Genomic DNA, 56,171 nt, shown 5'->3' on the forward strand with positions numbered 1-56,171 from the left:
TCACCTCGCCCTGCTCGGTCACCCGCAGGCGGCCGTCGATGCTGCCCGGCGGCGAGGCGTCGACCGCGTGCGTGGTCTTGGTGCCGCCGCGGCTGATCGAACCGCCGCGGCCGTGGAAGAAGGTCAGGCGCACGCCATGCGCGGCCGCCACCGCCAACAGCTCCACCTGCGCCTGCTGCAGGCCCCAGCGCGAGGCGGCGATGCCACCGTCCTTGCCGCTGTCCGAGTAGCCGAGCATCACCATCTGCACGTCGCCGCGCGCGGCCAGGTGCGCGCGGTACACCGGGTCGCCCAGCAGGTCGCCCAGGGTCGCGGTGCCATGGCGCAGATCGTCGACCGTCTCGAACAGCGGCGCGATGTCCAGCGGCACCGCGCCGCGTTCGTCGACCAGGCCGCCGCGGCGCGCCAGCGCCAGCACCGCGAGCACGTCGCCGCGGTCGTGGGCCATGGAGATGATGTAGCTGCCCAGCGCGTCGGCGCCGTGCCGGGCGCGCGCGTCGGCCAGCGCCGCGAACACCTTGTCCAGCCGCTGCCCGGCCTCGTCGTCGCCGCGCGGCAACACCGCCTCGCCGGCGGCATAGGGCGACAGCAGCCGCGCCCGCGCCGCGGCGTCCAGTGCCTCGAATGCCGCCTGCCCGCCCAGCACCTCGGCCAGCGCGCGCGCGTGCACGCTCGATTCCTGGCGCACGTCCAGCCGCGCCAGGTGGAAGCCGAAGGTGCGCACCCGCCACAGCAGGCGCCGCACCGAGAACCAGCCGGCGTGGCGGCCCTTGTTCGCGTCCAGGCTGTCGAGGATCAACTGGATGTCGTCCACCAGCTCATCCGGGGAGCGGTACGCGCCCTCGGCATCGTCGAGCGTGGCCTGCAGGCGGGCGCGCATGCGGTCGTTGAGCAGGCGGTAGGGCATGTCGGCGTGGCGCGGGCGCGACTGCACCTGCGGCAGCAGCGCGCGGTACGCGTCCACCCGCGCACGCACCGCCTCGCTCACCCCGACCAGCTCGGTGGACTGGCTGAGCAGGCTGGCGAGCTTGAGCAGATCCTTCTGGTAGAGCTCCAGGACCGCGGCGCGCTGCGCATCCAGGGTGGCGGCGATGGTGGTCGCGTCGACGTTGGGATTGCCGTCCATGTCGCCGCCTACCCAGGTACCGAAGCGCACCAGCCGCGGCAGTGGCAGGGTGCGGCCCCAGGTGGCGAGCAGCGCCTGTTCCAGCGATTCGTAGAACACCGGCATCACCCGGTACAGCACCCGGGTGAGGTAGAAGCCGACGTGCTCGCGTTCGTCCTCCACGCTGGGCCGCACCGGCGAGGAATCGGCGGTCTGCCACGAGGCGGTCAGCGCCATGCGCAGGCGCGCGGTGTCGGCGGCCTGTTCGCCCGGGGTGCGCTGGCCGTCGAGGTTGTCCACCAGGCTGGCCACCATCAGCTGCTCTTTTTCCAGCAGCGCGCGGCGCACCGCTTCGGTGGGGTGGGCGGTGAACACCGGTTCGATGTCGATGCGCGGCAACCACTGCGCCAGCTCTTCCAGGGTCACGCCCTGCGCCTTGAGCTGCTGCAGGGCGTCCTGCAGGCCTTCGGGCTGCGGACGCTTGGTGCCGGCGCGCTGGTAATCGCGGCGGCGGCGGATGCGGTGCACGCGCTCGGCGATGTTCACCACCTGGAAATAGGTGCTGAAGGCGCGTACCAGTGCCTCGGCCTGGCGCGGCGTGCGCCCGGCCAGCTGCGCGCTGAGCGTGGCCAGCGGTGCCTGGCTCTCGCGGCGCGCGATCGCGGCGGTGCGCACGTCCTCCACCTCATCGAGGAACGCGGGCGAGACCTGTTCGGAAAGGAGGTCGCCGACCATCGCGCCGAGGCGACGGACGTCGTCGCGCAGGGGCAGGTCGGGGGTGGCGAAGACGACGCTGCTGCGGTACTCGTTCATCCAGGAACCGGAACCTCGGAAGCGGGAACGGTCCCAAGCCTAACTGAAAAAACCCACGCTTTTTGCAGTGCATCAATGGCGAAAATGGTTGCATCTGCATGTTGTCCAGCGGCTGTCGCTGCGGACATCCAGCGGGCGCCGCGAGCGTCCGGCAAGGGACAGCCGATGACGTGCGCCACGACCCAGCCGCAAGCAGGAGCGTGCCGCTGCAGGCGCCACCGTCGGCGGAAGAGTGCCGCGCGCCAGCGGCGCGGGCGCGGCGCAGGGCAAGCCGGAAGCAGGCCCATGCAGCACGTTGCGGGACATGCGGCGACCCCGCGCATCGCGGGCGGGTACCGGCCAGCCGCCGGCACGCCGCGGGGGGACCGCGGAAACCGCACCCGGGCAAGGGGTGCGCGAAGGCACGGGATACGGCGGGGCGCACATGCCCCACGGCCCGGACCGCGGCCGTGGGGCATGTGCGCCAGGCGCTGGCGCGTGCCGGCCTGCGCCCGCGCTTAGCGCTTGCCGCCCTTGGCCGGGGCCGCCAGCCAGCGGTCCAGCCAGTCCTCGCTCTCGGCCAGCATGGTCATGATCGACTCACGCGCACGGTAGGCATGCGATTCGTTGGGCAGCATCACCAGCCGCGCGTTGCCGCCCAGGCCCTTGACCGCGGCGAACATGCGTTCGCTCTGCATCGGGAAGGTGCCGGAGTTGTTGTCGTCCACGCCATGGATGAACAGGATCGCGTCCTTGATGTCGCCGGCGTAATTGAACGGCGACATCTTCAGGTAGGTGTCCTGCGCCTGCCAGTAGTTGCGCTCCTCGGCCTGGAAACCGAACGGGGTCAGCGTGCGGTTGTAGGCGCCCGAGCGGGCGATGCCGGCCTTGAACAGGCGCGTGTGCGCCAGCAGGTTGGCGGTCATGAACGCGCCATAGGAGTGGCCGCCGACGGCGATCCGGTCGCGGTCGGCCACGCCGCGGCGCACCACCTCGTCCACCGCCGCCTGCGCGCTGGCCACCAGCTGCTGCACGTAGGTGTCGTTGGGCTCGGCATCGCCCTCGCCGACGATCGGCATGGTCGGGTTGTTGAGCACCACGTAGCCCTTGGCCAGGAACGCCTGCGGGCCCCAGTAGCTGATCGCGTTGAACCGGTGCGGGGAACCGGTGACCTGGCTGGCGTCGCCAGCGGATTTGAACTCGGCCGGGTAGGCCCACATCAGCAGCGGGCGCGGGCCGTCCTTCTTCGGGTCGTAGCCGGGCGGCAGCAGCAGGTCGGCGGTGAGCGCGACGCCGTCGTTGCGGGTGTAGCGGATCTGCTCCTTCTTCACCCCGCGCAGCTGCGGCAGCGGGTGCGCGTTGCGGGTCAGCGCGACCGGCGCGGCATCGCTGCCGAGGGCGCGGCTGTACAGGTTGGACGGTTCGTCGTTGGACTCGCGGCTGAACAGCACCCGCGGCGCATCGCCGTCTATCACCGCCACCGGCGCCTCGTAGTACGGCGCCTGCGAATGGAACAGGCGTTCGGCCTTGCCGCTGTCCAGGTCGATGCGGTCCAGGAACGGGCGGTCGCCCTGCGCCGAGGCACCGTCGCCGACGCGATAGTAGCCGCGGCCATCGGCGGTGAACTGCAGGCGCGCGCGGCCGCTGTCGTCGGGCTGCAGCAGCGGCTCGCCCGGGTCGGCATAGCGGTCGTCGCCGGAGCGTTCGGACAGCAGCTGCGGCGCCTGTTGCGGCTGGTCCGGGGCGATCTTCCACTCGCGGACCTGGCGCGTCTTCCACCAGTACTCGCTGAGCAGGGCGACGTCGCCACGCCCCCAGGTGATGCCGGCATAGCGCGCGGCCAGCCGCGCCAGCGTCACCGGCGGCCGGTCGAACGGCGCGGCCTGCACCAGCACCGCGTCGCGGATCGCCGCGTCGCGCGCCGGGTCGCCGCCGTCCTGCGCCTCGGCCCAGACCAGGGTGGCCGGTGCGTCGGCGCGCCAGGCGATCGAGCGCACCCCGGTCGGCACCGCGTCGTTGCCGGTCGGCAGGCCTTCGACCAGCGGCAGCTTCGCCACCGTGTGCGCGACCCGGCCCTGCGCGTCCAGCACCTCGATGCGCCGCGGGAAACTGCCGACCGGCACCGCATAGGAGAACGGCCGCTCCACCCGCTGGCTGAGCAGGTAGTTGCCGTCGGGCGACGACGACAGCCCCAGGTACAGCCCCGGCATGCCCAGCGGGCGGCTTTCGCCATTGATCGCCACCCGCACCGGCTGCGCCTGCAGGTAGTACTCGAACAGGCGCGCGTCGTGTTCGTTCTTCAACAGGTCCTGGTAGGTGCGCACCGAGCGCACGCCCCGGCCCGCCTCGGTCTGTTGCACCGCCGGTCCGCTCGGGATGCCGTCGCCCACCGGCGCGGCGCCCTGCCCGGCCGGGCGCTGCATCACCAGCAGCGCGTCACCGCCCGGCAGCCACGCATAGCCGTTGCCAACCACCGAGTTCAGCCGCTCGGCCACGCGCCGCGCGCTGCCCGCGGCCACGTCCACCAGCCACAGCTCGTTGCTGCCGCTGGCCGGGTCCACCTGGTTGAAGGCCAGGTACTTCTGGTCCGGCGACCAGGCCAGCGAGGCCACCGACAGCGGCTGCGGCAGGCCGCTGATCTGGCGCTCCTTGCCATCCACGGTGGAAATCAGCCACAGCCGGCTGCCGAACGAGAAGCGGCTGTCGGAAAAGGTCTTCGGGTTGATCCGCAGGCCGGCCAGCTTCAGCTCCGGCTGCGCCACCTGGGCGATGGACGGCAGCGGCGGGGTCTGCAGCATGGCCGCCAGGTCGCGGCGCGGCGACAGCCGCAGGCTCGGCGCACGCGGGGCGTCCACCACCGCCTGCAGCGCCGCCGACGGCAGGCGGTAGCCGGTGGCGTCACTGGCGGCGGTGCTGGCGGCCGGGGCGGCCGCCAGCAGCGGCGGCACGGCCAGCAGCAGGCCGGCGCACAGCACCAGCGCCGCGGACGCGCGGCGGGTGCGGCGGGAAGCGAACATCGTCATGGCAATCCTCTCTGGGCGGTTTCAACCGCACACGTTAACAATCCCCGGCCGCCGGCTCCCCTGCCTTTGGTTGGTCAGGGCCCCCGCGCGATATAATCGGCGCCCCCGTCCGAGGGGCGCTGCGACCGCCGTGTGGAGTCCCCCGCAAGGGCCGGACCGGCACGGCGGCCAGGCTCGGACGGCATGGCATGCAACAACGGCGCCCGGCGAACGCGAGCCTGCTCGCACCACACCGGAGCCTTACATGAACGCTGTTGCAAAGACCTTCTCCCAGGAAGGCGACTACAAGGTCGCCGACATCTCGCTGGCCGACTGGGGCCGCAAGGAAATCGACATCGCCGAGCACGAGATGCCCGGGCTGATGGCGATCCGCCGCAAGCATGCCGCCGCGCAGCCGCTCAAGGGCGTGCGCGTGACCGGCTCGCTGCACATGACCATCCAGACCGCGGTGCTGATCGAAACGCTGAAGGACATCGGCGGCGACGTGCGCTGGGCCTCGTGCAACATCTTCTCCACCCAGGACCAGGCCGCCGCGGCCATCGCCGCCACCGGCACCCCGGTGTTCGCGTGGAAGGGCGAGACCCTGGAGGAATACTGGGACTGCACCCTGGAAGCGCTGACCTTCAAGGCAGCCGACGGCACCCTGCTGGGGCCGGAGCTGGTGGTCGACGATGGCGGCGACGTCACCCTGCTGATCCACAAGGGCTACGAGCTGGAGAACGGCAGCGACTGGGTGAACACCCCGTCCGGCTCGCACGAGGAACAGGTCATCAAGAACCTGCTCAAGCGCGTGCACGCCGAGCGCCCGGGCTACTGGACCCGCGTGGTCAAGGACTGGAAGGGCGTCTCCGAGGAGACCACCACCGGCGTGCACCGCCTGTACCAGCTGGCCGAAGCCGGCACCCTGCTCGTCCCGGCGATCAACGTCAACGACTCGGTCACCAAGAGCAAGTTCGACAACCTGTACGGCTGCCGCGAGTCGCTGGCCGACGGCCTGAAGCGCGCGATGGACGTGATGCTGGCCGGCAAGGTCGCGGTGGTCTGCGGCTATGGCGACGTCGGCAAGGGCTCGGCGCACTCGCTGCGTGCCTACGGCGCGCGCGTGATCGTCACCGAGATCGATCCGATCTGCGCGCTGCAGGCGGCGATGGAGGGCTTCGAGGTCAACACCCTGGAGTCCACCCTGGGCCGCGCCGACATCTACGTGACCACCACCGGCAACAAGGACATCATCCGCATCGAACACCTGAGCGCGATGAAGGACCAGGCCATCGTCTGCAACATCGGCCACTTCGACAACGAGATCCAGGTCGACGCGCTGAACGGCTACGCCGGGGTGAAGAAGATCAACATCAAGCCGCAGGTGGACAAGTACGTGTTCCCGAACGGCAACGCGATCTTCCTGCTGGCCGAGGGCCGCCTGGTGAACCTGGGCTGCGCCACCGGCCACCCGAGCTTCGTGATGTCCAACAGCTTCGCCAACCAGACCCTGGCGCAGATCGACCTGTGGGCCAACAGGGACAGCTACAAGGCCGACGTCTACCGCCTGCCGAAGAAGCTGGACGAGGAGGTCGCGCGCCTGCACCTGGAGAAGATCGGCGTCAAGCTGACCACCCTGACCCAGGAACAGGCCGACTACCTGGGCGTGCCGGTCGACGGCCCGTTCAAGCCGGAGCACTACCGCTACTGACCGGCGCGCCGGTCATTGCGGGGAACACCACGACGGGCGCCGCGAGGCGCCCGTCTGCTGTTCCACCCTGCAGCACGCTGCACTTCACGGACACGGAGCAGGTGGCGATACTTGCGTCCCCGGGGGGCATGCAGACGGCCCGCCCATCCTTCATCGGCACGGAGCCACGGCATGCCCATCCTGTCCATCGATCTCGCCTGCCGCCATCATCGGGACATCGGCATTGCCTTGCTTGATCGAGACACGCAGTGCGCACGGGCCCGTTTCCTTGACGCCGCTCTTCCCGGAACGCCCGATCCGGACGTCCTTGCCGAGTACATATCCAACCTAGCAGGCGAGCTTGGCGCGACGTTGCTGCTGATCGACGGCCCACAGGGCTGGAAGAGCCCCGGCAACGAGCTGCCACATTCGCGGGTATGCGAGAGGCGGTTGAATACGCCGGCCAAAACCGGCCTGCCCGGCAACGTAAAACCCGCTGCCTACGGCACCTTCGTACAGTTCTCGGTAGCGTTCTTCGATGGACTCGAACGCCGGGGTTGGCCACGCCTGCGAGAGCCGGGGAGAACGTCCGGCGTCGCGATCGAAACATTTCCCCATGCCGCTTGGCGCTCACTCGGCCTGCAATCGCTTCCGGCGAAATCGAAAACGACTCCCTCGATCCTGCAGGATCGCCGGAATGCCCTTCTCTCCGTTTTCCCCACGTGGTTGGAAGCCGAGCCGAACCACGACCAACTGCAGGCGCTGGTCGCCGGCTATGCGGGCCTGGCTATGGCTCGGGGCGACACGCAGGGTTTCGCCCTGGCCGGGGAGGCCCCATTCCTGCTCGATGGCGCCTTTCGCGAGGGATTCATCGCGACGCCCCTGCGCGGGCGCATGGCCATCAATCCGCAGGCCGGACATGCCGCCGACCCGAAGGACGAAACAATCCCAGCGATCCACGAAATACCGTCCGCCGATGCGCCGCTGGCGCTGCTCCTGCTGGCCGACCCCTCGGAACGCAAGGTACGCGGCTACCTGCCGGGCGCACGCTGCTTCGCCGCCCGCATGGACGGCGCCATCGCCGGCATCTGCGCGGTCGTGCCGCTCGCGCAGGGCAGCCACGAGCTGATGAACATCGCCGTCGATCCGGCACGCCAGCAGCGCGGCATCGGCGCGCGGCTGCTGGCCCACGTGATCGACACGTATCGGCGCGAAGGTGCGCAGCGGCTTGAAGTCGGTACCGGCACCTTCGGCTACCCGCTCGCGTTCTACCAGCGGCAAGGCTTCCGCGTGTTCCAGGTGGACCGCGACTTCTTCCTGCGCAACTACGACGAAGCGATCGTCGAGGACGGCATCCAGCATCGCGACATGCTGCGCCTGGCGCTCGACTACCGGCAGGAACGCTGAGCCCTACCGCCAGTTCGCGTTCGCCTCCCAGAACGCGACCGCACGCCGGTACGCATCGCGGTCGATGGGCACGCCCGAGCCGCCCTCTTCCACGCCCAGCGCATTGCGCATCATGGTGATCGGCGCCATCGGGATTTCCGCCGGCTCGGCGGTGTACAGGCAGCCGACCACGCCCCAGTCGGCGTCGATCGGCGCGCCTTCCTTGGCCAGCTGTTCGCGGCTGTAGAGGATGACGACCAGGTACTCGGCCACCGGCGGCTCCACGCCCTCGAACCAGCGCACCAGCACCGGCAGTTCCTCGCGCGTGCGCGCCTCGTAGGCCGAGCGCAGCAGGTGGCGGTTGGCGTCGGTGACCGGCACCGTCAGGCAGCGGGTGGAGGTCCAGTTGCGGTGCACGTGCAGCTTGCAGAACGGCGCGTAACCGTCGAGCACCTGCAGCGGCGGATGCGTGTTGAGATGGCGCTCGAACTGCTCGGGGGTGCAGTCGCGGATCGTGTTCGGGCGCGGCGTGCGCGGGAACAGGCGGGTACGGGCGAAGGGGGTGAGGAAGATCGACATGGCCGGGACGTTCGGAAAACCCGGCCATTGTCGGCCATCGCGCCACGGCCGCGCACGCCGGCGCAGGCGCGGGTGCGGGTGCGGGATGCGCGGGCTGATCGACGCAGGGCGCACGCACCCGCGAGCGCAGAGGCCATCCCGATCAGGCCCACGCGCGCCCGGGTTGCGACGGAGGGCGGCGGACGCCGTGGTGGGCACTGGCGCCCGGCATGCCGGCGATCGGTGGGAGCCAGAGGACGCCGCGTTCCACCGTCCGCACGGGCGATGGCAGGCAGCAACGTGGACCGAGCTGTGCGGGCGGGGTCCCCGGCACGGCCCGCTCTTTGCCTGGCTGGGGTTGCCGGCCGCGCCAGGCGGCACATTGGCGCACCGCGCGCGCCGGCCCCGTCGGTGCCGTCCGCGATGACGGCGGGGCCGCCCGCGCCGCCGATGACCGCGGCAATCCAGCCGGCTGCGCGTCGCCGCACGGCAGGAAGGAGCTTCCGACAGGCCTCCGACTCCGGCCCGCGCATCGTCGCATTGCCGCCTTCACACCGGACCACCGCCATGCACAGCCACGCCGCTCCGGGCGACAGCAAGGTTCCCGAGGTCACCCTCGCCTTCTGGGTCACCAAGATCCTCGCCACCACGCTGGGCGAGGTGGGCGGCGACGCGGTCACGATGTCGATGGGCCTGGGCTACCTGGCCGGCACCGTGCTGTTCGCCACGGTGTTCGCCATCGCCGTGGCCGTGCAGATCCGCGCCAGCGGCTTCCGTCCCTGGCTGTACTGGGCGGCGATCATCGCCAGCACCACGGTCGGCACCACCCTGGCCGACTATGTGGACCGCTCGCTCGGCATCGGTTACAGCGGCGGCAGCAGCGTGCTGCTGGCATTGCTGCTGGGCACCCTGTTCTGCTGGCAGCGCAGTACCGGCAGCGTCTCGGTGGCCGACATCGGCTCGCGCCGCAGCGAGTTGTTCTACTGGCTGACCATCACTTTCTCGCAGACCCTGGGCACCGCGCTGGGCGACTGGGCGGCCGATACCCAGGGCCTGGGCTATGCCGGCGGCATGCTCCTGTTCGGTGGCCTGCTGGCGCTGGTCGCGGCGCTGCACCTGGCGACCCGCCTGCCCAAGACCCTGCTGTTCTGGGCCGCCTTCATCCTCACCCGGCCACTGGGCGCGGTGGTCGGCGACTTCCTCGACAAACCGCTCGATCACGGCGGGCTCGCGCTGAGCCGCTATGCCGCTTCGCTGGTGCTGCTGGCGGCAATCGTGGCCTGCATCGCGCTGCTGCCGCAGCGCGCCGCGCGCCGGGCCCACTGAACCGCGCGCACGAGCGCCCGGTGACAACAGAAACAATTGCACATCCATCTTGATAGAGAGATATAATCCCGACCAAGCCCACTCACCGCCCCGCCATGACCGCGCTCAGCTTCGAGTTCTATCCGCCCAAGACCGATGACCAGCGCGCGCAGCTGGACCGCACCGCGAGCAGGCTCAAGGCGCATGCCCCCGAGTACGTGTCCTGCACCTTCGGCGCCGGCGGCTCGACCCTGAGCTATACCTCCGAGACGGTGCGCCACCTCAACCAGCACCATGGCCTGCAGGCGGCGCCGCACCTGTCCTGCGTGGGCGGCACCCGCGAGGAGATCCGCGAGCTGCTCAAGCTGTACCGCGCCATCGGCGTGCGCCGCATCGTCGCCCTGCGCGGCGACCTGCCCTCGGGCATGGGCTTTCCCGGCGACCTGCGCTACGCCTCGGAACTGATCGCGTTCATCCGCGCCGAGCACGGCGACGCGTTCCGCATCGAGGTCGGCGCCTATCCGGAAACCCACCCGCAGGCCAGCGACGCGCTGGCCGACCTGCGCCATTTCAAGGCCAAGATCGACGCCGGCGCCGATGCCGCCATCACCCAGTACTTCTACAACGCCGACGCGTACTTCCAGTTCGTCGATGCCACCCGCAGGCTGGGCGTGGACGTGCCGATCATTCCCGGGGTGATGCCGATCTCCAACTTCAGCCAGCTGCGGCGTTTCTCCGAGCAGTGCGGTGCGGAGATCCCGCGCTGGATCGCCAAGCGCATGCAGGCCTACGGCGACGATGTCGATTCGGTGCGCGCGTTCGGCGCCGACGTGGTGGCGGCGCTGTGCGAACGGCTGATCGCCGGCGGCGCGCCGGCGCTGCACTTCTACACGCTCAACCTGGCCAGGCCGACCAACGCGGTGCTGCAGCGGCTCGGCCGCGGCTGACCCGCCAGCGGCTGCACATCCCGTCACGCGTGGCCGGGTTAGGCTTGGCCAATGCGCGCGCTGCCACTCCTGCTGCTCCCTGCCGCCCTGTGGGCGGGTGCCGCGCAGGCGCAGCAGGTCAACCGCTGCACCGACCCGCAGGGGCGCACGGTGTACGGCGACAGGCCGTGCGAGGCGATGGGCGCGCGCGCGCGGCTGCTGCCCGAGGCGCGGCCCGCCGGCGCCAGCGGCCTGTACCGCGACAGCTGCGCACGCCGGCTCAGCGAGGTGGTGGCGCAGATCCGCGCGGCGATGGACGCGCGCGACCCGAACCGCCTGTCCGGCATCTATGCCTGGGGCGGGCTGTCCAGCGCCGAGGCCACGCGGGTGATGGACCGCCTGGACGGCATCGTGCAGCGTCCGCTGGTCGACATCGCACCGGTGTTCCCGCGGGACCCGGAGCTGCTGCCGGAAGGCGAAGGCGGCGCGGCCGCCGCCGACGCCCCGCCCATGTTCGCCGAGGTGCCGGCGCGGCGCCCGCGCCCGGTCGCGCTGCGCCTGGAACAGACCCTCGCCGGCGGCACCACGCCTTCGCGCACGCTGCTGAAACTGCGCCGGCAGTACAACTGCTTCTGGATCAGCCTGTAACCGGCTGCGGCCACAGCGCGCGGATCGCGGCCACGCCCTGTGCGCCATGCCGGCGCGCGGTGCCGATGTCCGCGGCGGCCAGGCCGCCGATGGCGTAGATCGGCAGCGACACCTGCTCGCGCAGCTGTTCGAATGCCGCCCACCCCAACGGGGCCGCCCCCGGGTGGCTGGCGGTGGCCTGCACCGGGCCGAGCACGGCGAAGTCGCAGCCCAGGCGCTGCGCGGCCTGCAGCTGCGCCAGGTCGTGGCAGGAGGCCCCGACCAGCAGGCTTTCCGGCAACGGCCGTTGCTGCAGCTGCTGCAGCTGTTCGCTGCCCAGGTGCACGCCCACGCCCAGCTCCCGGGCCAGCGCGATGTCGCGGTTGAGCAGCAGCTCGGCGTGGCGGCCGACGCGGTCCACCGCGTCGCGGGCCAGTGCCACGCGGTCGCCGGCCTGCGGTGTGCGCAGCTGCAGCCGGCGGATGCCGGCGTCCACCGCGGCCTGCACGCCCTGCAGCCAGGCATCGCCGCCGGCCGAGGGCTCCGGCGTGACCAGGTAACGATCGGCCTGGCGCAGCGCGGCCACCACCGGCAGGTCCGCCGGCGGCATCGAGTAGCGCCCGAGCCGGTCGGGCGCCACCCAGGTGATGGCCTGCCCCTCGCGCCCGCGGGCGTTGCCCTTCCAGCGCTGCACCTGCCGCACTTCCAGGCGCAGGCGCTTGTCCGGGTAGAGCTGCGGCACGTCCATCAGCCAGTCGCCGACCTCGGCCTCGATGCCCAGCTCCTCGTGCAGTTCGCGCGCCAACGCCTGCTCGGAGGTCTCGCCCGGCTCGCGCTTGCCGCCCGGGAATTCCCACAGCCCGGCCATGTCGCTGGTGCCGTTGCGGCGGTTGAGCAGGATGCGGCCACGCGCGTCGGTGATGACGGCGGCCACGACATGGATCGAGCGCAGGGAGGAAGTCATGCGCCGAGCATGCCGAAAACCCCGAGCCGGGCGCAATCGCCTGCCTGCGTGCAGTTCCGGCCTGGGCGCCCGTCGGGAAGGCCCCGTGCGGGGCGAGCCCCGCACCAGCGTTCCAGAGGTGTACGCCCCTATCGATTGACTGCCGGCGCCCATCGGGATCGCGCCTGCAGGCGGCTCCCTGGGTCGGCGACGCTACCGCGCGAAGCGCGACCGGCGACGCCGGCCCGAAAAGCGGGCCGCATGCGGGGACGGGTCAAGGTGCGAGGGAGAGCGTGGCCTGCCTATTCGGCACCGCAATGCAGGCCAGCCGGACGCCTGGTGCGCCGCCCTGATCCGGAGAAGAAGAAAAGAACGGGGCCATGCCTTGCGGCGCAACATGGAGCAACCGCGCGCAGCGATGGTGTGTCGCGGCCAATGGCCGGCATTGCGGGTATCCACCCGATGAGGAGCCCCCCTTGGTAAGGGGGGCGCGCCGAAGGCGCGGGGGATCGGGGATAAGGACCGTGTACCCATGATCCGTGCAACGGATCATGGGTGTGTAGCCCGCTGCGCGGGCTACACCACGGTCAACTCAACTTTCAGTTGAGCTGACCGTGGCAGTGCTTGTACTTCTTGCCGCTGCCGCAGGGGCACGGATCGTTGCGCCCGACCTTGGGCTCGGCGAGCGCGGCCTGCACGTCGGCCGCTTCCTCGTCGGCGCTGTAGCCGCCGTTGTCCTGGTGCTGGAACTGCGACATCTGCAGGCGCGCTTCGGCCTGCTGGCGCTCCAGCGCCTCCATCGCCGCCACTTCCTCCTCGCTGCGGATGCGCACGCGCGAGAGCAGCTGGATCACCTCGCGCTTGACGTTCTCCAGCATCTCGGAGAACAGCTCGAAGGCTTCCTTCTTGTATTCCTGCTTGGGCTGCTTCTGCGCGTAACCGCGCAGGTAGATGCCCTGGCGCAGGTAGTCCATGCGCGCCAGGTGCTCCTTCCAGCTCTGGTCGAGCACGGTCAGCATCACGTGCTTCTCCAGCGCGCGCATGGTTTCGGCGCCGACCGCCGCTTCCTTCTGTTCGAAGTGCTGCTCGATGTGGGCGGCCACGGCCTGGGCGATGCCCTCGGCGTCCAGTTCCTCGTGCTGCCTGAACAGCCCCACCAGGTCCATCTGCACGCCCAGGTCCGACTCCAGCGTGGCCTGCAGGCCCGGCAGGTCCCACTGCTCGTCCACCGAATTCGGCGGCACGAAGCGGGCCACCAGGTCATAGATCACGTCGCCGCGGATGCCGTCGATGTTGTCCTTGACCGACTCGGCGTCGAGCAGCTCGTCGCGCTGGGCGTAGATCACCTTGCGCTGGTCGTTGTTGACGTCGTCGAAGTCCAGCAGGTTCTTGCGGATGTCGAAGTTGTGCGCCTCGACCTTGCGCTGCGCCTTCTCGATCTGGCGGCTGACCAGGCGGTCCTCGATGACGTCGTCTTCCTTCATGCCCATCAGGCGCATGGCCTTCTGCACCCAGTCGGACGCGAAGATGCGCATCAGGTTGTCTTCCAGCGACAGGTAGAAGCGCGAGGAACCCGGGTCGCCCTGGCGGCCGGAGCGGCCACGCAGCTGGTTGTCGATGCGGCGCGATTCATGCCGCTCGGTGCCGACGATGTGCAGGCCGCCGGCGGCCTTGACCGCGTCGTGGCGTTCCTGCCAAGCGGCCTTGACCGCGGCCTTCTGCTCGGCGCTGGCGTCTTCGCCCAGCTCCTGCAGCTCGGTCTCCAGCGAACCGCCAAGCACGATGTCGGTGCCGCGGCCGGCCATGTTGGTGGCGATGGTCACCGAGCCCGGGCGGCCGGCGTTGGCGACGATGGTCGCTTCGCGGTCGTGCTGCTTGGCGTTGAGCACTTCGTGCTTCACGCCCGCCTTGCGCAGGTGCTCGGACAGCATCTCCGAGGTTTCGATCGAGGTGGTGCCGACCAGCACCGGCTGGCCGCGCTTGGCGCATTCCTCGATGTCGGCCAGCACCGCGTTGAACTTGCCCTTGCGGTTGAGGAACACCTGGTCCGGGTGGTCCTTGCGGATGGTCGGCTTGTTGGTCGGAATCACCACCACTTCCAGGCCGTAGATGCTCTGGAATTCGTAGGCTTCGGTGTCGGCCGTACCGGTCATGCCGGACAGCTTCTTGTACATGCGGAACAGGTTCTGGAAGGTGATGCTGGCCAGCGTCTGGTTCTCGCGCTGTACCGGCACCCCTTCCTTGGCTTCCACCGCCTGGTGCAGGCCGTCGGACCAGCGGCGGCCGGCCAGGGTACGGCCGGTGAATTCGTCGACGATCACCACTTCGCCGTCGCGCACGATGTAGTCCACGTCGCGCTGGTAGATCGCATGCGCGCGCAGCGCGGCATTGAGGTGGTGGACCACCGTCAGGTTCTGCGCGGCGTACAGGCCGCCGTCGTTGTCGGCGTCGATGATGCCGGCCTGCCGCAGCAGTTCCTCGGCATGCTCCATGCCCGCTTCGGACAGGTGCACCTGCTTGCCCTTCTCGTCGACCCAGTAGTCGCCCTCGCCCTCTTCGGTCTCCTGCTTGACCAGCTGCGGCACCACGCGGTTGACGCGGATGTACAGCTCCGGCGAATCATCGGCCGGGCCGGAGATGATCAGCGGGGTGCGGGCTTCGTCGATCAGGATCGAGTCGACTTCGTCGACGATCGCGTAGTGCAGGCCGCGCTGGTAGCGGTCGGCGCGGGTCAGCGCCATGTTGTCGCGCAGGTAGTCGAAGCCGAACTCGTTGTTGGTGCCGTAGGTGATGTCGGCGGCGTAGGCCTCGCGCTTGTCGCCATGCGGCATGCCCGGGTAGACCACGCCCACGCTCAGCCCCAGCCAGTTGTACAGCCTGCCCATCTGCGCGGCGTCGCGGCGGGCCAGGTAGTCGTTGACGGTGACCACGTGCACGCCCTTGCCTTCCAGGGCGTTGAGGTAGACCGGCAGGGTGGCGACCAGGGTCTTGCCTTCACCGGTGCGCATTTCGGCGATCTTGCCCAGGTGAAGCACCATGCCGCCGATCAGCTGCACGTCGTAATGGCGCATGCCCAGCACCCGCAGCGAGGCCTCACGGCAGACCGCGAAGGCTTCCGGCAGCACCTTGTCCAGCGCTTCGCCGGCGGCAATGCGCTCGCGGAACTCGGGGGTCTTGGCCTTCAGCTGGTCGTCGGAAAGCTTCTGGATTTCCGGCTCCAAGGCATTGATCTTGGCGACGATACGGTTGAGCTGGCGGAGCTGGCGCTCGTTGCGGCTGCCAAAAACGCGGGTAAGCAGGCTGTTGATCATTGAAGGAACCGGTTTGAATGGAATGCCGTGCGCGGACCCCACCCCAAGCGGGACCAGCCGGGCACAAACGAAACAGGGCGCAATGCGCCCTGTCGATGGCAACACCTATTGTAGCTTGGGGCGGGCGCCTGGCGATTCAAGCGCCCGCAGGCGCCCCTCAGCCACGCCGGACGCGGCCCACCGGGGTGGTGCTGCCGTCGCCCAGGAACTTGCGCGGGTTGACCACGCGCCCGTCCTGCCACACCTCGAAGTGCACGTGCGCGCCGGTGGAACGCCCGGTGGAGCCGGCCTTGGCCACTTCCTGCCCGACCCGGACCAGATCGCCCTCGCGCACGCTCAGCCGCGAATTGTGCGCGTACAGGGTCTTGTAGCCATTGCCGTGGTCGACCTCGACCACGTTGCCGTAGCCGCCCTTGACCCCGGAGAAGCTGACCACGCCCTCGGCCACCGCGGTCACCGGGTCGCCGACGCGGGCGTGGAAGTCCATGCCCTTGTGGGTGGCGGCACCGCGGCCGAACGGATCGGCACGGGTGCCGAAGCCGGAGGTCACGTAGCTGTTGCGGATCGGCATGCGCGAAGGCACCGCGTTCTGCTCCAGCTGGTGGTCGAACAACAGCGATTCGAGCACCGACAACTGCCTGCCTGAAGCAGCAAAGCGCTGCTCCAGCACCTGTAAGTCGCTGTTGACCGCGCTCAGCGGGATATCCTGCGCCGGGCCGGCATCGCCGTCACCCAGGCCGGGCGTCTCGTTGAAATCGAACTCACCGTCCTCGAGCTTGCCCATCTGGGTCAGGCGCTCGCCCAGCGCGTTCAGGCGCGTGGCCTGGGCCTGCAGCTCGCCCAGCCGCGCCGCCAGCGCGTTGACCTGGGTCTGCGCGTCGGCCTGCACCTTGGCAAGTTCGCGCTCCTGGCGTTCGACCTGCGCGCGCAACGCCGCGTCACCGGCCGCGCCGACGCCCAGGGTAAGGCCCACGCCGACCAGGCAACCCAGGCCCATCACGCTGCCCAGCAGGGCCTTTGGCCTATCCTCGAAAAACACCTGCAGGCGCGCCAACGGCGTTTTTGCCTGCTGCCCCCGTGTTTTGATTACGATCTTTTTGAATGCCATCGAAGAATTCTTATGTCTGAGCCGAAATCCAGCGTTCGTTCCCGCAGCGCGCCCAAGCAGGCGCTGGAAGCGGTGATGGCGGACAAAACCGGGAACCCGTTGCGGCGAGCCCTGTGGCTCGATGCGCTGGACCGGCAGTTGCGCCCCCATCTGCCGCCTGCGCTGGGCAACCGTTGCCGGCTGGCCAATGTGGACGGCGAACACCTCGTTTTTCTCGTCGAATCGCCGGTCTGGCACGCCAAGGTGAGGCTTGCCGAAAACCAGTTGCTCGACGCGGCCCGATCCATCGGGCTGAAGGCCACCCGGGTGACCGTCAAGACTGCCACCGCGCCTGCACCCTCCCCGGTGCGAAACGACCAGCGCAGTACTCACGCAGTAACGGCCGCCACGCACAAAGGCCTGCGCGACGCCCTGGCTTGTCTGGCGGATGTGAAGGGCACCCGTTCCTGAATGCGGGTGGCGTTCCTCCACCGCAGGCGGGCATCCCGAAGAACCCCCGCACCAAGCCGGCAGGAATCCTAGCCGCGACTTGCAGTGGAGGCGTTAGTGTTTTGTTAATTAATGGTTAAATTCAGGCCGAAACGGCGCCTGGATTCACATTTTGTCCACGCCTGTCGGCGTGCCACCCATTCAGGCGTAGGCCAACGCCTCGTACACGATCGGGTCGGCGGCGGCCGGCGAATCGAAGCACGCCCACTCCCACGCACTGGCATCGGCCAGCAGGGCACGGACCAGCTTGTTGTTGAGCGCGTGGCCGGATTTGTAGCCTTCGTAGGCGCCCAGCACCGGCCCCCCGGCCAGGTACAGGTCACCGACCGCATCGAGGATCTTGTGGCGCACGAACTCGTCGGCATAGCGCAGGCCGTCGTCGTTGAGCACGCGGAACTCGTCCAGCACGATGGCGTTGTCCATCGAGCCGCCCAGCCCCAGGTTGCGCTCGCGCATGTACTCCAGGTCGCGCATGAAGCCGAAGGTGCGCGCGCGGGAGATTTCCTTGATGTAGGCGGCGGTGGAGAAGTCGATCTCCACCCGCGACTGCCGTGCCGGGATCATCGGGTGGTCGAACTGGATGGTGAAGCCCAGCCGGTAGCCCTCGTGCGGTTCGAAGCGGGCGATCTTGTCGCCGTCGCGCACTTCCACGGTCTTGAGGATGCGCAGGAAGCGCTTGGGCGCCGCCTGCTCGACGATGCCGGCCGACTGCAGCAGGAACACGAACGGGCCCGAGGAACCGTCCATGATCGGCAGCTCGGCCGAGGACAGCTCGACGATGGCATTGTCCACGCCCAGCCCGGCCATGGCCGACATCAGGTGCTCGACGGTCTGGATCTTGGCGCCTTCGCAGGTCAGGCCGGTGCACAGGGTCACTTCGGTGACCAGGTCCGCGCGCGCCGGCACTTCCACCACCGGGTCCAGGTCCACGCGGCGGAACACGATGCCATGGTCGACCGGTGCCGGACGCAGGGTCATGTAGACCTTGTCGCCGCTGTGCAGGCCGACGCCGGTGGCGCGGATCGTGTTCTTGAGGGTGCGCTGCTGGATCATCGGGGTACGTTCTGGAGGGACCGCCCGGAGCGCGGCCATAACCAAACAAGAATAACACGCATCAACATCCGTCCCTGGCGCGTGGCCGGCACGCCTCCTCCGGGGAGGCGAAGCTGCCGCCGGGCCGATCCTGGCCCGGCAGCAACGGACATGGATGCTGCCACCGGGGAGGACAACCCCGGCGTCCACGACAACTCACCGCCTGCCGGTCATGCCGCCCGCCGCAGGCGTCCCATCGGGGACGCCCGGCGCTGGCGACCGGCCGGTCAGTCGGCCTGGCGGCGGAGGAACGCCGGGATGTCCAGGTAGTCGCTCGGCAGTTCCGCCGCGGCCGGTGCGGCCGCCGGGGCCGACGCGGCCACGGTGTCCGAACTCGGGCGGCGCAGGCCCATGCCCAGCGAGCTGCCCACGGCCTTGGCCACGGCATCGGCCGGGCTTTCGTAGTCGCCGCCGAACTCGGCCTGGCCGGTGGTGGCATTGCGCACCAGCTTGATCGGCGCACGCTCGCCCGGGCGCTGCGCGCTCTTGGCCACGGCGCGGTTCAGGCCGGTGGCGACCACGGTCACCCGCACTTCGTCCTGCATGTCCGGGTCGAGCACGGTGCCGACCACCACGGTGGCGTCTTCCGAGGCGAAGCCGTCGATGGTGCGGCCGATCTCGTCGAACTCGCTCATGGTGAAGTCCGGGCCGGCGGTGATGTTGACCAGGATGCCGTTGGCGCCGGCCAGGTTCACGTCGTCCAGCAACGGGTTCTGGATGGCGGCCTCGGCGGCGGCCTGGGCGCGGTCGTCGCCGCGGGCGGTGCCGGTGCCCATCATCGCCAGGCCCATTTCCGACATCACGGTGCGCACGTCGGCGAAGTCGACGTTGATCAGGCCCGGGCGCACGATCAGGTCGGCGATGCCCTGCACCGCGCCCTGCAGCACGTCGTTGGCGGCGCGGAAGGCCTGCACCATGGTGGCGTTGCGGCCGAGCACGGTGATCAGCTTCTCGTTGGGGATGGTGATCAGCGAATCGACGTGCTGGCTCAGTTCCTCGATGCCCTTGAGCGCGACCTGCATGCGGCGGCGGCCCTCGAACGGGAACGGCTTGGTGACCACGGCCACGGTCAGAATGCCCATCTCCTTGGCCAGCTGCGCCACCACCGGCGCGGCGCCGGTGCCGGTGCCGCCGCCCATGCCGGCGGTGATGAACACCATGTCCGCGCCCTGCAGCGCGTCCATGATGCGCTCGCGGTCTTCCAGCGCGGCCTGGCGGCCGACTTCCGGATTGGCGCCGGCGCCAAGACCCTTGGTGACGTTGGTGCCGAGCTGCAGCTGCAGCTTGGCGCCGCAGTTCTTGATCGCCTGCGAATCGGTGTTGGCGGTGATGAACTCGACGCCGTCCACGCTGGAGTTGACCATGTGCGCCACGGCGTTGCCGCCGCCACCGCCCACGCCCACCACCTTGATCACCGCATTGGGTGCCATCTTCTCGATCAGTTCGAAATGTGCCATGTCCATGTCCTCGTTATAACCGCTTCCGTTGGCGTGGCCCCGCAGGCGTCCTGCCCTTGGTCACCGCGCCGCCATTGCGGCAGTTGTCGTTGGAATCCCGCGTGGCCTGCGCCACTACGGGGTACCGCCCTGCTTCAATCACCGGCCAGCGGCCGGCGTTACCGCCCGTTCCGCGTCAGAACTCGCCGCGGAACCAGTTCTTCAATTTGTTGAACAGCGTGCCGGCGCGCCCGGTGGGCAGCGACGGACGCCGCGGGTGTTCGATCTGGCTGCCCATCAGCAGCAGGCCCACGCCGGTGGCGTGCACCGGGTTGCCGACCACCTCGCCCAGCCCGGTGACGTGCTGCGGGATGCCCACGCGCACCGGCATCTGCAGCATTTCCTCGGCCAGTTCGACCACCCCTTCCATCTTCGAGGCGCCGCCGGTGAGCACCATGCCGGCGCGCACCATTTCCTCGAAGCCCGAGCGGCGCAGTTCGGCCTGCACCATCTCGAAGATCTCCTCGTAACGGCCCTGCACCGCCTGCGCCAGCGAGGCGCGCGGCATGCGCCGCGGCGGGCGGTCGCCGACCGACGGCACCTGGATGCTCTCCTCGGCGGTGGCCAGCTGCGCCAGCGCGCAGGCGTAGCGCACCTTGATCTGCTCGGCTTCCGGGGTCGGCGTGCGCAGCATGTGCGCGATGTCGTTGGTGACGTGGTCGCCGGCGATCGGCAGCGAGGCGGTGTGGCAGATCGCGCCCTGCACGAACACCGCGATGTCGGTGGTGCCGGCGCCGATGTCCACCATCACCACGCCGAGCTCGCGCTCGTCGGCGGTCAGCACCGCCACGCTGGAGGCCAGCGAGGACAGCACCAGGTCGTCCACCTGCAGGCCGCAGCGCTGCACGCACTTGCTGATGTTGGCCGCGGCCGACTGCGCGCAGACCACCAGGTGCGCGTGCACCTCCAGGCGCACGCCGGTCATGCCGACCGGGTTGCGGATGCCTTCCTGCGAGTCGTCCAGCACGTATTCGCGCGGGATCGCATGCAGGATCTTCTGGTCGGCCGGGATCGCCACCGCCTTGGCCGCCTCCAGCACCCGGTCCAGGTCGCCCCAGGTCACCTCGCCCTCGCGGATCGGGGTGATGCCCTGCGAATTGCGGCACTGCACGTGGTTGCCGGAGATCGACGCGTAGACCGAGCGGATCTCGCAGCCGGCCATCAGTTCGGCCTCCTCGATCGCGCGCTGGATCGACTGCACCGTCGATTCGATGTCGACCACCACGCCGCGCTTGAGCCCGCGCGATTCATGCGAACCGATGCCGATCACCTCGATCGGGCTGCCCGGCGAATACTCGCCCACCAGCGCCACCACCTTGGAGGTGCCGATGTCGAGGCCGACGATCAGTGATTTGTCACCCTTGCGATTCATGTCCTGTCCTGCGTCTGCTTTGCTGCCGGCGGCGGAGTTCCCCAGCTCAGCGTGAAACCGTTGGTGTAGCGGAGGTCGGCGCGCACGATCGGCACCTGGGTGCGGGTGAACTGGGGCAGCACGCGCACGAAGCGGCCCAGCCGCGAGCGCGCATCGTCGCGGCCGACGATGACTTCGGTGCCGTTGTCCAGCGCCAGCGACCAGCTGCCGCGCGCGTCCATCGCCACCCGCCGCACGTCGATGCCCACCGGTGCGAACAGCGCGCGCGAGTCGTTGTAGAGCTCGACCACCTCGGCGGTCTTGCTGTCCGGGCCATCGAGCTCGGGCAACGGCGCGTTTTCCAGCCCGTGCGGGGTGGCGAACAGCCGCCCCTGTTCGGACAGCAGCCGGTCCTTGCCCCAGCGCGCGAACGGCTTGTGTTCGACCACGCTCACCTCGAGCACGTCGGGCCACTGCTTGCGCACCTGCGCGCTCTCCACCCAGGGCAGCCGCTCCACCGCGTGCTGCGCATCCTGCAGCTTGACCGCGAAGTAGCCGGCGCGGGCATACGGCAGCAGCGCCTTGCGCAGCTCCTCGCCGGGCACGCGCTTGAACTCGCCGTGCACGCGCAGCCGGGTCAACGGCCAGCGCTCGGCGCCGACCCAGCCGTTGAGCACCGCGACCACCGGCAACGCCACCAGGGCGATGGCCAGCAGCCAGGCGAGGATGCGCAGCAACGCGCTCATGCGCGCCCCCCGCCGGTCCTGGCGGTTCCGCGCGACGGCACCGCGCCGCGGCCGTTGCCGGCCACGAGCGGGGTGCGCATCAGCGGAAGCAGGCAGGGCTTCATTCGTCCCGCGCCTCCTGGAAACCGCCGCTGGCGATCTGCTGGGCGACGTGGCCGATGTCGCCGGCGCCCATCATCAGCAGCAGGTCGCCGTCGCGCAGCACGTCCGGCAGCACCGACACCAGGTCGTGCGCATGCCCGACCACCACCGGCTCGCTGCGGCCGCGGGCGCGGATGGCGCGGGCCAGCGACTTCGAATCGGCACCCGGGATCGGCGCCTCGCCGGCCGGGTAGACCTCGCTCAGCACCAGCGCATCGACTTCCGACAGCACCGCGGCGAACGCGTCGAACTGGTCGCGGGTACGGCTGTAGCGGTGCGGCTGGAACGCCACCACCAGCCGCTGCGCGGGCCAGCCACCACGGGCGGCGGCGAACACCGCGGCCAGCTCGCGCGGGTGGTGGCCGTAGTCGTCGATCAACCGCACCCGGGCGCCCTTGGCGGTGGTGACCACGCCCAGGTCGTTGAAGCGGCGGCCCACGCCCTCGAACTTCTCCAGCGCGGCGGCGATCGTTTCCGGCGCCACGCCCAGCTGCCAGCCGATGGCGGCGGCGGCCAGCGCGTTGAGCACGTTGTGGCGGCCCGGCAATGCCAGCGTCACCGGCACGCTGCTGCCTTCGGGCAGGCGCAGGGTGAAGCGCATGCGCGCGCCATCCTGCTCCACGTCCTCGGCGCGCACGTCGGCGTTGCCGCTCATGCCGTAGGTCATGACGTGGCGCGGGGTCTGCGTGGCCAGCGCGGCCACTTCCGGATCGTCGATGCACAGCACCGCCAGCCCGTAGAACGGCAGCCGCTGCAGGAACTCGGCGAACGCCGCCTGCACCCGGGCGAAGTCGTTGCCGTAGTTCTCCAGGTGGTCGGCGTCGATGTTGGTGATCACCGCCACCAGCGGATTCAGCCGCAGGAAGCTGCCGTCGCTCTCGTCGGCTTCGGCCACCAGCCATTGCCCGCCGCCGAGCTTGGCGTTGGCGCCGGCGGCCAGCAGCTGCCCGCCGATCACGAAGGTCGGGTCCAGCCCGCCTTCACTGAGCACCGCGGCGGTCAGCGAGGTGGTGGTGGTCTTGCCGTGGGTGCCGGCCACGGCGATGCCGCGGCGGAAGCGCATCAGCTCGGCCAGCATCGCCGCGCGCGGCATGATCGGGATGCGCTGGCTGCGCGCCTCCATCAGTTCCGGGTTGTCTTCGCGGATGGCACTGGAGACCACCACGCAGTCGGTGCCGAGCACGTTGGCGGCGGAGTGTCCGCGCATCACCCGCGCGCCCAGCCGTGCCAGGCGGCGGGTGGCGGCGTTGTCGGCATTGTCCGAGCCGGAGACTTCATAGCCCAGGGTCAGCATCACCTCGGCGATGCCGCTCATGCCGGTGCCGCCGATGCCGACGAAATGCACCCGCGGGAACGCCCGGACCAGGTCGGTGGTGTCGTGGAGGCGGCGGATCATGCGCGGCCTCCGGCGAGGCGGGCGCGGGTGCGCGGTGCCGTGTTCATGCTGCTTCCTCGAGGATGATGTCGGCGATGCGTTCGGCCGCATCGGCCTTGGCCAGCGCGCGCGCGGCCTGGGCCATCTGCATGCGTCGGGCGGGAGTGGCGGCGAGCGCGCGCAGCACGCCCTCCAGGTGGGTGGCCAGCGCGTCGTCCTGCTTCAGCAGTTCGGCGGCGCCGCGCTCGACCAGGTATTCGGCGTTGCGGGTCTGGTGGTCGTCGACCGCCGCGGCGAACGGCACCAGCACGCTGCCGACGCCCACCGCGCACAGTTCGGCCAGGGTCGACGCGCCGGAACGGCACACCACCAGGTCGGCCCAGGCATAGGCCGCGGCCATGTCCTGGATGAAGGCATCGACGCGGCCGTCGACGCCGGCATCGCGGTAGGACCGGCGCGCCTCGTCGAGCAGCTTTTCGCCGCACTGGTGCCAGACCTCGATGGCGACGCTGCCGGCCAACGCGGCCAGCGCTTTGGGCACCGCGTTGTTGAGCGCGCGCGCCCCCTGGCTGCCGCCCAGCACCAGCACCCGCATCGGGCCGCTGCGGCCGGCCAGGCGCTGCTCCGGCGCCGGCAGCGCGGCGATCTCGGCGCGCACCGGGTTGCCGACGACCTCTTCGCCGCTGGCGAAGCTGCCGGGGAAGCCGGTCAGCAGGCGCCGCGCGAAGCGCGACAGGATGCGGTTGGTCATGCCCGGCGCGCGGTTCTGTTCGTGCACCAGCAACGGCAGCCCGTGCAGGCGCGCCGCCATGCCGCCGGGCCCGGAGGCGAAGCCGCCGAACGCCACCACCGCGCGCGGGTTGCGCTCGCGCAGGATGAAGCCGGCGGCGCGGATCGCGCGCAGCACCCGCAGCGGCGCCGCCAGCAGCGCCAGCTTGCCCTTGCCGCGCAGGCCGGAGATCGCCAGCGTGTCGATGGCGATGCCGTGCTGCGGCACCAGCCGGGTTTCCATCGCGCCCTCGGCGCCGAGCCAGGTCACCGGGATGCCACGCCCGCGCAGCACCCGCGCCACGGCCAGCCCCGGGAAGATGTGCCCGCCGGTGCCACCGGCCATGATCAGCACCGGCCGCGGGGTGCCTTGCGCTGGCGTCGCCGCCTGCGGCTGCGAAGGATGCTGCGAGGGTTGCGTCATCACGCGATCCTCCCGAAGGTCGGTTCGACCCGCTGCTGCATGCGGCTGGTGCCGCGCGCGGCACCGGCCTGCATGGCCGCGGCGATCGCGCTGGCAGTGGCCGGCTCGGCCGGCTGCGCGGCGGCGTCCGCCGGCACGTCGGCCACGTCGGCGTCATCGCGCACTTCCTGGCGGCGCACCGCGCGGTTGTATTCCCACGACACGCGCAGCAGCACGCCGACCGCCACGCAGGTCATCATCACGCTGGAACCGCCGGAGGAGATCAGCGGCAGGGTCAGGCCCTTGGTCGGCAGCATGCCCAGGTTCACGCCGATCGACACGAAGGTCTGCAGGCCGATCCACAGGCCCACGCCGAAGGCGATGTAGCCGGAGAAGTGGCGGCGCATCTCGATGCAGCGCATGCCCAGCCAGAACGCACGGCCGACCAGCAGCGCGTACAGCGCGATGATCGTGCACACGCCGGCGAAGCCCAGCTCCTCGGCGATCACCGAGAAGATGAAGTCGGTATGCGACTCGGGCAGGTAGTTGAGCTTCTGGATGGACGCGCCCAGGCCCACCCCGGTCCATTCGCCGCGGCCGATCGCCATCAGCGCGTTGGACAGCTGGTAGCCCGAACCCAGCTGGTCTTCCCACGGGTCCATGAACGAGGTCACGCGGCGCATGCGGTACGGCTCGAAGATCACCAGCAGCACCAGCGCCGGCAGCATCAGCAGCACCGGCAGCACGATGCGCTTGAGCTGCGCGCCGCCCAGCACCAGCATGCAGGTGGTGATGCCCAGCAGCAGCATCGACGAACCGAAGTCCGGCTGCAGCAACAGCAGCACCACCAGCACGCCGACCACGCCCACCGGCTTGAGCATCGCCTGCCAGGTGGCGTTGACCTCGTCGCGGAAGCGCACCAGGTAGCTGGACAGCCAGATGATGTACAGCACCTTGACCGCCTCGACCGTCTGGAACTTGGACACGCCCAGGTTGATCCAGCGGCGCGCGCCGTTGACGGTGCTGCCCAGGCCGGGCACGAACACCACCACCAGCAGCGCGAAGCAGCCCAGCAGCAGCAGGTGGTTGTACTTCTCGACGTCGCGCAGCTCGACCCGCATCGCCACCGCCGCCAGCGCCACGCCGATGCCGATGAACACCAGGTGCCGGGTCAGGTAGTAGAACGGGCTCTGGGTGAGCGCGATGGAGCTGGAGGCGACCATCACGATGCCCAGCGACGCCAGCGCCACGGCCGCGCCCAGCAGCCACTTGTCGTAGTGGCCGCCGATCGCTTCGAGCCGGGTTGCCTGGCGCGCGGTATCGTCCATCAGCGCACCTTCAGCGTCGCCAGGCCGATCAGCACCAGCACCACCGAGATGATCCAGAAGCGCACGATCACCCGCGGCTCGGGCCAGCCCTTGAGTTCGAAGTGGTGGTGGATCGGCGCCATCCGGAACACGCGCTTGCCGGTCAGCTTGAAGCTGGCCACCTGGATCATCACCGACAGCGTCTCGATCACGAACACGCCACCCATCACCACCAGCACCAGCTCCTGGCGCACGATCACCGCGATGGTGCCCAGCACCGCGCCCAGCGCCAGCGCGCCGACGTCACCCATGAACACCATGGCCGGGTAGGTGTTGAACCACAGGAAACCGAGCCCGGCGCCGGCGATCGCCGCGCAGATGATGACCAGCTCGCCCGCCCCGGGGATCTGCGGGATCTGCAGGTAGCTGGAGAACACCGCGTTGCCCGAGGCGTAGGCGAACACGCCCAGCGCGCAGGCGACCAGCACGGTCGGCATGATCGCCAGCCCGTCCAGGCCGTCGGTCAGGTTGACCGCGTTGGAGAAGCCGACGATCCAGAAGTAGGCGATGGCGACGAAGCTGATACCGGCCAGCGGCAGCGCGATGGCCTTGAACATCGGGATGTACAGGGTCAGCGCCGCCGGCACGTCGGCGGTATGGAACAGGAACAGGCCGGCGCCGAGGCCGAAGATCGACTGCAGCAGGTATTTCCAGCGCGACTTCAGGCCGTTGGGGTCGCGCCTGGCGATCTTGATCCAGTCGTCGTACCAGCCGATGGCGCCGAAACACAGCATCACCGCCATCACCAGCCACACGTAGCGGTTGCGCAGGTCGCCCCACAGCAGCACCGACAGCAGCACCGACAGCAGGATCAGGCCGCCGCCCATGGTCGGGGTACCGGCCTTGGAGAAGTGCGACTGCGGGCCGTCCTTGCGGATCGGCTGCCCGCCCTTGAGCTGCGCCAGGCGGCGGATCGCCGCCGGCCCCAGCCACAGCGACAGGCCGAGCGCGGTCAGCGCGGCGAGGATGCCGCGGAAGGTGAGGTAGTTGAACAACCGGAACAGGTCGTCCAGCTGCTGCAGCCAACGGGCCAGTTCAAGCAACATGCGGTGTGTCCTCGCCACGCTTGAGCAGCGCGGTCACGATCTTGTCCATGGCGCTGCCGCGCGAGCCCTTGACCAGGCACCGCACGCCAGCATGAAGGTCGGTTTCCAGCGCCGCGGCGAGCGCGGCGTGGCTGTCGAAATGGCGCCCGCCCTCGCCGAACGCGGCGGCGGCGGCGGCGCTCAGCGGCCCCAGCGCATACAGCCGCTTGAGCCCGGCTTCGCGCGCGCGGCGGCCGGCCTGCGCATGCAGCGCCTCGGCATCGGGGCCGAGCTCGCGCATGTCGCCCAGCACCAGCCAGGCGTCTTCCTTGCCGGCGGCCAGCGCGGCGATCGCCGCGGCCAGCGAGCCCGGGTTGGCGTTGTAGCTGTCGTCGACCAGCACCGCGCCGCCGGGCAGCACATGCGCGACCTGGCGGCCAGCCACCGGGCGCGCCTGCGCCAGGCCCTCGGCCACCCGCGGCAGGGCGATGCCGGCGGCCAGCGCCAGCGATGCGGCGGCCAGCGCATTGAGCACGTTGTGCCGGCCCGGCAGCTGCAGCGCCACCTCGGCCTCGCCCTGCGGCGCGTGCAGGCGGAAACGCGAACCGGCTTCGGCCAGCACGATGGCGCTGGCGGTGACGTCGGCGCTGGCCTCCAGGCCGAAGCGGAGCACGCGATGGGCGCCGGCACGCTCGGCGAAGAACGGTGCGAACGCGTCGTCGGCGTTGACCACGGCCACCCCGCCTTCGCGCAGGTCGTCGTAGACCGCCGCCTTGGTGTTGGCGATCTCCAGCAGGCTGCCCATGCGCTCCAGGTGCGCGGGCGCGACGTTGTTGACCAGTGCCACGTCCGGCGCGGCGATAGCGGTCAGGTAGGCGATGTCGCCCGGCTTGCCGGTGCCCATCTCGTAGATCGCGAAATCGGCGTCTTCCGGCGCGTCGATCACCGCCAGCGGCATGCCGATCTCGTTGTTGCGGTTGCCCGGGGTGGCGTAGACCTGGCGGCCCTCGACCATCGCCACGTGCTGCAGGATGGCCAGCAGCAGGGTCTTGACGCTGGTCTTGCCGTTGCTGCCGGTGATGGCGAACACGCGGGTGCCGCGGTCGCGCTGCATCGCGGTGGCGATCCGGGCCAGCGCGCGTTCGGCGTCGGCGACCACCACCTGCGGCACGTCCAGCGGCAGCAGGCGCTCGACCAGCAGTGCGCTGGCGCCGTTGTCCACGGCGCTGGCGGCGAAATCATGGCCGTCGAAGCGCTCGCCGCGCAGGGCCAGGTACAGGCTGCCCGGCGCCAGCGTGCGGCTGTCGTTGCCGATGGCGTCGATGCTCGCATCCTCGCCATGCAGTTCGCCGCCGGCCCAGTGCGCGATCAGCGACAACGGGGTGCGCTTCATCGGGCACCTCCCGCGGTCTGGCCGTCGTTGGAGCCGTGCGTGGCGCGCACGCCCTGGCGGCGGTTGGCCAGCGCGCGCGAGGCGACGTCGGTGTCGTCGAATGGATGCTTGATGCCTGCGATCTCCTGGTAGGGCTCGTGCCCCTTGCCGGCGACCAGCACGATGTCGCCGGGGCCGGCCTGGGCGATGGCCGCGCCGATGGCGCGCGCACGGTCGCGCTGTACGTGTATTTCGGTGGGCCGGCGCGCCGCTTCGGCGTGCGCGGCGAAGCCGGCCATGATGTCGGCGACGATGCCGTCGCCATCCTCGCCGCGCGGGTTGTCGTCGGTGACGAACACCACGTCGGCATGGGCCTGGGCGATGGCCGCCATTTGCGGACGCTTGCCGGTATCGCGCTCGCCACCGCAGCCGAACACGCACAGCAGGCGGCCGTCGAGGTGGCCGTGCAGGCTGCGCAGCGCCTGCTCCAGCGCATCTGGGGTGTGCGCGTAATCGATGACCACGGTCGGCTCGCCCTGCCCGCCGAGGCGGTTCATGCGGCCGCGGATCGGCTGCAGCCGGCCGAGCACGCCGGCGATGGTCGCCGCCGGCTGGCCCAGCGCGTGCAGCGCGCCGGCCACCGCCAGCAGGTTGTCGACGTTGAAGCGGCCCAGCAGCGGCGAGCGCAGCGGGTGGCGCTCGCCGCCGATCACCAGGTCGAAGCCGATGCCCTGCCCGTCCAGCACCAGGGCCTCGGCACGGACCGTGGCGCCGGCCTGCCCGGTCGAGCTCACGCCGATGGCGCGCACGCCACTGGCGAGCGTGCCGACCAGTTCGCGGCCGAACGCGTCATCCAGGTTGATGACCGCCGCCTTCAGCCCGTCGCGGTGGAACAGCCGCGCCTTGGCCGCGCCGTAGCTGGCCATGTCGCCGTGGTAGTCCAGATGGTCGCGGGTGAGATTGGTGAACACCGCCACGTCGTAATGCACGGCATCGACGCGGCCCTGGTCCAGCGCATGCGAGCTGACTTCCATCGCCACCGCCTGCGCGCCCTGGTCGCGCAGCCGCGCCAGTACTTCATGCATCTGCAGCACCAGCGGCGTGGTGAAGCCAGTCGGCACCACGTCGCCGTACAGGCCGACGCCGAGCGTGCCGATGCTGCCGCTGCGGATGCCCAGCAGGTGCCAGGCCTGCGACAGCAGCTGCACGGTCGAGGTCTTGCCGTTGGTGCCGGTCACGCCGACCATGGTCATCGCGCGCGACGGGTGGCCGTGGAACTGGTCGGCCATCGCGCCCATGCGCCGGCGCAGGCCGGGCACGGCGATGGCATCGGCCGGTGCCGGCAGTTCCGCCGGCGCCGGCGGGTCGAACAGGATGGCGCTGGCGCCGGCGGCCCGGGCCTGCTCGACGAAGCCCAGCCCATGCGCGCCGAAACCGGCGATGGCGACGAAGGCATCGCCGGGGCGCACCTGGCGCGAGTCCAGCACCAGCCCGCCGATCTGCGGATCACGGGCCAGGGCCAGGTCGGGCAGCAGCTGCGAAAGCGGCATCGTGCGGCTCACTGGCGCACCTCCGGCGTGGCCGGCTGCGGCGCGGTGGCGGTGGGAATGGCGGCGTTGAACTCGGCGTCGATGTTGGGCTCGGCCGGGTCCTGCGGCACCGGCAGCATCGCCGGGTTGTGGAGCGGGTTGCCACCGACCTTGCCCGCGGCCTGTGCCGCCAGCCACGACTGGATGTCGTCCGGCGGCACGTCCATCAGCCGCAGGGTGCCCTCCATCACGTGGTGGAACACCGGCGCGGACACCAGGCCGCCGTACTGCAGCCTGCCGCGCGGGTCGTTGACCACGATCACCGCGGCGAAGCGCGGGTTGGTGGCCGGCACCACGCCGGCGAACAGCAGGTTGTAGTGGCCGCGTTCGTAGCCGTTGGGGCCGTTCTTGCGCGCGGTACCGGTCTTGCCGGCAACGTGGTAACCCAGGATCGCCGCCTGCTTAGCACCGCCCTGGGTCACCACCGTCTCCATCATCCGCACCACTTCCTGCGCGACCGCCGGTTCGATCACCTGGCGCGCTTCGTTGTGCTGGCCCTTGACGAAGGTCGGCTGGATCACGCGGCCGCCGTTGGCCAGCGCCGAGTAGGCCTGCGCGATCTGCAGCGGCGTCACCGACAGGCCGTAGCCGTAGGACATGGTGGTCTTGGTGGTGCCGTACCAGCCCGGGCTGCCCGGCGACGGCACCACGCCGGCCGATTCGCCCGGGAAGCCGCTGTGCGGCGCCACGCCGTAACCGAAGGCGCGCACCGCGTCGTAGAAGGTCTGGTCCGGCAGCCGCGCCACGATCTTGGCCGCGCCGATGTTGGAGCTGCGGGTGATCACCCCGGTGACGTTGAGCACGCCGTTGTTGCGCGGCACGTCGCGGATCGTATAGCGCCCCAGCGACAGGTAGCCGGGGTTGGTGTCGATGATGGTGTCCGGGGTGACCACGCGGTGCTGCAGCGCGGTGGCGATGGTCAGCGGCTTCATCGTCGAACCCGGCTCGACCAGATCGGTCACGGCGCGGTTGCGGCGCGCATCCGGGGTCGCCCCGCTGACCGAGTTCGGGTTGTAGGTCGGCAGGTTGGCCATGGCCAGGATCTCGCCGGTGGCCACGTCCATGATCACGATGGAACCGCCGGCGGCTTCATTGGCGGTGACCGCGTTGCGCAGCTCGCGCATGGCCAGGAACTGGATGCGCCGGTCGATGCTGAGGGTCAGGTCCTTGCCGGGCTCGGCGGCGCGCACCAGGTCGATGCTCTCCACGATCGCGCCCTTGCGGTCGCGGATCACCTTCTTGGCGCCGGGCTTGCCGCGCAGCCATTCGTCGAACGCCAGCTCCAGCCCTTCCTGGCCGTGGTCGTCGATGTTGGTGAAGCCCAGCACGTGGGCCATCGCCTCGCCCTGCGGGTAATAGCGGCGGAACTCGCGCTGCGCGAACACGCCGGGAATCTTCAGCGCGACGATCTGCTCGGCCACGTCCGGGTTCATGCGCCGGCGCAGGTACATGAACTCCTTGTCGGCCTTCTGCGTGAGCTTGGCGGTCAGCTCGTCCACCGGCAGCGACAGCGCCTGCGCCAGCTCGGGGATGCGCCCGGGCGCGCGCAGCAGCTCCTGCGGGTTGACCCAGATCGAGGCGACCGGGGTGGACACCGCCACCGGCTCGCCATTTCGGTCGGTGATCATGCCGCGCGAGGTGGCGATGGGCACTTCGCGCAGGTAACGCGCTTCGCCCTGGCGCTGGTAGAAATCGCTGTTGACCAGCTGCACGTAAGCGGCGCGGCCGACCAGGGTCACCGCACACAGGCCCAGGCCCGCGCCGACCATCAGCATGCGGCTGCGCAGGTTGAACTGGCTGCGGTTGCGGTTGCGGCGGGGGGCGTTCATCGCGCACCCCTGGCCGCCATGGATGGCGGGAATGCCGGTTTTGCAGGGGCACAAACCAGCCCCGCGCCACCCTGCGGGCGGCGTCGCCATGCGCAACGGGTGTCCTGGCGCGTGCTCATGGCCGCACCACCACGATGTCACCGGCTTCCGGGAACTTCATGCCCAGGCGCCCGCGCGCCTCCTGGTCCACGCGGGTGGCCTGGGCCAGGGTGGCCTGCTCCAGCTGCAGGCGGCCGAATTCGATATTGAGTTCGTCGCGCGCGTGCTCCAGCCGCGACAGCTCCACGAACAGCTGGCGATGGCGGTGGCGCATGAACACCACGCCGATCGCCGAGGCGATCGTGCAGGCCAGCAGCACCACCAGCAGCAGCCGGCTCATGCGGTGCCTCCGGCGGTGGCCGGCGCGCGCTTTTCCGCCACCCGCAGCACCGCGCTGCGCGCGCGCGGATTGGCCGCCAGCTCGTCGTCCGCGGCCTTGATGGCGCCACCGACCAGGTCCAGGGTCGGCACGAACGCCTGCACTTCCGGCAGCCGGCGGTTGCTCGGCGGCGCCTTGGCGTGGCGGTTCATGAACTGCTTGACGATGCGGTCTTCCAGCGAATGGAAGCTGATCACCGCCAGCCGGCCACCGGGCTTGAGCCGCGCCAGCGCCGCGTCCAGCCCGGCCTCCAGGTCGGCCAGCTCGCGGTTGATGTGGATGCGGATGGCCTGGAAGCTGCGCGTGGCCGGGTGGATCTTGTCCTTGCCGCGCGGCATCACCGACGCGATCAGCTCGGCCAGTTCGGCGGTGCGCGCGAACGGCTGCCTGGCGCTGCGGTACTGGACGATGGCGCGGGCGATGCGGCGGCTCTGCCGCTCCTCGCCATAGGTCCACAGCACGTCGGCGATCTCGCGCTCCTCGGCGCGGTTGAGCCACTGCGCCGCGCTTTCGCCCGCGTCCGGGTCCATGCGCATGTCCAGCGGACCGTCCTTGCCGAAACTGAAACCGCGCTCGGCCACGTCCAGCTGCGGCGAGGACACGCCCAGGTCGAACAGCACGCCATCTAGGCCGGCAGCGGTCTCGCTCCAGCCCAGCAGGTCGGCGAAGCTGCCGCGATGGATCGCCACGCGCGGGTCCGGCGCGAAATCGCGCTCGGCCACGGCGATGGCTTCCGGATCCTTGTCCATCACCAGCAGGCGGCCATGCGCGCCGAGCTGGCGCAGCACGCCGCCGGCGTGGCCGCCACGGCCGAACGTGCCGTCCAGATAGGTACCGTCCTCGATCACCCTCAGGCCCTGCAGGACCTGGGTGTACAGCACCGGCAGGTGAGCCGCCGGCGGCTGCGACACCGGAGGGTGACCGGCCTGCGCTTGACCGCGCACCCGGGCACCCCGGCTCACAACTTCAGATCGAGCAGCCCATCGCCCAGATCCTCGTCAGACAACGTCTGCTGGATCAGTGCGCGATGCGCTTGCTCGCTCCATAGTTCGAACTTGTCGCCCATGCCCATCAGCACCGCCTTCTTCTCGATGCCGACCGCGTTGCGGTGGCTCGACGGCAGGCTGATGCGGCCATTGCCATCCAGTTCCAGATGGGCGGCCGAGCCGACAAGTTTCTGCTGCAGGGTGCGCACCACGCGCTGGGTGTTGGGCTTGGCCATCACGTCGTCGCGCACCCGCTCCCACTCCTGCTCGGCGTACAGCCACAGGCACCCGGCTTCGAACGGGTTGTAGGTCAGCACCAGGCGGTTGCCGCTGGCACGCGCGACCAGGTCGCGGTAGGCGGTGGGCACCGCCATGCGTCCCTTGTCGTCAACCGTGATGGCCGTCTCGCCTTGAAACACGCCGTCTCTACCTTCAGTGCCTGATGTCGCCTGGGCGGTCATTGAACCACGGAAAACCACAAAAAACCCGGTTTTCCCTCGGATGACCACCTTAGCAGCGGGCGAAGGCTTGTCAACAACTTTTAGCGGGCAAAATCGTCATTCGCATCAAGGGCTTGCGCCGATCTTTAGAGACTTGTTCAAACTTTATCCACAAGTTGCTGTTTCGTCTCAAATTTTGAGATTTCAAGGAAATTCAGTCGTGTGGAAGCCGCGTGAAAACGCCGCCCGGGCAGCCCCACCATTCAGCGCGCCGTGGCCGCGACCCGCGCAGGCAGGCACACTGGCGCCATGTGCCTGGTCGCGCTCGCCTGGAATTCCCACCCCCGCTGGCGCCTGTTCATGGCAGGCAACCGCGACGAGTTCCACACCCGCCCAAGCGCGGCACTGGCGCGCTGGCCGGCGCCGCACGAGGACGTGGTCGCCGGCCGCGACCTGCGCTCGGGCGGCACCTGGATGGGCATCGGCGGCAACGGCCGCGTTGCGGTGATCACCAATGTGCGCGACCCCGGCGCCGCCAGCGGCGGACCATCGCGCGGCGCCCTGGTGGCCGACTATCTGGCCGGCGCCGGCCCCTCCGCGGCCGGGCAGGTCGAGCGGCTGGCGGCCCAGGCCGGCGACTACGCGCCGTTCAACCTGCTGCTGGCCGACGCCGACGGCTGCCACTACCTGGGCAACCACCCGCCGGCACGGCAGACCCTGGCACCGGGCGTGCACGGCATGTCCAACGGCGCGCTCGACGCGCCGTGGCCGAAAACCCGGCGCCTGGCGGCCGCGCTGGGGGACTGGCTGGGACGGGACGACCCGCCGCTGGACGACCTGTGGGCCGCGCTCGCCGACGAATGGCGCCCGGACGACGCCGAACTGCCGGCGACCGGCATCGCCCTGCCGCTGGAGCGCCAGCTGTCGGCCGCCTTCATCCGCGGCCAGGACTACGGCACCCGCGCCAGCACCGTGATCGCGATCGACCACGACGGCCACGGCTACATCGCCGAACGCCGCTTCGGCCCGCAAGGCGTGTTCCTGGGCCACAGCCGGCTGGATATCACGCCCTGACCACACCGCCGCACGCGTATCGCCCCACGCACCCGCCCCGCTGCGACGCGGGCAAGCCATGCCTTCGAAGCAACGCCCCCATCATGACCAGCGCAAGAATCAGGCCGCTTCAACACCTGCCCGACGCCACGCGAAGCGAGCGAAGCCATGCCACCGGAGCAGCAGCTCCACACCACGACCAGCGCAAGGACCAGCCCGCTTCTACACCTGCCAGACGCGACGCGAAGCGAGCAAAGCCATGCCACCGGCGCAGCGACTCCAGACCACGACCAGCGCAAGGACCAGCCCGCCCCTACGCCTGCCCGACGCGACGCGAAGCGAGCAAAGCCATGCCACCGGAGCAGCAGCTCCAGACCACGACCAGCACAAGGATCAGCCCGCTTCTACGCCGGCCGAACGCGATGCGAAGCGAGCAAAGCCATGCAACCGCAGCAGCGGCTCCACACCACGACCAGCGCAAGGATCAGACCGCTCCTACGCCTGCCAGACGCGATGCGAAGCGAGCAAAGCCATGCAACCGGAGCCACAGCCCCCTTTAGTAAAGGGGGCGCGCCGACAGGCGCGGGGTTGTGGAGGGCAAAGGGCCCGGGGCCCACAGTTTTGTACCGCCTCCGCGGTACAAAACTGTGGGGCTTTTCCCGCCAGCAGGCGGGAAAAGCGGCGGAGCCGGCCTGTAAGCCGGGTTCTGTCGTGGACAGTCATTCTTCTAGGCGCCACGTCACCGTGACGCTCGAGCAACCTACCCGGACCCGACGCGGGCCACGCCATTAGGTCCCTATTTGGTCTTGCTCCAGGTGGGGTTTGCCGTGCCGGTCCGTTACCGGACTCGCGGTGCGCTCTTACCGCACCATTTCACCCTTACCGGCCTCCCGAAGGAGACGTAGGCGGTATCTTTCTGTTGCACTTTCCGTCGGCTCGCGCCGCCCAGGCGTTACCTGGCACCTTGCCCTGTGGAGCCCGGACTTTCCTCGGCGTTCCCGAAGGAACGACGCGACTGTCCGGCCGACTCCGCCGCGCGCATTGTACGTGCTGGCGGCAGCGCTGCGGGCATTACCGCGAAAGTCCGCCGGACAGACTTCAGGTCCCGGCATGCGCGGCCTGTCGCCGCGGCGACTGCCCCGGCCCCGGGCAGCAGGCGGCGCCCCACCCGCGCCCGGCCATGTCCGCGCCCGTGCCAGGGCGCGGCATCAACCGCCGTACAGCAGCTTGCGCGGCGCGCCGCTCAGTTCGGCGGCGAGCTTGGCCGCGGTGGACGGCGGCAGGTGTTCCTTGAGCCGGGCATGCAGCCGGCGGCCTTCGGCGATCTTCGCCGCTTCGTCGTCGGCCGCGCCCTGCACCATCACCACGAACTCGCCCTTGCGCTGGTTGTCGTCGGCGTCGACCGCCGCGCGCAGCTGCGCCAGGGTGCCGTCGAGCACGGTTTCGAACAGCTTGGTCAGTTCGCGCGCGACCACCGCCGGGCGTTCATCGCCGAACGCGGCGGCCATGTCGGCCAGCGATTCGGCGATGCGGTGCGAGGATTCGTAGAACACCAGGGTGCCGGTTTCACCGGCCAGGCGCTGCAGGCGTTCGCGCCGGGCCGCGGCCTTGGCCGGCAGGAAGCCCTCGAACACGAACCGGTCGCTGGGCAGGCCGGCCACGCTCAAGGCGGCGATCGCCGCGCAGGCGCCGGGCACCGGGCTGACCTTCACCCCGGCCGCACGCGCCGCGCGCACCAGGCGGAAGCCGGGGTCGCTGACCAGCGGGGTACCGGCGTCGCTCACCACCGCCATCGATTCACCGCCGAGCAGGCGCGCCACCACGCGCTCGGCCATCGCCTCCTCGTTGTGGTCGTGCAGCGCCACCAGCGGCCGGCTGATGCCGAAGTGCGAGAGCAGCTGACCGGTATGGCGCGTGTCCTCGGCGCAGATCGCGGCCACCGACCGCAGTACCTCCTGCGCGCGCGGACTCAGGTCGGCAAGGTTGCCGATCGGGGTGGCGACAACGTACAGGGTGGCGGGGGCGGCGGGCATCATCGGCTTTTCCATGGGCAAGGGTAGAATCCTACCGTGTCACCCACCCGGCGCCGCCGCGTGCCGTTGAACGGACCCCGAATGAACAAGCCCGCCGCACGGATCACCGCCCTGTCCCTGTCGCTGCTGCTGTTGGCCGCTTGCGCCACCACCGGCCCGGCACCGACCACCTCGCCGGGGCAGCAGGCCGCCATCGCCCTGCTCGAACAGGGCAAACCGCGCGAAGCCGCGCAGCAGCTGGAAGCCGAAGCCGCGCTGGTCCGCGGCGCCGCAAAGGCACAGTTGCTGGCCGATGCCGCCTTCGCCTGGCACGAGGCCAACGACGATGCGCGCGCGCGCATGCTGCTGCCGCAGGTGCAGGCGCGCCAGCTGAGCGGCGCCAGCCGCCAGCGCCATGCCCTGCTGGGGGCGGAACTGGCGTTGGCCGACAAGCAGCCGGCCGCCGCACTGCAGGCGCTGGGCACGCAGCAGCCCGACCTGTTGCCGGCGGCGCAGCAGGCGCGCTGGCACCTGGCCCGCGGCCAGGCACTGGAAGCCAATGGCGACGCCTTCGCCGCGGCCGCTGCCCGCGCCCGTGCCGGCGTGCTGCTGGCCGGTGCCGCGCGTACCGACAACCAGCGCGCCATCACCCGCCTGCTGGCGGGGCTGGACGACGCCACCCTGGCCAGCCGCAGCGCCGCGCTGGCGGCCGGCGACCCGCTCTACAACCATGCAGGGCGCGCGCTGATCGGCCGCGGCCTGCCGCTGCCGCGTCCGTTCGAGCGCGATGCCGCGTGGCAGCTGGATACCAGCAAGCGCCCGCCGGCCGACGCCGACGGCTATCGCCCGCCGTTGAAGATGGCGGTGCTGCTGCCGCTGTCCGGCACCCTGGCCACGGCCGCCGCGCCAGTGCGCGATGGCCTGCTGGCCGGTTACTACGGCGAGTACCGGCGCCGCCCGCAGGTCGATTTCATCGACACCCGCGGCACGCCGGCCGGCGCCATCGCCGCCTACGACAAGGCGGTGGCCGGCGGCGCCGATTTCGTGGTCGGCCCGCTCGGCCGCGACGAGGTCGACGCGCTGTTCGGCCGCGAGCCGCTGCAGGTGCCGCTGCTGGCGCTCAACCGTGGCAAGGACAGCCCGCCCGCGGGCAGCGCCGGTTTTTCGCTGGCACCGGAGGACGACGGCATCATGGCCGCCGAATACCTGTTGGCGCGCGAGCGCGGCAAGGTGCTGGTGATCGGCAGCAACGACGACAACGGCCGCCGCGCCACCGCCGCCTTCGGCGAGCGCTTTGCCGAGCGCGGCGGCAAGGTTGTCGCCAGCCTCACCGTCGGCGACGCCCCCGGCGACATCGGCGCGCGCCTGCGCCAGGCCGGCGCGGTGGACGCGGTGTTCCTGGCGGTCAAGGGCCCGCAGGCACGGGCGCTGGCACCGCAGCTGGCGCTGGCCGGCATCGGTGGCGCCACCCGCGTGGGCACCTCGCAGCTGGTGTCGGGCACCGGCAAGGCCGAGGAGGACATGGCGCTGGACGGCATCGCGTTCCCGAGCGAGGCATGGACGGTGCGTGGCGCGGCGGGCCTGCCCGCGGCCAGCGAGCTGGCCGCCACCCTGCCGACCGCGCGTGGTGCCGCCGCGCGCCTGTTCGCTTTCGGTTTCGACGCCTGGAAGATCTCCGCCTACCTGGAAAAGCTGGCCAACAGCACCCAGGGCGGCCTGGCCGGCGCCACCGGCACCCTGCACCTGGACGGCTTCGGCAACGTGCTGCGCACCCCGGCGTGGTCCACCTTCAGCGCCGGCCAGCCGGTGCCGATCGGTGATGGCCGCTGACCAGGCCGCACGCGGCGCCGCGGTGGAAGCCGCCGCGCGCCGCCACCTGGAGCAGGCCGGCCTGCGCTGGCTCGCCGGCAACGTCCGCTACCGCGGTGGCGAACTCGACCTGGTGATGGCGGACCCGGCCACCGGCGGCATCGTCTTCGTGGAAGTGCGCTACCGCCGCAGCCGCGCGTTCGGCGGCGGCGCCGCCTCGGTGGATGCCGGCAAGCGCCGGCGCCTGCTGCTGGCCGCACAGCTGTACCTGGGCGCGCACCCCGCCCACGCGCAGGCACCGTGCCGCTTCGACGTGGTCGAAGCCAGTGGCGAGCCGCCGCAGCTGCACTGGCTGCGCGACGCCTTCCGCGCCGACGACAGCTGATGCCCAGCGTGTTCACCCATGCCGCCGTGCCGCTGGCCCTGTACTGCGCCAGCCGGCGCGGCCACATCTCCGCGCGGCTGCTCTGCGTCGGCATCGCCGCCGCGGTGCTGCCCGACGCCGACGTGCTGGCGTTTGCCCTGCATATCCCTTATGCCGATGCCTTCGGCCATCGTGGCGCCAGCCATTCGGTGTTGTTCTGCGCGGTGCTGGCGGCTCTGGCGCTGGCCCTGCACCGGCCGCTGCGCGCGGGGCCGGCGCAGGCGGCGGGCTTCGTCTTCGCCTGCGCGCTGTCGCACCCGCTGCTCGACGCGCTCACTTCCGGCGGCCTCGGCGTCGCGCTGGGGTGGCCGTGGAACGACGAGCGGCTGTTCGCCCCGTGGCGGCCGATCCGCGTTTCGCCCTTCGCCAATGGCTTCTTCAGCGCACGCGGCCTGCAGACCGTGCTGTCCGAACTGCGCTGGGTGTGGCTGCCGCTGGCGCTGGCGGTACTCGGCTGGCGCCTGATCCACTCCCGTTCCCCTGCCGGTTCCCGCGCCCCATGACCGCCCTGCCCGCCGCATTCGACCAGACGCTCTCCGACCTGCTCGGCGCGCACTGGCGCACCGACCCCGCCGCCCTGGCCGCGCACGCGCAGGACAATTCCTGGCGGCACGCGCTGCCGCTGGGCGTGGCGCTGCCGGAGGACCGCGCCCAAGTGCAGGCCATCGTGCGGGCGTGCCGCGCGCACGGCGTGCCGCTGGTCGGGCGCGGCGCCGGCACCGGCACCACCGGCGCCGCGGTGCCGGTCGCAGGCGGCATCGTGCTGTCGTTCGCGCGCATGAACCGCATCCTCGCGCTGCGCCCCGGCGACCGCTGCGCGGTGGTCGAGCCAGGCGTGCTCAACGGCGAGCTGCAGCAGGCGCTGATGCCGCATGGCCTGTTCTGGCCGCCGGACCCGTCCAGCTTCGAGAGCTGCAGCATCGGCGGCAACCTCGCCACCAACGCCGGCGGGCCGCGCGCGGTGAAGTACGGCACCACCCGCGACAACGTGCTCGGGCTGGTGGCGGTGACCGGCGCCGGCGAACTGATCGAATGCGGCGGCCCGTGGACCAAGGACGCCACCGGCTACGACCTCACCCACCTGCTGGTCGGCAGCGAGGGCACGCTGGCGCTGATCGTCGAAGCCACGCTCAGGCTGGCGCCGCGGCCACGCGCGCAGGCCGGGCTGCGCGTGCTCTACCGCGACGCGTCCAGCGCCGCGGCGGCGGTGTCGCGGGTGATGGCACAGCCGGCCACCCCGACCACGCTGGAGTTCATGGACGCGCGCAGCCTGGAACTGCTGCGCGGCAACGGTGCGCAGGTGCCCGATGCCGGCGCGATGCTGCTGATCGACGCCGACGGCGATGACGACACCCTGCCCAACAGCCTGCACGCGCTGGCCCAGGCGGCCGAGGGCGAGGGCCTGCTGGCGCTGGACGTGGCGATGGACGGCAGCGCGCGCGAGCGGCTGTGGGCGGCGCGGCGCGCATTGTCGCCGGCGCTGAAGAGCATCGCGCCGGGCAAGATCAACGAGGACGTGGTGGTGCCGGTCTCGCGCATCCCCGAACTGGTGGCCGGGGTGCAGGCGCTGTCGGCGCGCTTCGCGCTGCCCATCGTCACCTTCGGCCATGCCGGCAACGGCAACCTGCACGTCAACATCCTCTACCACCCCGATGACCCCGGCGAGAACGCGCGCGCGCACGCCGCGCTGCCGGAGGTATTCGCACTGGCGCTCGGGCTGGGGGGCACCCTGTCCGGCGAGCACGGCATCGGCCTGGCCAAGCGCGACTTCATGGCGCAGGCCTTCACCCCGGCCACGCTGGCGGCGATGCGCGCGATCAAGCAGGCGCTGGACCCGGACGGCATCCTCAATCCGGGCAAGGTACTGCCCCCCGCGTAGGCCCGTCGTCGCCACCACGCGGGACAATGGACCTTGGACATCGCCCCGCGCAGTCCGCCGCGTGCCGGGCCGCGGCATGCAACGCGCACGACGTCGACGCCTGGCCGGCGCGGGTCCACGAAGAAGCGGTGTTCACCGCGCCCTGCGGTCGCCATTTACTCCCGGAAACCAGCGGCGTGCGGCGCGGCAAGGCGGCCATCCGCGCCAGCTGGAACACAGGGCTGGCGCGCGCATCCCGACCTATGCGTCCAGGCCGATGCGGCATCCGCCGGCGTCGATGCCCGGAGCATCGCCTGCACCTGCAAGGCGTTCGAGTGAATGAGGTACCGCACGTTTCAGGCGGGTGGCTGATCCAGGGCCATGGCACCTGCCCGCCCGGCACACCCCGACCCGTGCGCGCCGAGCGGCACCGCCGCGCACATGCCGGCGCGGCGGGCGACCTACGCCGTGAAATGGCGATAGCCCGCGGCACGCTCGCCGCCGGCATCGCCCTCGCAGCGGACGCCGCGCCCCCCGGCGATCACGCCGATGCGCGTCAACGGCAGCGCCAGCGTCGATGACAGCGCATGCAGTGCCTGGCGCCGTTCCGGCGCGGCGGTGAAGCACAGTTCGTAGTCGTCGCCGCCGCGCAGCGCGCAGTCGCGCGCGACATCGGTCCCCAGCGTGTCGCACAGGGCGGACGACAACGGCAGCGCATCGGCCTGCACCACCGCGGCCACGCCGCTGCGCGAGGCGATGTGGCCGAGGTCGGCGAGCAGCCCATCGGAGACGTCGGCCGCCGCATGCGCCAGTCCACGCAGCGCCAGCCCCAGCGGCAGCCGTGGCATCGGCCGCTGCAGCCGCTGGCGCAGGCGTTCGCAATCGGCGTCGGCCGCGGCGACGCGCACGTCCAGCCGGCCCTGCTGCCACAGCCGCAGCGCGCCGGCGGCTTCGCCCGGGTGGCCGCTGATCCAGATGTCGTCACCCACCCGCGCACCGTCGCGGCGCAGTGCCTGCGCGGCCGGCAACTGCCCGATCGCGGTGATCGAGATCGACAACGGCCCGCGCGTGGTGTCGCCGCCGACCACGGCGATGCCGCTGGCATCGGCCAGTGCGAACAGCCCGTCGGCGAAGGCATCCAGCCAGCCGCCCTCGGCCTGCGGCAGGGACAGCGACAACGTGCACCAGGCCGGCGTGGCGCCCATCGCCGCCAGGTCGGACAGATTGGTCGCCAGCGCCTTCCAGCCGATGTCGGCCGGGGCGCTCTCGGCCGGGAAGTGCACGCCGGCATTGAGGGTGTCGGCGGTGACCGCCAGCTGCTGCCCCGACGCCGGCTGCAGCAGCGCCGCGTCGTCGCCGATGCCCAGCACGATGTCGGCGCGCGCCCGGGTGCGGCGCGCGATGCGTTCGATCAGGGCGAACTCGTCAAGGCTCATGGGCAGGCATTCCTGGAACGAAAACGCCGGCGCCGCTGCGGCCGGCCCCGGCGTCGTGCTGGAAGCGGCCGGCGCATCCGGGCACCGGCAGCGGCGTTACTGGCCCGATTCGACCTTGCGCCATTCCACGGCGGCGCGGTCGAGCACGCCATTGACGTAGGTGTGGCCATGCTCGGAGCCGAAACGCTTGGCGGTCTCGATGGCCTCGTTGATCACCACCCGGTACGGCACGTCGACGCGGTGGCGCAGCTCGTAGGCGGCCACGCGCAGCACCGCGCGTTCGATCGCGTCGACCTCTTCGACCGGGCGGTCCACGAAAGGCGCCAGCGCCTCGTCCAGCTCGCGGCGGTGGTCGAGCACCCCGCGCAGCAGGTTCTCGAAGTAAGCCAGGTCGGCCACTTCATGCGCCTGCTCGTGGGCGAACTGGGCCAGCAGGGACTCGGCGTTGCCGCCGGAAATCTGCCACGCATAGATCGCCTGCAGCGCACGCCGGCGCGCGCGCGAACGCAGCACCGGGTCGACGCCGTCGCGGCGGAAGGGCTTGCCGGCAGGCTTGCCGTGGTTCTTGTTGCTCATGGCAGCTGCTCCAGAAGATTGACCATTTCCAACGCCGCCAGTGCGGCTTCCTCGCCCTTGTTGCCGTGGCTGCCGCCGGCGCGGGCCTCGGCATCCTCCACCCGTTCGACCGCCAGCACGCCATTGAGCACCGGCACGCCGAAATCCAGCTGCGCGCGCATCAGCCCCTCGGCGCAGCGGTCGGCCACGTGCTCGTAGTGGCGGGTGTCGCCGCGGATCACGCAGCCCAGGGTGATGATGGCCGCATGCCGGCCGGCGGCGGCCAGGCGGGTGGCGACCAGCGGGATCTCCCAGGCGCCGGGCACGCGTACCACGTCGATGGCGTCCTCGCCGATGCCGTTGCCGGCCAGGCTCTGCCGCGCGCCGGCCACCAGCACGTCGGTGATGCGCGCGTTCCAGCGGCTGGCGATGATGACGAAACGGGCCGATCCGGCCGGGCGGAGGTCGCCTTCGTAGTGGCTCATGGGGCGGTGCGATGCAAAAGGTGGGTCAGTTTACCGTGTAGGTGCGGGGCGTGCCCCGCACACGACGGGCGCCGGGGGGGGCCCCCCCCCCCCCCCCGCGGCGCTCAGGGCTGCAGGGTCTCGACGATCTCCAGGCCATACCCGGCCAGGCCGATCTGCCGGCGCGGGGTACCGAGCACGCGCAGCTTGCCCAGGCCCAGGTCGGCCAGGATCTGCGCGCCGGCACCGTTGCGGCGCCACTGGCCCACGTCCTTGTCCTTGCCGGCCGGGCGCACTTCCGGCTCGCGCCGCAGGCGCGCCAGCAGCGCGTCGGAATCGCGCGGCGCCGACAGCACCACCATCACCCCGTGGCCTTCACTGGCGATGGCGCGCAGCGCGTCGGTGGCGGCCACGCCGAAATCGTCGCGGCGCCAGTGCAGCAGGTCGGCCAGCGGGTTCTCGACCTGCACCCGCACCAAGGTCGGGGTGTCCTTGTGCGGCTGGCCCTTGACCAGCGCGAAATGCAGGTCGTGGGCGATGCGGTCGCGGTAGGTGACCAGGGTGAAGGCGCCGAACTCGGTGTCGATCTCGCGCTCGTCCACGCGTTCGACGGTGTGCTCGGTGGCCAGGCGGTAGGCGATCAGGTCGGCGATCGAGCCCATCTTCAGCCCGTGCTCACGCGCGAACACCTCCAGCTCGGGGCGCCGCGCCATGGTGCCGTCGGGGTTGAGGATTTCCACCAGCACGCCGGCCGGCTCCAGCCCGGCCAGCATCGCCAGGTCGACCCCGGCCTCGGTGTGGCCGGCGCGGGTCAGCACGCCGCCGGGCTGGGCGATCAGCGGGAAGATGTGGCCGGGCTGGTGCAGGTCCGACGGCCGCGCATCGGGCCTGACCGCGGTGCGGATGGTGTGGGCGCGGTCGGCGGCGGAGATGCCGGTGGTCACGCCCTCGGCGGCCTCGATGCTGACCGTGAAGTTGGTCTGGAACTGCGCGGTGTTGGCGCGCACCATCGGCGCCAACCCGAGCTGGCCGGCGCGCTCGCGGGTCAGCGGCAGGCACACCAGGCCACGGCCGTGGGTGACCATGAAATTGATGTCCGACGGCTTGACCAGCTCGGCGGCCATGATCAGGTCGCCTTCGTTCTCGCGGTCCTCGTCGTCGACGATCACCACCATGCGGCCGGCGCGGATCTCTTCCAGCAGTTCGGGGACGGGGGCGAAGTTCATGCGCTGGCTCCCTGGCCTTGTGGATGCCGGCCGTCGGCCGGCATTCCGATCAGCTTTTCCACATAGCGCGCCACCAGGTCGATTTCCAGATTGACGGCGTCGCCGACGCCGGTGTGGGCGAAACGGGTATGGGCGACGGTGTGCGGAATCAGCGCCACCTCGAAACCGGCGTCGTCGGCCTCGTTGACGGTGAGGCTGACGCCATCGACGCAGATCGAGCCCTTCTTGGCGATGTACTTCAGCAGCGGTGCCGGTGCGGCGAAGCGCCAGCGCTGCGCGCGGGCGTCGTCATGGATCGACAGTACCGTGCCGATGCCATCGACGTGGCCGCTGACCAGGTGGCCGCCAAGGCGGTCGCTCGGGCGCATGGCGCGCTCCAGGTTCAACGCCGCGCCGACCGCGAGCCGGCCGAGCGTGGTCAGGCCCAGGGTCTCGGTGGAGGCATCGGCCTGGAACGCGCTGGCGTCGAATGCGATCACGGTCAGGCACACGCCGTTGACCGCGATGCTCTCGCCCAGCCGCACCTGCTCGAACGGCAGGCTGCCGACCTCGAAGGTAAAGCGGACGTCGCCGCCGACGGGCTCATGCGCGGCCAGGCGGCCGACGCCTTCGATGATGCCGGTGAACATCAGCGCACCCCCATGGCCAGCGGCCGGGAGAGCGGATGGAGTATGGAGAGGGTTTTCATGAACGTTTCCCGCGGTTGGAGAGCGAAAAACGCCGCAAGGCATACAGGCACACGCACGGCGGGGCCGCGCGCGGGCCGTCTTCTTTCATCCGGACTCTAGGCGGCACCGCATTCGCGGCATCGCCAACCGTCGGCTCCGGCATCGGACCGGATCTGCTGACCCTCGGCCGCTGGAACCCGCATGGTGCGGATTCCCGCGAGCGGACTCGCGTGCCGGCCTCGGCGCTCGCGGGCTCGTGCACGCTCCCCTCGGGGAACCGCGCACCTACCGCCGGTGGGGAATTACACCCCGCCCTGAAGACGTTCGTGGTTGCCGGCGAACCGGCCGGCGCATTGTACCAGCCCGCCCGCAGCGGACCTGTCCGGCAGATGGATGGCAGTGTTGCAGCGGCAGCCCACCTCCGTAGGTGCCGTGCTTGCCCGGCACGGCTTTCCGCGAACCGTGGCAGGAACGTGCGGGGCGAGCCCCGCACCTACGGGATGGCGGGGTGCAGCCGCAGGTCCTTGCCGACCCTGTGCGGGGCAAGCCCCGCACCTACCTCCAGCGGCCGCACACCCTCGCCCGCACATCGCGGCGGCAGCCCACCTCCGTGGCCGCACATCCTCGCCCGCACGTGCGCCCCTGCACGTTGCGGCGGCATCGCACCTCCGTAGGTGCCGGGCTTGCCCGGCACGGTTTTCCGCGAACCGTGGCGGGAGCGTGCGGGGCAAGCCCCGCACCTACCGAGCGACGGGGCGCAGTGCGGGCTGATCCCGCACCTACGGGGTGGCGGGGTGCAGCAGCAGGCGCAGGTCCTTGCCGACCATGCGCAGGTCGCCCACCTGCAGCGGCCGTGCCTGCGCCATCGTGTCGATGCCCAGCCCGGCCAGCAGCGGACGCGCGCCCTCGCCCATCAGCAACGGCGCCAGGTACAGCAGCAGCTCGTCGACCAGCCCCGCGCGCAGCAACGCCCCGCACAGGGTCGGGCCGGCTTCGACGTGGACCTCGTTGATGCCGCGCGCGGCCAGCAGCGCCATTACCGCGGCCAGGTCGAAGCGGCCATCGGCCAGCAGCGGCGCGGCGGCGAACTCGGCGCCCTGCAGCACCGGCGCCGGCAACGCCGGATCGTGCAGGTACAGCGTGGGCGCGCCGCCGTCACGTACCCGCGCGCAGGCCAGCGTGCGCAGCCGCGCGTCGAGCACCACCCGCAGCGGCGGCAGGAACTCGCCGGCCTCCGGGCGCGCGGTCAGCGCCGGGTCGTCGGCCAGCACCGTCGCCGCGCCGGTCAGGATCGCCCCGGCACGCGCACGCCAGCGCTGCACGTCGGCGCGTGCCGCCTCGCCGGTGATCCACTTGGATTCGCCGCCGGCCATGGCGGTGCGCCCGTCCAGGCTGGCGGCCAGCTTCACCCGCACCAGTGGCCGGCCGCGCTCGATGCGCGACAGGAAGCCACGGTTCAACGCGCGCGCCTGCCCGGCCATCAACCCGACCGCCACCTCGATCCCGGCCTGGCGCAACAGCGCGAAGCCGCCGCCATCGACATCCGGGAACGGATCGCCCATCGCCGCGACCACCCGCGCCACGCCCGCCTCGATCAGCGCCAGGGCGCACGGCGGCGTACGCCCGTAGTGCGCACACGGCTCCAGGGTGACGTAGGCGGTGGCGCCGCGCGCGCGCGCGCCGGCCGCGCGCAGCGCGAACACCTCGGCATGCGGGCCGCCGGCACGCTGGTGGAAACCCTCGCCGACGACCGCGTCGCCGTGGGCGATGACGCAGCCGACCATCGGATTGGGCCGGGTGGTCCATGCCCCGCGTTCGGCCAGGCGCAGCGCGCGCGCCATCATCTGGTGATCGGTGGCGGTGAACTCATGCATGGGAAACCTCATCGGAAACAGGTGGCGTACCGCCTCGGGGCGGCGCCGGATCGATCCGCATCACGGTGACCGCCAGTGGCCCGAGCTGCAGCCGGGTATGTGGTGCCCAGCCCAGTGCGTGGTACCACGGCACCATCGCCGCCTCGCAGTAAAGATACAGGCGCGGCACGCCCAGCTGCGCGGCCTGCGCCACGCAGTGCCGGACCAGCCGCGCGCCAACGCCGCGGCCACGCGCATCGGGCCGCACGTACAGCGACGCCAGCCACGGCGACCAGCCACGGATCTGCTCGTGGTCGTCATGCAGCAGGCTCACCGAGCCCAGCCAGCCGGCGTCGTCCTCGGCCACCCAGGTACAGGGAATGGTGTCGTCGCGCTGCATGCGCAGCTCGGCCTCGGCCTGTTCGACGGTCCACGCCGGCAGCAGCGTGCCGAAGGCCTGCACATGCGCCCGCGCCAACGCCGGCAGCCACCCGGGCCGCGCCTGCAGACCGACGATGCGCACCGGCGTCAGCGCGATGCCTTGCGCTCGCGGCGTGCGGCGGTGGCGGCGTCCAGCAGCGACAGCTGCTCGTCGCCGGCCGGGTGGTCGCGCTCGAGCTTCTCGATCTCGTCGCGGAAGTCGGCCACGTCCTCGAAGCTGCGGTAGACCGAGGCGAAGCGCACGTAGCCGACATGGTCGAGCTTGCGCAGTTCGTCCATCACGAACTCACCGACGCGGATCGACGGTACCTCGCGCTCGCCGCTCATGCGCAGCTGGTGCACCACCGCGCGCACCGCCGCCTCGATCCGCTCCTCCGCCACCGGCCGCTTCTGCAGCGCGCGGTCGAAGCCGACCCGCAGCTTGCGCGCATCGAACGCCTCGCGCCCGCCATCGCTCTTGACGATGACCGGCAGCTTCAGCTCGATGGTCTCCAGCGTGGAAAAGCGCTCGCCGCAGGCTTCGCAGCCGCGCCGGCGGCGGATGGTCGCCCCATCCTCGGAAACGCGCGAGTCGATCACGCGGGTATCGGTGTGCTGGCAGAAGGGACAGTGCATGGGCTGGAACCAGTGGAGAGGATCAGGACGCGAACACAGGTTACCCGCGATCCGGGCGCAGCGTCCGATGCGTCAACGCTCGCCGTTACCCTGAAACATCGAGTTCCGGTAGCGGGAAACCACCATCGCCACACTGGTGATCGGCTGCGCATTCACCGTCGCCGGCCGGTATCTGGCGCGCATCAGCAGGCGCTTGGTGACAACGTCATAGCCTTCGTCGGTCGCGCAGACCGGCACCACATCCAGTGCTTTTCCCGTGCTGTCCACCAGCACCGCGGTGACTACCAGGCCAGGTTGCGGCGGCAACCCACGGGTCAGCGCCGGATTGGACTGGACGGCGAGCACCCGCGCCGCCTCGTGCGCCTGCGGAGAGGCCGGTTCGGGCTGCACAGGCCAGGCATCACCGAACACCTGGCCCAGGGTCCTGCCCGGCACGCGCTCCAGATCACCCTGCTTGCAGGTGATGGGGAGATCGCGGTTGGCATTGAGCGAATGATCCCGCCGCGATGTCAGCTCGGCCTCCTCCGCGCACGCCTGCAGCGACACCATGCAGAACAACAGGGCAAGACCACACAGCACTCGCTTCATTCTTCCTCCTGGAACGGCCAGCTTGCCGAAGACCCCATGGCGGGAACGTGCCATGGGGTGTCCTCCCTGTCCCCTGTCAGCCGTAGACCGGGAACTGCCGGCACTGCAGGGTCACGTTCTCGCGCACGCCGGCGATGACGTTGTCGTCGTTCGGGTTGTCCAGCACGTCGGCGATCCAGTTGGCCAGCGCCACGCAGTCCGGCTCCCTGTAGCCGCGGGTGGTGATGGCCGGGGTACCCAGGCGCAGGCCCGAGGTGACGAACGGCGAACGCGGGTCGTTCGGCACCGAGTTCTTGTTGACGGTGATGTGGGCCTTGCCCAGCGCCGCTTCCGCGTCCTTGCCGGACACGTCCTTGCCGATCATGTCCACCAGCATCAGGTGGTTCTGGGTGCCGCCGGACACGATCTTGTAGCCGCGCGCGATCAGCGTTTCGGCCATCGCCTGGGCGTTCTTCACCACCTGCTGCTGGTAGGCCTTGAACGCCGGCTCCAGTGCTTCCTTGAAGGCCACCGCCTTGGCCGCGATGACGTGCATCAGCGGGCCGCCCTGGATGCCCGGGAACACGATCGACTGCAGCTTCTTCTCGATCTCCTCGCCGGCGCCCTTGGCGATGATGATGCCGCCGCGCGGGCCGCGCAGGGTCTTGTGGGTGGTCGAAGTGACCACGTGGGCGTGCTCGATCGGGTTCGGGTAGACGCCGGCGGCGACCAGGCCGGCCACGTGCGCCATGTCCACGAACAGGTAGGCGCCGACCTTGTCGGCGATGGCGCGGAAGCGCGCCCAGTCGACGATCTGCGAATAGGCCGAGAACCCGGCCACGACCATCTTCGGCTTGTGCTCCAGCGCCAACCGCTCGACTTCGTCGTAGTCGATCAGGCCCTGCTCGTTCACCCCGTACTGCACGGCATTGAACAGTTTGCCCGAAGCGTTGACCTTGGCGCCGTGGGTCAGGTGGCCACCGTGGGCCAGGCTCATGCCAAGGATGGTATCGCCCGGCTGCAGCAGCGCGAAGTACACGGCCTGGTTGGCCTGCGAGCCGCTGTGCGGCTGCACGTTGGCATAGTCGGCGCCGAACAGCTGCTTGAGCCGGTCGATGGCCAGCTTCTCGGCGATGTCCACGTACTCGCAGCCGCCGTAGTAGCGCTTGCCCGGGTAACCCTCGGCGTACTTGTTGGTCAGCTGGCTGCCCTGGGCTTCCATCACCATCGGGCTGGCGTAGTTCTCGCTGGCGATCAGCTCGACATGGTCTTCCTGGCGCTGGCATTCGGCGGCAATGGCCTTGGCCAACTCGGGGTCGTAGGACTCGATACGGGCGTCACGCGGGAACATCTCGGCTCCTGGGAGGTGGGCGGGGAGAGCGCCGATTGTAGCGCTTCCCCGACCCCGCACCGGCCGCCGCCCGCGCCGCGCCCGAAAAGCAAGGGCGCCCCGGGGGCGCCCTGCCGTCACGCGACCGCCGCCGGCTCAGTGGTTGAACACGATGTCGGCGATGATGCCGGTGGCGATGGCCACCATCAGCAGGTTGCCGCGGTCGTCGCGGATCCAGCGGTGGCCGTGCGGCGGCCGGCGCAGGTGGTAACGGTCGTAGTCGTTGACCACGTAGACCGGGCCGCCGTAGTAGTTGCTGTAGCGGTAGCCGCGCTCGAACCCATAGGGGCGGTAGACCACGCGCGGCGGCGGGGCGTAGTAGCGGCGGTCGTTGTGGCGGGCGTCGCGGTAGCCCTCGCGGTAGCCGGCGTTGTAGTGGCGGCGGTCGTCACGCCAGTCGCGGCGGTCCTCGCGCCACTCGCGGCGGTCATGGCCGTGGCCGCGGCCGCGGTCGTCCCAGCCGTGGCGGCCGCGATCGTGGTCGCGGTCGCCGGCGGCGAAGGCCGGGGCCGTGGCGCCGAAGGCCAGCAGGGTGGTCATCGCGGCGACTGCAAGTCGGTGCATCTTCATGGTGGCCCTCGCGGTGTTGATGGACGCATTCCATCATGCTCACGCGATCTGAACGGTTTCCGGCTGGAAACGGTTACCGATACCGCCATTCATGGTCCGGCCAGCCGTGCCGCGGCCGCCGGTGCGGGGCGGCTTCCCGCTATAATCGCCCATTCCCTTTTGCCTCGGGCTCGTCCGCCTTGCGGACCGGGCGCGGGCGTGCGCTACGGAGACGTCATGTCCTCGCAATACATCTACACCATGAACCGCGTCAGCAAGGTGGTCCCGCCCAAGCGGCAGATCATCAAGGACATCTCGCTGTCGTTCTTCCCGGGCGCCAAGATCGGCCTGTTGGGCCTGAACGGCGCCGGCAAGTCCACCGTGCTCAAGATCATGGCCGGCGTGGACACCGATTTCGAGGGCGAGGCCCGCCCGCAGCCCGGCATCAAGGTCGGTTACCTGGCCCAGGAGCCGGAGCTGAACCCGGAGCACACCGTGCGCCAGGCCGTGGAAGAAGGCGTGGGCGACGTGCTGCAGGCGCAGGCCGCACTGGAAGCCGTGTACGCGGCCTACGCCGAGGAAGGCGCCGATTTCGACGCGCTGGCCAAGGAGCAGGAGCGCCTGGAGGCGATCCTCGCCGCCGGTGACGCGCACACCGTCGAACAGCAGCTGGACGTGGCCGCCGATGCGCTGCGGCTGCCGCCGTGGGACGCGGTGATCGGCAAGCTGTCCGGCGGCGAGAAGCGCCGCGTCGCGCTGTGCCGCCTGCTGCTGCAGAAGCCGGACATGCTGCTGCTCGACGAACCGACCAACCACCTGGACGCCGAGTCGGTGGAGTGGCTGGAGCAGTTCCTGCACCGCTACACCGGCACCGTGGTGGCCGTCACCCATGACCGCTACTTCCTGGACAACGCCGCCGAGTGGATCCTGGAACTGGACCGCGGCCGCGGCATCCCGTGGAAGGGCAACTACACCCAGTGGCTGGAGCAGAAGGAAGAGCGGCTCAAGCAGGAAGAGAACCAGGAAAAGGCCCGCCAGAAGGCGATTGCCAAGGAACTGGAGTGGTCGCGGCAGAACGCCAAGGGTGGCCGCTCCAAGGGCAAGGCGCGCCTGGCCCGCCTGGAAGAGCTGCAGTCGGTCGATTACCAGAAGCGCAACGAGACCAACGAGATCTTCATTCCGCCGGGCGAGCGCCTGGGCAATTCGGTGATGGAGTTCCGGAACGTCTCCAAGAAGTTCGGCGACCGCCTGCTGATCGACAACCTGTCGATGATCATCCCGCCGGGCGCCATCGTCGGCATCATCGGCCCCAACGGCGCCGGCAAGTCGACCCTGTTCAAGATGATCACCGGGCAGGAGAAGCCGGATTCGGGCGAGATCGTGATCGGCCCGACGGTGCAGCTGTCCTACGTGGACCAGAGCCGCGAGAAGCTGGAAGGCAACCACACCGTCTTCCAGGAAATCTCCGGCGGCCTGGACATCCTCAACATCAACGGCGTCGAGATCCAGTCGCGCGCCTACATCGGCCGCTTCAACTTCAAGGGCCAGGACCAGCAGAAGATGGTCGGCTCGCTGTCCGGTGGTGAACGCGGCCGCCTGCACATGGCCAAGACCCTGCTGCAGGGTGGCAACGTGCTGCTGCTCGACGAACCGTCCAACGACCTGGACATCGAAACCCTGCGCGCGCTGGAAGACGCGCTGCTGGAGTTCCCGGGCAACACCTTCGTCATTTCGCACGACCGCTGGTTCCTGGACCGCATCGCCACCCACATCATCGCCTTCGAGGGCGACTCGCACGTGGAGTTCTTCCAGGGCAACTACCGCGAGTACGAAGAGGACAAGAAGCGCCGCCTCGGCGACGACGCCGGTCCCAAGCGCCTGCGGTTCAAGGCACTGAAGTAAGCAGCACCCGGACGGCCGCAGCGATGCGGCCGTCCGCTTTCCAGCCCCCGCCCCGCCCGGACATGGGTGCCGGCCGGCACGGCGCGTGGCGACGCCCCCGTCATGGCCGCGACCGCAGGATGGGCGTGGCGGCCGCCCCGGCGCTGCCCCCTTCACCCCAGGGGCAGCGCGTCCTCCCCCACCCGGCAGCCCGGATTCCCCCATGCGCCTCCTCGACCGCCTGTTCAAGCTCCGCCAGCACGGCACCGACGTCCGCACCGAAGTGCTGGCCGGGCTGACCACCTTCCTGACGATGTCCTACATCGTGTTCGTCAACCCCGACATCCTCGGCACCACCGGCATGGACCCGGGCGCGGTGTTCGTGGCCACCTGCCTGGCCGCGGCGATCGGCTCGACGGTGATGGCGCTGGCGGCCAACTTCCCGGTCGGCATGGCGCCGGGCATGGGCCTGAACGCGTTCTTCGCCTTCACCGTGGTCGGCGCGGCCGGGCTGCCGTGGCAGCAGGCGCTGGCGGCGGTGTTCATTTCCGGGCTGGTGTTCCTGGTGCTGTCGCTGAGCGGCATCCGCGCGTGGCTGGTGGCCGGTATCCCCGCCTCGCTGCGCGCGTCCATCGTCGCCGGCATCGGCCTGTTCCTGGCGATCATCGCGCTGCAGAAATCCAACGTGATCGTCGCCAACCAGGACACCATGCTGGCGCTGGGCCCGCTGAACACCGTGCCGCCGCTGCTGGCGCTGGGCGGCTTCCTGCTGATCGCCGTGCTCGAGGCGCGGCGCGTGCGCGGCGCCATCCTGATCGGCATCCTCGCGGTCACCGCCGCCGGCTGGCTGGCCGGCGACGTGCAGTACCAGGGCCTGGTATCGCTGCCGCCGAGCCTGGCGCCGACCTTCCTGCAGCTGGACCTGCCCGGGCTGCTGCACCACGACGGCGGCGCGCCGCTGGCGGTGCTGCTGCAGGTGGTGCTGGTGTTCGTGCTGGTGGAGGTGTTCGACGCCACCGGCACGCTGTACGGCGTGGTCGGCCGCGCCGGCCTGCTCGAGCTGGCCGATGGCAGGAAGCGCTTCGGCCGCGCGCTGCTGGCCGACAGCAGCGCGATCGTCGCCGGTTCGCTGCTGGGCACCAGTTCCACCACCGCCTTCGCCGAGAGCGCCTCCGGGGTGCAGGCCGGTGGCCGCACCGGGTTGACCGCGCTGGTGGTGGCGGCGCTGTTCCTGGCCGCGCTGCTGTTCTCGCCGCTGGCGGGCATGGTGCCGGCCTATGCGACCGCGCCGGCGCTGCTGTTCGTGGCCGGGCTGATGCTGCGCGAGCTGGTCAACGTCGAATGGGGCGACCTCACCGAATCGGTGCCGGCGGCACTGTGCGCGCTGGCCATGCCCTTCACCTACTCCATCGCCAACGGCCTGGCGTTCGGCTTCATCGCCTATGCCGTGCTCAAGGCCGGCACCGGCCGCTGGCGCGAGGCGCGGCCGGCGTTGTGGCTGGTGGCGGGGCTGTTCGTGCTGCGCTTCGCGCTGGAGTGAAACCGGCACCCGCCGGTTCGCGGCCAGCGCGGCGGCCGCTCACGACGCCAGCATCAGCATGAAGATGGCCATGGCCACGGCCACGGAACTCAGTACCGAGAACACGCCGTAGCCCAGCAGGGCGCGCCATATCGTCGACCAGGCCGGGCGCCCCTCGAAGAACTGCAGCAACGAGTACACCGCGTAGGCGACGCCGGCCAGCCCCACCCATACCTGGGTACTCGGGATCCAGCGCTCGAACGGGATCAGCACGCTCCAGACCACGAAGACCTGCACCGTCAGCAAGGCGGTGATGACCAGCCATTCGGGATAGTTCAGGCGTCCATAGCGGCCGAACACCAGCCGCAGCACCCAGGCTTCGATCGGCAGCAGCGCCAGCGTGAAGGCGGCGAAATGCGCGTCGATCCAGCCGGCGACCGCCTTGCTCGCGGCGACGTACCGCGCCACCAGCGCCGCGGCACCCGGCTCGAGCCCCTGCGCCATGCCCGCGGGCGCATCCGTCTCCATCACCGTGCCGCCGGCGAACAGCCGGCTGAGCAGCACCACCGCCGCCGCGGTCACCATGACCAGCAGCAGCGGCTTGACGTGGTTGCCGCGGCGCCCGTCGATGTAGTCGCGCATCAACCTGCCCGGGCGCAGCATCAGTTCCCTGAGCGAATACAGGATGCCGCGGTCCATGTGCAGCACGCTGTGCTCCAGCTCGTGGCCGAGGAAATGCCAGTCGATGCGGTGGACCGGCGTGGGCTGGCCGCAGCCGGGGCAGAACTTCTGCTCCGGGCCGGTGACCGCGCGTGCGCAGTTGATGCAGTGGTCGTTGTCGTGCATCCCCATGCCCGCGCCTGTTGGAAGGGACGCATTCTAGCCAGAACGCAGCCGGCGGTTGGCGGGGCGGTCGCCTCAGCGCCAGCGCGGCTGCAACTGCCCGTCGGCGCCGAAACGGTAACGTCCCTCGGCCCAGCCGTCGCCGAACAGGGTCAGCATCTGCGCATAGTAGGCGGGCGCGTCGCTGCGCTGCCGGTCGGGGGTGGGCAGGCTGGCCTGCAGCGACTGCGCCAACCCGCGTTCGCCCTGCGCCAGCAGGTACGGCACCAGCGCGGCGCGGAACCCATAGCCGCCTTCGCCGCTGCCCACGCCGCTGCGGGTGTCGACCTTCTCCCACATCGGGGCGCCGTCGCGCAGCCGCCGCAGCGGTCCGGCCAGCGCCTGCAGCTGCGCCCGGAACAGGCGGTCGCGCGGCGACAGCAGGCCCGCCCACAGGTAGCAGCGGATGGCGTCGTAGCTGCCGCTGGCGCCCCGCACCGGGTCGGCCACGAAGGTGCCGTCGCGCCATGCCGCCCAGTCCGGGGCGAAGCCGTGCGGCGCGGTCTGCCGCAGCAGCTCCAGGGTATTGCCGGCCAGCGCGGACCATGGGCCGTCGCGGTCCACCGCGGCGAAGCGGCGCAGCAGCGGCAGTGGCAGGTAGCTGGGATTGACCCGGGTGGCGCCGTCCTCGACGAAGCCCTGCGGACCGGGCAGCAGCATCGGCCCCAACCCGGGCAGGTCGACGATCTCGCTGGCGCGCACCTGCGCCAGCATGTCCTGGCCGATGCGCTGCAGCGCCGGGCGATGCCACAGCCGGCCGGCCTCGAGCAGCGCATAGGCCAGCCACAGGTCCGAATCGGCGGCGGGGTTGGCGTCGAGCACGCCCCAGCCGCCCTTGGCATCGCGTCCCCACAACCAGGCCGGCAGGCGCTTGCCCATGTCGCCGGCGGCAAGGTTGTCCACCGTCCACGCCAGGACCCGGTCGAACAGCGCCTGGTCGTTGTCCACCAGCGCGAAGAACAGCGCGTAGGACTGGCCTTCGGAGGTGCTGCGCAGGTCGTCCTGGCTGCGGTCGATCATGCGCCCGTCGGCGCTCAGGCTGCTGTCCACCAGCACCTGCCAGCGCGGCCAGCCGGTGGCCGCGGCGGCGGCCGGCACCAGGCCCAACAACGGTGCGGCCGCCAGCGCCTGCAACAGCGCGCGGCGCGCGGGGTCAGCGGAGTTCGCCATAGGGCACCAGCGGTGTGACCGGCAGCGGCAGGTTGCCCTGCCAGGGCTTGAGGGTATAGCGCAGATACAGCTGGAACGTGTTCGGCGAGTAATCCTGGCTGCGCTGCACGGTGCCGGCGGCGCCCAGCACCAGGTGGTCGCCGAGCCGGCGCTCCAGCG

General features: G+C 70.7%; 48 protein-coding genes, 1 other RNA gene and 1 riboswitch (2 of these 50 running past the window's edge). Of the genes, 13 read left to right on the forward strand and 36 right to left on the reverse strand.

What is annotated here, in order from left to right; translation table 11 throughout:
* Both ppc and MKP15_RS14870 read right to left on the reverse strand, forming a co-directional pair.
* On the reverse strand, positions 1–1,918 hold the 5' portion of the coding sequence (gene ppc, locus MKP15_RS14865) for a phosphoenolpyruvate carboxylase (protein ID WP_161613811.1). The gene continues 794 nt to the left of window position 1, outside the view; the window shows 1,918 of its 2,712 coding nt (coding positions 1–1,918); its start codon is at positions 1,916–1,918; its stop codon lies beyond the left edge, outside the window.
* Between the two features lie 497 nt (positions 1,919–2,415).
* A complete protein-coding gene (locus tag MKP15_RS14870; protein ID WP_240213244.1) occupies positions 2,416–4,920 on the reverse strand; it encodes a prolyl oligopeptidase family serine peptidase in 2,505 nt (834 codons plus the stop codon).
* Positions 4,921–5,025: 105 nt separating this feature from the next.
* A riboswitch (S-adenosyl-L-homocysteine riboswitch) is annotated at positions 5,026–5,132 on the forward strand.
* Positions 5,133–5,164: 32 nt separating this feature from the next.
* Here MKP15_RS14870 and ahcY point away from each other — a divergent pair.
* Both ahcY and MKP15_RS14880 read left to right on the forward strand, forming a co-directional pair.
* Complete coding sequence (gene ahcY / locus MKP15_RS14875) at positions 5,165–6,610, forward strand: adenosylhomocysteinase (RefSeq protein WP_104939586.1); 1,446 nt, start codon at positions 5,165–5,167, stop codon at positions 6,608–6,610.
* Between the two features lie 171 nt (positions 6,611–6,781).
* Positions 6,782–7,996: a GNAT family N-acetyltransferase gene (locus MKP15_RS14880; protein ID WP_240213245.1), complete on the forward strand. Its 1,215-nt coding sequence runs from the start codon at positions 6,782–6,784 to the stop codon at positions 7,994–7,996.
* 3 nt (positions 7,997–7,999) lie between these two features.
* On the opposite strand, the gene MKP15_RS14885 is transcribed toward MKP15_RS14880, so the two are convergent.
* Positions 8,000–8,554: a DUF3228 family protein gene (locus tag MKP15_RS14885; RefSeq protein WP_240213246.1), complete on the reverse strand. Its 555-nt coding sequence runs from the start codon at positions 8,552–8,554 to the stop codon at positions 8,000–8,002.
* A 546-nt stretch (positions 8,555–9,100) separates the two neighbouring features.
* Here MKP15_RS14885 and MKP15_RS14890 point away from each other — a divergent pair.
* From MKP15_RS14890 to MKP15_RS14900, 3 genes are all read left to right on the forward strand, one after another.
* Positions 9,101–9,859, forward strand: a complete 759-nt coding sequence (locus tag MKP15_RS14890) for a hypothetical protein (protein WP_240213247.1) — start codon at positions 9,101–9,103, stop codon at positions 9,857–9,859.
* A 95-nt stretch (positions 9,860–9,954) separates the two neighbouring features.
* Positions 9,955–10,785 carry a methylenetetrahydrofolate reductase [NAD(P)H] gene (gene metF, locus MKP15_RS14895; protein ID WP_161613806.1) on the forward strand — a complete coding sequence of 277 codons (831 nt, stop codon included), beginning with the start codon at positions 9,955–9,957 and terminating at the stop codon, positions 10,783–10,785.
* A 51-nt stretch (positions 10,786–10,836) separates the two neighbouring features.
* Entirely contained in the window at positions 10,837–11,412 is a 576-nt protein-coding gene (locus tag MKP15_RS14900; protein ID WP_240213248.1) for a DUF4124 domain-containing protein, read from the forward strand.
* Here the strand turns inward: MKP15_RS14900 and MKP15_RS14905 are convergent.
* From MKP15_RS14905 to MKP15_RS14915, 3 genes are all read right to left on the reverse strand, one after another.
* On the reverse strand, positions 11,402–12,355 hold the full coding sequence (locus tag MKP15_RS14905; protein WP_240213249.1) for a Nudix family hydrolase: 954 nt from the start codon (positions 12,353–12,355) through the stop codon (positions 11,402–11,404). The genes MKP15_RS14900 and MKP15_RS14905 overlap by 11 nt on opposite strands.
* A gap of 578 nt (positions 12,356–12,933) precedes the next feature.
* The gene (gene secA / locus MKP15_RS14910; RefSeq protein WP_240213250.1) at positions 12,934–15,645 is read right to left on the reverse strand and encodes a preprotein translocase subunit SecA; all 2,712 of its coding nucleotides are present in this window, start codon (positions 15,643–15,645) and stop codon (positions 12,934–12,936) included.
* 157 nt (positions 15,646–15,802) lie between these two features.
* Positions 15,803–16,753: a M23 family metallopeptidase gene (locus MKP15_RS14915; protein ID WP_104939593.1), complete on the reverse strand. Its 951-nt coding sequence runs from the start codon at positions 16,751–16,753 to the stop codon at positions 15,803–15,805.
* Between the two features lie 12 nt (positions 16,754–16,765).
* Between MKP15_RS14915 and MKP15_RS14920 the strand changes: the two genes are divergently transcribed.
* Positions 16,766–17,203: a DciA family protein gene (locus MKP15_RS14920; RefSeq protein ID WP_104939594.1), complete on the forward strand. Its 438-nt coding sequence runs from the start codon at positions 16,766–16,768 to the stop codon at positions 17,201–17,203.
* Positions 17,204–17,383: 180 nt separating this feature from the next.
* Here the strand turns inward: MKP15_RS14920 and lpxC are convergent, their stop codons facing one another.
* The 14 genes from lpxC to mraZ all read right to left on the reverse strand — a co-directional run bounded on the left by lpxC (position 17,384) and on the right by mraZ (position 33,661).
* Complete coding sequence (gene lpxC, locus MKP15_RS14925) at positions 17,384–18,295, reverse strand: UDP-3-O-acyl-N-acetylglucosamine deacetylase (RefSeq protein WP_240213251.1); 912 nt, start codon at positions 18,293–18,295, stop codon at positions 17,384–17,386.
* 266 nt (positions 18,296–18,561) lie between these two features.
* Positions 18,562–19,791, reverse strand: a complete 1,230-nt coding sequence (gene ftsZ, locus MKP15_RS14930) for a cell division protein FtsZ (protein ID WP_104939595.1) — start codon at positions 19,789–19,791, stop codon at positions 18,562–18,564.
* Between the two features lie 175 nt (positions 19,792–19,966).
* Entirely contained in the window at positions 19,967–21,202 is a 1,236-nt protein-coding gene (gene ftsA, locus MKP15_RS14935) for a cell division protein FtsA (RefSeq protein ID WP_054667596.1), read from the reverse strand.
* The gene (locus MKP15_RS14940; protein ID WP_104939596.1) at positions 21,199–21,927 is read right to left on the reverse strand and encodes a cell division protein FtsQ/DivIB; all 729 of its coding nucleotides are present in this window, start codon (positions 21,925–21,927) and stop codon (positions 21,199–21,201) included. Before MKP15_RS14940 ends, ftsA begins: the two co-directional genes overlap by 4 nt.
* A gap of 100 nt (positions 21,928–22,027) precedes the next feature.
* Complete coding sequence (gene murC, locus MKP15_RS14945) at positions 22,028–23,464, reverse strand: UDP-N-acetylmuramate--L-alanine ligase (protein WP_240213252.1); 1,437 nt, start codon at positions 23,462–23,464, stop codon at positions 22,028–22,030.
* Between the two features lie 43 nt (positions 23,465–23,507).
* Positions 23,508–24,635 carry an undecaprenyldiphospho-muramoylpentapeptide beta-N-acetylglucosaminyltransferase gene (murG, locus tag MKP15_RS14950; RefSeq protein ID WP_275692595.1) on the reverse strand — a complete coding sequence of 376 codons (1,128 nt, stop codon included), beginning with the start codon at positions 24,633–24,635 and terminating at the stop codon, positions 23,508–23,510.
* Positions 24,635–25,942 (reverse strand): putative lipid II flippase FtsW, encoded by a 1,308-nt coding sequence (gene ftsW / locus MKP15_RS14955; protein ID WP_104939599.1) that lies wholly within the window; start codon positions 25,940–25,942, stop codon positions 24,635–24,637. Before ftsW ends, murG begins: the two co-directional genes overlap by 1 nt.
* A complete protein-coding gene (gene mraY, locus MKP15_RS14960) occupies positions 25,942–27,027 on the reverse strand; it encodes a phospho-N-acetylmuramoyl-pentapeptide-transferase (protein ID WP_104939600.1) in 1,086 nt (361 codons plus the stop codon). Before mraY ends, ftsW begins: the two co-directional genes overlap by 1 nt.
* The gene (gene murF, locus MKP15_RS14965) at positions 27,017–28,399 is read right to left on the reverse strand and encodes a UDP-N-acetylmuramoyl-tripeptide--D-alanyl-D-alanine ligase (RefSeq protein WP_240213253.1); all 1,383 of its coding nucleotides are present in this window, start codon (positions 28,397–28,399) and stop codon (positions 27,017–27,019) included. Before murF ends, mraY begins: the two co-directional genes overlap by 11 nt.
* Complete coding sequence (locus MKP15_RS14970; RefSeq protein WP_161613798.1) at positions 28,396–29,940, reverse strand: UDP-N-acetylmuramoyl-L-alanyl-D-glutamate--2,6-diaminopimelate ligase; 1,545 nt, start codon at positions 29,938–29,940, stop codon at positions 28,396–28,398. Before MKP15_RS14970 ends, murF begins: the two co-directional genes overlap by 4 nt.
* A complete protein-coding gene (locus tag MKP15_RS14975) occupies positions 29,937–31,796 on the reverse strand; it encodes a penicillin-binding protein 2 (RefSeq protein ID WP_104939603.1) in 1,860 nt (619 codons plus the stop codon). The genes MKP15_RS14970 and MKP15_RS14975 overlap by 4 nt, the downstream gene beginning before the upstream one ends.
* Positions 31,797–31,911: 115 nt before the next feature.
* Positions 31,912–32,175 (reverse strand): cell division protein FtsL, encoded by a 264-nt coding sequence (gene ftsL / locus MKP15_RS14980; protein WP_054667605.1) that lies wholly within the window; start codon positions 32,173–32,175, stop codon positions 31,912–31,914.
* Positions 32,172–33,158, reverse strand: coding sequence for a 16S rRNA (cytosine(1402)-N(4))-methyltransferase RsmH (gene rsmH / locus MKP15_RS14985; RefSeq protein WP_240213288.1), 987 nt, complete (start codon positions 33,156–33,158; stop codon positions 32,172–32,174). Before rsmH ends, ftsL begins: the two co-directional genes overlap by 4 nt.
* A gap of 14 nt (positions 33,159–33,172) precedes the next feature.
* Positions 33,173–33,661, reverse strand: a complete 489-nt coding sequence (mraZ, locus tag MKP15_RS14990) for a division/cell wall cluster transcriptional repressor MraZ (protein WP_104939605.1) — start codon at positions 33,659–33,661, stop codon at positions 33,173–33,175.
* A gap of 288 nt (positions 33,662–33,949) precedes the next feature.
* Between mraZ and MKP15_RS14995 the strand changes: the two genes are divergently transcribed.
* Positions 33,950–34,714, forward strand: a complete 765-nt coding sequence (locus tag MKP15_RS14995; RefSeq protein WP_240213254.1) for an NRDE family protein — start codon at positions 33,950–33,952, stop codon at positions 34,712–34,714.
* A 658-nt stretch (positions 34,715–35,372) separates the two neighbouring features.
* Here MKP15_RS14995 and rnpB read toward each other — a convergent pair.
* Positions 35,373–35,724: RNase P RNA component class A (gene rnpB / locus MKP15_RS15000), an RNA gene on the reverse strand.
* Positions 35,725–35,901: 177 nt separating this feature from the next.
* Positions 35,902–36,726 carry a 16S rRNA (cytidine(1402)-2'-O)-methyltransferase gene (rsmI, locus tag MKP15_RS15005; protein WP_104940271.1) on the reverse strand — a complete coding sequence of 275 codons (825 nt, stop codon included), beginning with the start codon at positions 36,724–36,726 and terminating at the stop codon, positions 35,902–35,904.
* Positions 36,727–36,807: 81 nt separating this feature from the next.
* Between rsmI and MKP15_RS15010 the strand changes: the two genes are divergently transcribed.
* From MKP15_RS15010 to MKP15_RS15025, 4 genes are read left to right on the forward strand one after another with little or no spacing between them, the layout of a single operon-like run.
* Positions 36,808–38,535: a penicillin-binding protein activator gene (locus MKP15_RS15010; protein WP_240213255.1), complete on the forward strand. Its 1,728-nt coding sequence runs from the start codon at positions 36,808–36,810 to the stop codon at positions 38,533–38,535.
* A complete protein-coding gene (locus MKP15_RS15015; protein ID WP_104939608.1) occupies positions 38,525–38,899 on the forward strand; it encodes a YraN family protein in 375 nt (124 codons plus the stop codon). Before MKP15_RS15010 ends, MKP15_RS15015 begins: the two co-directional genes overlap by 11 nt.
* Positions 38,899–39,441 carry a metal-dependent hydrolase gene (locus MKP15_RS15020; protein WP_240213256.1) on the forward strand — a complete coding sequence of 181 codons (543 nt, stop codon included), beginning with the start codon at positions 38,899–38,901 and terminating at the stop codon, positions 39,439–39,441. The genes MKP15_RS15015 and MKP15_RS15020 overlap by 1 nt, the downstream gene beginning before the upstream one ends.
* On the forward strand, positions 39,438–40,817 hold the full coding sequence (locus tag MKP15_RS15025; RefSeq protein WP_104939610.1) for an FAD-linked oxidase C-terminal domain-containing protein: 1,380 nt from the start codon (positions 39,438–39,440) through the stop codon (positions 40,815–40,817). Before MKP15_RS15020 ends, MKP15_RS15025 begins: the two co-directional genes overlap by 4 nt.
* 440 nt (positions 40,818–41,257) lie before the next feature.
* Here MKP15_RS15025 and thiL read toward each other — a convergent pair whose 3' ends face one another.
* The 11 genes from thiL to MKP15_RS15080 form a co-directional block, all read right to left on the reverse strand.
* Positions 41,258–42,232 carry a thiamine-phosphate kinase gene (gene thiL, locus MKP15_RS15030; protein WP_240213257.1) on the reverse strand — a complete coding sequence of 325 codons (975 nt, stop codon included), beginning with the start codon at positions 42,230–42,232 and terminating at the stop codon, positions 41,258–41,260.
* Between the two features lie 96 nt (positions 42,233–42,328).
* Entirely contained in the window at positions 42,329–42,808 is a 480-nt protein-coding gene (nusB, locus tag MKP15_RS15035; RefSeq protein ID WP_104939612.1) for a transcription antitermination factor NusB, read from the reverse strand.
* The gene (ribH, locus tag MKP15_RS15040) at positions 42,805–43,272 is read right to left on the reverse strand and encodes a 6,7-dimethyl-8-ribityllumazine synthase (RefSeq protein WP_054667615.1); all 468 of its coding nucleotides are present in this window, start codon (positions 43,270–43,272) and stop codon (positions 42,805–42,807) included. The genes nusB and ribH overlap by 4 nt, the downstream gene beginning before the upstream one ends.
* A gap of 104 nt (positions 43,273–43,376) precedes the next feature.
* Positions 43,377–44,477: a 3,4-dihydroxy-2-butanone-4-phosphate synthase gene (gene ribB / locus MKP15_RS15045; protein ID WP_240213258.1), complete on the reverse strand. Its 1,101-nt coding sequence runs from the start codon at positions 44,475–44,477 to the stop codon at positions 43,377–43,379.
* Positions 44,474–45,106 (reverse strand): riboflavin synthase, encoded by a 633-nt coding sequence (locus MKP15_RS15050; protein WP_240213259.1) that lies wholly within the window; start codon positions 45,104–45,106, stop codon positions 44,474–44,476. Before MKP15_RS15050 ends, ribB begins: the two co-directional genes overlap by 4 nt.
* A gap of 818 nt (positions 45,107–45,924) precedes the next feature.
* Positions 45,925–47,019, reverse strand: a complete 1,095-nt coding sequence (gene ribD / locus MKP15_RS15055; RefSeq protein ID WP_240213260.1) for a bifunctional diaminohydroxyphosphoribosylaminopyrimidine deaminase/5-amino-6-(5-phosphoribosylamino)uracil reductase RibD — start codon at positions 47,017–47,019, stop codon at positions 45,925–45,927.
* A complete protein-coding gene (locus MKP15_RS15060) occupies positions 47,012–47,530 on the reverse strand; it encodes a GNAT family N-acetyltransferase (RefSeq protein ID WP_104939616.1) in 519 nt (172 codons plus the stop codon). Before MKP15_RS15060 ends, ribD begins: the two co-directional genes overlap by 8 nt.
* Positions 47,527–48,054 carry a transcriptional regulator NrdR gene (gene nrdR / locus MKP15_RS15065; RefSeq protein ID WP_054667620.1) on the reverse strand — a complete coding sequence of 176 codons (528 nt, stop codon included), beginning with the start codon at positions 48,052–48,054 and terminating at the stop codon, positions 47,527–47,529. The genes MKP15_RS15060 and nrdR overlap by 4 nt, the downstream gene beginning before the upstream one ends.
* A gap of 72 nt (positions 48,055–48,126) precedes the next feature.
* Positions 48,127–48,642, reverse strand: coding sequence for a hypothetical protein (locus MKP15_RS15070; RefSeq protein ID WP_240213261.1), 516 nt, complete (start codon positions 48,640–48,642; stop codon positions 48,127–48,129).
* Positions 48,643–48,718: 76 nt separating this feature from the next.
* Positions 48,719–49,972, reverse strand: coding sequence for a serine hydroxymethyltransferase (glyA, locus tag MKP15_RS15075; protein ID WP_240213262.1), 1,254 nt, complete (start codon positions 49,970–49,972; stop codon positions 48,719–48,721).
* A 135-nt stretch (positions 49,973–50,107) separates the two neighbouring features.
* Complete coding sequence (locus MKP15_RS15080; RefSeq protein WP_104939619.1) at positions 50,108–50,581, reverse strand: RcnB family protein; 474 nt, start codon at positions 50,579–50,581, stop codon at positions 50,108–50,110.
* Between the two features lie 216 nt (positions 50,582–50,797).
* On the opposite strand from MKP15_RS15080, the gene ettA reads away from it, so the two are divergent.
* Together ettA and MKP15_RS15090 are read left to right on the forward strand one after the other, a co-directional pair.
* Positions 50,798–52,462, forward strand: a complete 1,665-nt coding sequence (gene ettA, locus MKP15_RS15085; protein ID WP_104939620.1) for an energy-dependent translational throttle protein EttA — start codon at positions 50,798–50,800, stop codon at positions 52,460–52,462.
* A 202-nt stretch (positions 52,463–52,664) separates the two neighbouring features.
* Positions 52,665–53,981, forward strand: coding sequence for an NCS2 family permease (locus MKP15_RS15090; RefSeq protein ID WP_161613785.1), 1,317 nt, complete (start codon positions 52,665–52,667; stop codon positions 53,979–53,981).
* 39 nt (positions 53,982–54,020) lie between these two features.
* On the opposite strand, the gene MKP15_RS15095 is transcribed toward MKP15_RS15090, so the two are convergent.
* The 3 genes from MKP15_RS15095 to bcsC all read right to left on the reverse strand — a co-directional run.
* The gene (locus tag MKP15_RS15095) at positions 54,021–54,812 is read right to left on the reverse strand and encodes a DUF3667 domain-containing protein (protein ID WP_104939622.1); all 792 of its coding nucleotides are present in this window, start codon (positions 54,810–54,812) and stop codon (positions 54,021–54,023) included.
* Between the two features lie 66 nt (positions 54,813–54,878).
* Entirely contained in the window at positions 54,879–56,012 is a 1,134-nt protein-coding gene (gene bcsZ, locus MKP15_RS15100) for a cellulose synthase complex periplasmic endoglucanase BcsZ (RefSeq protein WP_240213263.1), read from the reverse strand.
* Positions 55,996–56,171, reverse strand: partial view of a cellulose synthase complex outer membrane protein BcsC gene (gene bcsC, locus MKP15_RS15105; RefSeq protein ID WP_240213264.1) — the final stretch only. Its footprint extends 3,394 nt past the window's final position; only the last 176 of its 3,570 coding nucleotides appear in the window; the start codon falls outside the window, past its right edge; its stop codon occupies positions 55,996–55,998. Before bcsC ends, bcsZ begins: the two co-directional genes overlap by 17 nt.

Origin of the sequence: Stenotrophomonas sp. Y6 (genome assembly GCF_022436665.1) — a bacterium.
Taxonomy (GTDB): domain Bacteria; phylum Pseudomonadota; class Gammaproteobacteria; order Xanthomonadales; family Xanthomonadaceae; genus Stenotrophomonas; species Stenotrophomonas acidaminiphila_A.

What these genes read in the sequence shown, in the direction of transcription:
- MKP15_RS14915 (WP_104939593.1), bottom strand. Translation starts at nt 16,753, where the DNA reads ATGGCATTCAAAAAGATCGTAATCAAAACACGGGGGCAGCAGGCAAAA.
- secA (WP_240213250.1), bottom strand. Translation starts at nt 15,645, where the DNA reads ATGATCAACAGCCTGCTTACCCGCGTTTTTGGCAGCCGCAACGAGCGC.
- nrdR (WP_054667620.1), bottom strand. Translation starts at nt 48,054, where the DNA reads ATGCACTGTCCCTTCTGCCAGCACACCGATACCCGCGTGATCGACTCG.
- glyA (WP_240213262.1), bottom strand. Translation starts at nt 49,972, where the DNA reads ATGTTCCCGCGTGACGCCCGTATCGAGTCCTACGACCCCGAGTTGGCC.
- ribH (WP_054667615.1), bottom strand. Translation starts at nt 43,272, where the DNA reads ATGAGCCACTACGAAGGCGACCTCCGCCCGGCCGGATCGGCCCGTTTC.
- ftsL (WP_054667605.1), bottom strand. Translation starts at nt 32,175, where the DNA reads ATGAGCCGGCTGCTGCTGGTGGTGCTGCTGGCCTGCACGATCGCCTCG.
- MKP15_RS15010 (WP_240213255.1), top strand. Translation starts at nt 36,808, where the DNA reads ATGAACAAGCCCGCCGCACGGATCACCGCCCTGTCCCTGTCGCTGCTG.
- thiL (WP_240213257.1), bottom strand. Translation starts at nt 42,232, where the DNA reads ATGAGCCTTGACGAGTTCGCCCTGATCGAACGCATCGCGCGCCGCACC.
- murG (WP_275692595.1), bottom strand. Translation starts at nt 24,635, where the DNA reads ATGACGCAACCCTCGCAGCATCCTTCGCAGCCGCAGGCGGCGACGCCA.
- MKP15_RS14920 (WP_104939594.1), top strand. Translation starts at nt 16,766, where the DNA reads ATGTCTGAGCCGAAATCCAGCGTTCGTTCCCGCAGCGCGCCCAAGCAG.
- MKP15_RS15070 (WP_240213261.1), bottom strand. Translation starts at nt 48,642, where the DNA reads ATGAAGCGAGTGCTGTGTGGTCTTGCCCTGTTGTTCTGCATGGTGTCG.
- MKP15_RS14900 (WP_240213248.1), top strand. Translation starts at nt 10,837, where the DNA reads ATGCGCGCGCTGCCACTCCTGCTGCTCCCTGCCGCCCTGTGGGCGGGT.
- MKP15_RS15050 (WP_240213259.1), bottom strand. Translation starts at nt 45,106, where the DNA reads ATGTTCACCGGCATCATCGAAGGCGTCGGCCGCCTGGCCGCGCATGAG.
- MKP15_RS14880 (WP_240213245.1), top strand. Translation starts at nt 6,782, where the DNA reads ATGCCCATCCTGTCCATCGATCTCGCCTGCCGCCATCATCGGGACATC.
- ribB (WP_240213258.1), bottom strand. Translation starts at nt 44,477, where the DNA reads ATGAACTTCGCCCCCGTCCCCGAACTGCTGGAAGAGATCCGCGCCGGC.
- nusB (WP_104939612.1), bottom strand. Translation starts at nt 42,808, where the DNA reads ATGAGCAACAAGAACCACGGCAAGCCTGCCGGCAAGCCCTTCCGCCGC.
- MKP15_RS15080 (WP_104939619.1), bottom strand. Translation starts at nt 50,581, where the DNA reads ATGAAGATGCACCGACTTGCAGTCGCCGCGATGACCACCCTGCTGGCC.
- ribD (WP_240213260.1), bottom strand. Translation starts at nt 47,019, where the DNA reads ATGCATGAGTTCACCGCCACCGATCACCAGATGATGGCGCGCGCGCTG.
- lpxC (WP_240213251.1), bottom strand. Translation starts at nt 18,295, where the DNA reads ATGATCCAGCAGCGCACCCTCAAGAACACGATCCGCGCCACCGGCGTC.
- MKP15_RS14870 (WP_240213244.1), bottom strand. Translation starts at nt 4,920, where the DNA reads ATGACGATGTTCGCTTCCCGCCGCACCCGCCGCGCGTCCGCGGCGCTG.
- rsmI (WP_104940271.1), bottom strand. Translation starts at nt 36,726, where the DNA reads ATGCCCGCCGCCCCCGCCACCCTGTACGTTGTCGCCACCCCGATCGGC.
- MKP15_RS14940 (WP_104939596.1), bottom strand. Translation starts at nt 21,927, where the DNA reads ATGAGCGCGTTGCTGCGCATCCTCGCCTGGCTGCTGGCCATCGCCCTG.
- metF (WP_161613806.1), top strand. Translation starts at nt 9,955, where the DNA reads ATGACCGCGCTCAGCTTCGAGTTCTATCCGCCCAAGACCGATGACCAG.
- MKP15_RS15095 (WP_104939622.1), bottom strand. Translation starts at nt 54,812, where the DNA reads ATGGGGATGCACGACAACGACCACTGCATCAACTGCGCACGCGCGGTC.
- ftsZ (WP_104939595.1), bottom strand. Translation starts at nt 19,791, where the DNA reads ATGGCACATTTCGAACTGATCGAGAAGATGGCACCCAATGCGGTGATC.
- MKP15_RS15025 (WP_104939610.1), top strand. Translation starts at nt 39,438, where the DNA reads ATGACCGCCCTGCCCGCCGCATTCGACCAGACGCTCTCCGACCTGCTC.
- MKP15_RS15015 (WP_104939608.1), top strand. Translation starts at nt 38,525, where the DNA reads ATGGCCGCTGACCAGGCCGCACGCGGCGCCGCGGTGGAAGCCGCCGCG.
- MKP15_RS15090 (WP_161613785.1), top strand. Translation starts at nt 52,665, where the DNA reads ATGCGCCTCCTCGACCGCCTGTTCAAGCTCCGCCAGCACGGCACCGAC.
- ettA (WP_104939620.1), top strand. Translation starts at nt 50,798, where the DNA reads ATGTCCTCGCAATACATCTACACCATGAACCGCGTCAGCAAGGTGGTC.
- ahcY (WP_104939586.1), top strand. Translation starts at nt 5,165, where the DNA reads ATGAACGCTGTTGCAAAGACCTTCTCCCAGGAAGGCGACTACAAGGTC.
- bcsZ (WP_240213263.1), bottom strand. Translation starts at nt 56,012, where the DNA reads ATGGCGAACTCCGCTGACCCCGCGCGCCGCGCGCTGTTGCAGGCGCTG.
- ftsW (WP_104939599.1), bottom strand. Translation starts at nt 25,942, where the DNA reads ATGGACGATACCGCGCGCCAGGCAACCCGGCTCGAAGCGATCGGCGGC.
- ftsA (WP_054667596.1), bottom strand. Translation starts at nt 21,202, where the DNA reads ATGAATCGCAAGGGTGACAAATCACTGATCGTCGGCCTCGACATCGGC.
- MKP15_RS14890 (WP_240213247.1), top strand. Translation starts at nt 9,101, where the DNA reads ATGCACAGCCACGCCGCTCCGGGCGACAGCAAGGTTCCCGAGGTCACC.
- murC (WP_240213252.1), bottom strand. Translation starts at nt 23,464, where the DNA reads ATGATCCGCCGCCTCCACGACACCACCGACCTGGTCCGGGCGTTCCCG.
- murF (WP_240213253.1), bottom strand. Translation starts at nt 28,399, where the DNA reads ATGAAGCGCACCCCGTTGTCGCTGATCGCGCACTGGGCCGGCGGCGAA.
- MKP15_RS14975 (WP_104939603.1), bottom strand. Translation starts at nt 31,796, where the DNA reads ATGAACGCCCCCCGCCGCAACCGCAACCGCAGCCAGTTCAACCTGCGC.
- MKP15_RS15020 (WP_240213256.1), top strand. Translation starts at nt 38,899, where the DNA reads ATGCCCAGCGTGTTCACCCATGCCGCCGTGCCGCTGGCCCTGTACTGC.
- MKP15_RS14995 (WP_240213254.1), top strand. Translation starts at nt 33,950, where the DNA reads ATGTGCCTGGTCGCGCTCGCCTGGAATTCCCACCCCCGCTGGCGCCTG.
- mraZ (WP_104939605.1), bottom strand. Translation starts at nt 33,661, where the DNA reads ATGACCGCCCAGGCGACATCAGGCACTGAAGGTAGAGACGGCGTGTTT.
- MKP15_RS14885 (WP_240213246.1), bottom strand. Translation starts at nt 8,554, where the DNA reads ATGTCGATCTTCCTCACCCCCTTCGCCCGTACCCGCCTGTTCCCGCGC.
- mraY (WP_104939600.1), bottom strand. Translation starts at nt 27,027, where the DNA reads ATGTTGCTTGAACTGGCCCGTTGGCTGCAGCAGCTGGACGACCTGTTC.
- MKP15_RS14905 (WP_240213249.1), bottom strand. Translation starts at nt 12,355, where the DNA reads ATGACTTCCTCCCTGCGCTCGATCCATGTCGTGGCCGCCGTCATCACC.